Source organism: Bradyrhizobium sp. HKCCYLRH3073 (assembly GCF_051167995.1).
Lineage (GTDB): Bacteria > Pseudomonadota > Alphaproteobacteria > Rhizobiales > Xanthobacteraceae > Bradyrhizobium.
This window is the reverse complement of record NZ_JBNPUD010000007.1, coordinates 226,171-282,326: the sequence shown is the minus strand read 5'-3', so window position 1 is coordinate 282,326 and position 56,156 is coordinate 226,171. Positions and strand designations below refer to the sequence as shown.

The window sequence follows — 56,156 nt, the reverse complement described above, 5'->3', positions numbered from 1 at the left end:
TCTTGCCGCCATAGAAATGGAAGAAAGGCACGTCAGCGTCGTGGCGCAGCGGCCCGGTGGCGAGGCGGCGGTCGAGCTCGTGGAGCACGTTCTTGGTCATCGGATGCAGATCGGCGAGCGGTCTGGAGCCAAGCTCGACCCAGACCAGCTCGACCAGCTCGGCATCGGCATGGATCACGCCCTCGACACGGTGGGTGATGGCGGAGGCATCGGCGGTGAAGAAGCGGGTGTCGAAGCGCTTGATGCGGCCGGGCGGGGTGATGGCGCGGGCGATCAGGAACAGCCCCGACGGGTCGGGCAGCAGGCCGGCGTCGGCGAATGGCGCCCATGGCCCGTTTAGTTTCGGCGCGGGGCCGCCGACCTTGCGTCCGAGACAGAGACCGGTTTCCTCACAGGCCTCGCGGATCGCGGCGACGGCGAGCGACTTCGCGCGCGAGGCCGTCGTCTGCGGCTTGCCCTTGAACAGATTGGCTTCGAGCTCCGCCGGCATCGGCGCTGCCACGGGAATGCGATGATCGGTCTTGTCGACGCGGCCGCCGGGGAAGACGAACTTGCCCGGCATGAACACGACCTTGTCGTGGCGCTTGCCGACCAGCACCTTCGGCACCGCGCCGCTGCGGTCGACCAGGATCAGCGTCGCAGCATCGCGTGGCTTGGTGTAGGGATGATGGTCCGCTTCCTTCTCGGCGGGCTTGCCCTTCGGCGCGCTGGTCGCCTGTGCCGTATCGCTCATGTCCTCCCCGCTTTTTCTTCTTTGTTAATCGTTTGGTCGCTCACACCGGTGGAATGCCTTCCACGGGATTGTCGTCGAAGCCGTGCATGCGGAATGCCCATTGCAGCCCGACGACGGCGCCCTTGACCGGCTGAATCAAGGCGAGCGAGGCGACCAAGGTCACCGGCAGATAGATCGCGAGCTGCAGCGCCACCGGCGGCGCGTAGTTGGTCTCGATCGAGAGCACCAGCGGCACGATGATGTGGCCGACGATGACGATCACGAGATAGGCGGGAAGATCGTCGGCGCGATGCCCGGAGAAATCCTGGCCGCAGCGGTCGCAGTTGTCCGCGACCTTCAGGAAGGCGCGGAACAGCTTGCCCTCGCCGCAGCGCGGGCAGCGGCCGCGCAGGCCGCGCTTCATCGCGGTCCAGACGTCGCGCTTCTCGACGGCGCCGGCGTCACGCGTCCAGGTCTGCGGGGGCAATGTGCGGGGCGTTGAGGTCATGGCGTCCACGATCTGCCTTTCTTCGATGTGCCGGGCTTGCGTTTTGCCCCTGCCGCTGGGCTTTTCTTGCGGCTTTTTTCTTTGTGCTTCGGCCGAGCCTCGGATTTGGCCCGCTTGGTCGCCTTGGCGTTCTTCCCGACGTTATTCTTTCGCCGGGGTCCTGCGCCGCGCGGATGCCGCGACACCAGCACATCCGCCTGGGTCAGCAGCTCGAAGCGCAGCGCACCGGCCACCGGCTGAGCTTCTACCAGACGCACGTCGACGACGTCACCCAGCCGGTGCATGGCACCGCTGCGCTGGCCGATCAGCGCGTGGCGCGTCTCGTCATAGTCGAAATATTCCGTGCCGAGGGTGCGGATCGGAACCAGGCCGTCGGCGCCGGTATCATCGAGCTTGACGAACAGGCCGGCGCGGGTGACGCCGGAAATGCGGCCCTGGAAGGTGGCGCCGACGCGGTCCGCCAAATGATGCGCGATCAGGCGGTCGGCGGTCTCGCGCTCGGCCTTCATCGCGCGCCGCTCGGTCACCGAGATCTGCGCCGCGACCTCGGCGAGGTGATCCGGCGTCTCGCTGTCGGGCAGGGCGCCGTCGCCGAGGCCCAGCGCGCGCAGCAGGCCGCGGTGCACGACGAGGTCGGCGTAGCGGCGGATCGGCGAGGTGAAATGCGCGTAGCGGCGCAGGTTCAGGCCGAAATGCCCGTAATTGTCGGTCGAATATTCCGCCTGCGCCTGCGAGCGCAGCACGACCTCATTGACGAGATGCTCGTAGTCCTGGCCGGCGACCAGGGTCAGCACGCGGTTGAACAGCGACGGCCGGAGCGCGCCTGATTTGGCGAAGGGCACGTCGAGCGTCTTCAGGAACTCCTGCAGCGCATGGATCTTCTCGACCGTCGGCTCATCATGCACGCGGTAGATCAAAGGCAGCGCCTTCTTCTCCAAAAGCTCCGCCGCGGCGACGTTGGCCGAGATCATGAACTCCTCGATCAGCTTGTGAGCATCGAGGCGCTCCGGCACGACGACGCGGTCGACGGTGCCGTCGGTCTTCAGCAGGATCTTGCGCTCGGGAATGTCGAGGTCAAGCGGATCGCGCGCGTCGCGGCCGCGCTTGGCGACCTCATAGGCCGCGTAGAGCGGCTTGAGGATCGGCTCGAGCAGGGGGCTGGTGACGTCGTCGGGCTTGCCGTCGATGGCGGCCTGCGCCTGCGCGTAGGACAGTTTGGCGGCCGAGCGCATCAGCACGCGATGAAACGAGTGCGAGCGCTTGCGGCCGTCCGCGCCTAACACCATGCGCACCGCGAGCGCGCCGCGCGCCTCGCCCGGCACCAGCGAGCACAGATTGTTGGAGATGCGCTCGGGCAGCATCGGCACGACGCGGTCGGGGAAATACACCGAGTTGCCGCGGATCAGCGCGTCGCGGTCGAGCGCCGAGCCCGGCCGCACGTAGTAGGCGACGTCGGCAATCGCGACATGGAGAATGAAGCCGCCGGCATTGTTCGGATCGGGATCCGGCTCGGCATGAACGGCGTCGTCGTGATCCTTGGCATCGGGCGGATCGATCGTGACCAGCGGCAGCTCGCGCCAGTCCTCACGCCCCTTCAAGCTCGCGGGCTGCGCGGCTTCGGCCTCTGCCACGGCCGCCGCGGAGAAATCCATCGGGATCTCGTGGGCGTGGATCGCGATCAGGCTGATCGCCTTCTCGGTTGCGACCGAGCCGTAGCGCTCCTTCACCCGGCCCGAGGGCAGGCCGTAGCCGCGGCCGCGCAGCAGGTCGACGCTGATGAGATCGCCGTCCTTGGCGTCCTTGGTGTCGGCAGGGGCGATGGAGAGCTCGCGTCCCGCCTGCTTCTTGTCGACCGGAATCAGGCGGCCGCCGCCGCCGGGATTGCTGCGGAAGATGCCGAGCACGCGCGGCCGCGCCTGATCGAGCACCTTGAGGACGCGGCCGCGATAGGACACGCCCGCCTCATCCTGGATCGGCTCGACGCGGAGCAGCGCGCGGTCACCGACGCCGGCCGCCGAGCCGGGCCCGGCATGGCGCGGGGTGTGGATGCGGATGCGCGGCGGCTCGGATTGCTCGGCCTCGTCCCACTCGGCGGGCTTGGCGATCAGCTCGCCGTCGCTGTCGCGCCCGGTGATGTCGACAACCAGCGTGGCCGGCAAGGTGGCGGTCTCGACGACGGTCTTGCGGCCGCTCTTCTTCACGGTGCCGTCGGCGACGAGCTCGCGTAGCAACTGCTTGAGGGCCGCGCGATCAGCGTTCTTCAGGCCGAACTCGCGGGCGATATCCTTGGTGCCAACCTTGCCCGGATTGGCGCGGATGTAGGCGACGATGGCCTCCCGCGGAGGGAAGCCGATGTCGCGCTTCTTGCTCATTTTCTCATCCGCGGGCCTTGCCAGCGCTCTTCTTGGGCGTCGCCTTGGTCGCGGGCTTCGCCGAGGTCTTGGCGGCCTTGGCGACCGGCGCACGCGCCTTGCTGGTGGAGTCTGATTTCGGTTTGGCGGCCGCCTTCTTCGCCACGGCCTTCTTCGCCGGCTTCGGCGTGTCGTCGTCGCCGCCGGTCTTCGGCTTGGCCTTGCTGGCCGCCGCTTTGCTGGCAGACTTGGCCGGCTTCGCCGCCTTGCCCTTGGCCTTCGCCTTGCCGCCACCCTTGGCGGCGCGCTCGTCGAGCAGCGCGATCGCCTCGGCCAGGGTGATCGTGTCCTTCTCCTTGTCGCCGGGAATGGTGGCGTTGACGCCGCCGGCGGTGACATAGGCGCCGTAGCGGCCGGCCTTGACGGCGACGGCGCCGAGCGAGGGATGCTCGCCGAGCGCCTTGCCGGGATCGGCGCCGAAGCGCTTGCTCGGTCCCTTGGCGATCTTCTCCGCAATCAACGTGACCGCGCGGTTGAGGCCGATGTCGAACACCTCGTCGCCGGCCTCCAGGCTCGCATAGGTCTTGTCGTGCTTCACGAACGGCCCGAAGCGGCCGAGATTGGCGATGATCGGCAGACCCGTCTCCGGATGGATGCCGATCTCACGCGGCAGCGATAGCAGCCTCAGCGCGTGGTCGAGCTCGAGACTCGCAGGCGAGGTCCCCTTCGGGATGCCGGCGCGCTTCGGCTTCTCGCCCTCGGCGTAATCCTTCTGCTCGCCGAGCTGGATGTAGGGGCCGAAGCGGCCGGCCTTGACGACGACGTCGAGCCCGGTGTCCGGATCCTGGCCGAGCACGCGATCGGCGGTCGCCTCGCTGTCGGCGGCGAGCGGGCGGGTGTAGCGGCATTCCGGATAGTTCGAGCAGCCCACGAAGGCGCCGAACTTGCCGGCCTTGAGGTTGAGCCGTCCCGTGCCGCAGGTCGGGCACTGCCGGACATCGCCGCCATCGTCGCGCGGCGGATAGATGTGCGGCCCCAGCATTTCGTCGAGCGCGTCGAGCACCTGCGCGACGCGCAGGTCCTTGATGTCGTCGACGGCGCCGATGAAGCCGGTCCAGAAATCCTTCAGCACCTGCTGCCAGGCGATCTCGTTGTTGGAGATGCGGTCGAGCTGCTCCTCGAGATCCGCCGTGAAATCGTACTCGACGTAGCGGCGGAAGAAGTTCTCCAGGAACGCGATGACGACGCGGCCCTTGTCTTCGCCGTGCAGCCGCTTCTTCTCGAGCTTCACGTAGCCGCGGTCCTTCAGCACCTGCAGGATCGAGGCATAGGTCGAGGGACGGCCGATGCCGAGCTCCTCCATGCGCTTGACCAGCGAGGCCTCGGAGAAGCGCGGCGGCGGCTCGGTGAAATGCTGGGTGACCGCGAGATTCTGCCGCTTGAGCTGTTCGTTCGGGCTCATCTGCGGCAGGCGGCGGCTGTCCTCGTCCTCCTCGTCGTCGCGGCCCTCCTGATAGAGCGCGAGGAAGCCGTCGAACTTGATGACCTGGCCGGTGGCGCGCAGCTCCAGGGTGCGCGCGCCCGCCTTGGCGATGATGTCGACGGTGGTGCGCTCAAGCTCGGCCGATTCCATCTGGCTCGCGATGGTGCGGGTCCAGATCAGCTCATAGAGCTTGGCCTGATCGTCATCGAGCCGCTTGCGCAGCTCGGCCGGCTTGCGCGACAGGTCGGTCGGACGGATCGCTTCGTGCGCTTCCTGGGCGTTCTTGGCCTTGGCCTGGTACTGGCGCGGGCTATCCGGGACGTATTTGTTGCCGTAGATCTCGCCGATCACCTTGCGCACCTGGGTGATCGCCTCCGGCGCGATCTGCACGCCGTCGGTTCGCATATAGGTAATGAGGCCGGTGGTCTCGCCGCCGATGTCGATGCCTTCGTAAAGACGCTGCGCGATGCGCATCGTGTGCGCCGGCGCGAAGCCGAGCTTGCGGCTCGCCTCCTGCTGCAGCGTCGAGGTGGTGAAGGGCGCCTGCGGATTGCGCCGCGCCGGTTTGGCATCGACGGTCGCGACCGTGTAGCTCGCCGCGTTGAGCGCGTTCTTGAAATCCTCGGCCTCCGCGCCGGTGCCGATGTCGAGCCGCTGGATCTTCTTGCCGTCGGCGCCGACGAGGCGCGCCTCGAAGATGTCGCCGCGCGGCGTCGCCAAGGTTGCGATCAGCGACCAATATTCACGCGGGACGAACTTCTCGATCTCCAGCTCGCGATCGCAGACGAGACGCAGCGCGACCGACTGCACGCGTCCGGCCGAGCGGGCGCCCGGCAGCTTGCGCCACAGCACGGGAGAGAGAGTGAAGCCCACGAGGTAATCGAGTGCGCGGCGCGCCATGTAGGCGTCGACAAGCGCGCCGTCGATCTCGCGCGGATGCTTCATCGCCTCCGAGACGGCCTGCTTGGTGATGGCGTTGAAGACGACGCGTTCGATCTTCTGATCCTTGAGCGCCCGCTTCTCCTTCAACACCTCCAGCACATGCCAGGAAATCGCTTCGCCCTCGCGATCAGGGTCGGTGGCGAGAATCAGTCGGTCGGCACCCTTCAGCGATTTGGCGATGTCGTTGAGTCGGCCGGCCGCCTTGGGGTCGACCTCCCAGATCATGCGGAAATTCTCGTCCGGATCGACGGAGCCGTTCTTGGCCGGAAGGTCGCGGACATGACCGAAAGAGGCCAGAACCTCGTAGGAGGAGCCCAGATACTTATTGATCGTCTTGGCCTTGGCAGGCGACTCCACGATGACGATATTCATGTATTTCCAATGGCTTAGTGGAAGGATTGAAGCTGGCTTCGCGGGATTCGCGCCGGCTGCGTTGACCCGAACATGGGTGGTGAGGGGGTTCCTGTCAAATCGAGGGATGTTGAAAGGCGATTGCGTTGGGTCGGCGAAGTACCTATCAGGTTGTACGGAGCACGATGAGATCCGCGCTCTTTTGAGGTTGTTTTTCGTCAAATTCCTTATGCTGGGTGACAGTTGTTGGCCAAGGCAGCGGACAAAAGCGACCCGGACGTCGAGGCGATGGTGGAGGATCCCGACGCCGCGGCGGCGCTGATCGCCGAGGTGACGGCCAGCCTGTCGCATCTGGCGCAGCGCCATCGCCTCGACATGCTCGACTACCTCCTGCGCATGGCGAACCTGGAGGCCGAGGAGCATCTCAGGCTGCGCAGCCGCCGCAGGCTGTGCTGACGGCCAGTCGTGCTCACCGCGGGGCGAGAGCGGTTTCCTCCGGCGCCAGCGTCCGTCCGTCATCCGCAGTGAGCAGCAGCTTGCGAACCGGCCTGCGGTTCACCCGGTCGACGAGCGCGGTGGCGATCTGGTCGGGGTGCTCGTCGAATTCCTCGCTCCACTGCCGCAGTGCGACCAGGATCGGAAACAGGCCGCGGCCCTTCGGCGTCAGCACGTAGTCGCGATAGGAGCTGCCGTCCGAGGCCGGCTCGGTGGTCAGGATGCCGCGATCAACCAACGCCCGCAGTCGCGCCGCAAGGATGTTCTTGGCCATGCCGAGGCTGCGTTGAAACGCGCTGAAGCGGCGCACGCCGAGAAAGGCATCGCGGATGATCAGCAGCGACCACCAGTCGCCGATCGCATCCAGCGACCGTGCGATCGGGCAGGCGTCGCCTTCCAGGCTGGTGCGCTTGACCATCAAATCATCCTTGTCCTGTCACCCCGCGGGGGGCTGATCCCGGGGGCGCTCGCGTCCGCTCACGCACTTGCGTGGTTGCATTATAAAACCAGGCCGCCTATGTCGTCCATCGGTTTAATAATGCAACCAAATGGAGACGGACGTGAGGCTTGCGAACAAGACGGCATTGATTACCGGCGGCAGTAGCGGCATCGGGCTTGCGACCGCCCGTCGTTTCGTCGCCGAAGGCGCCAGGATCGCGATCACCGGACGCGACGCCGGGCGGCTGGAGGCTGCGGCGCGCGAGCTCGGGCCGAACGCGCTGGCGCTGGTGGCCGATGCCACGGACATCGCCGCGACCGAGGCCGCGGCTGCCCGCGCCGCAGAACGCTTCGGCAAGCTCGACATCCTGTTCGCCAATGCCGGCATCCCCGGCGCCACCCCTGCCGGGGCAACCAAGCTCGAGGTGTTCGAGCAGGTGATCCGCACCAATCTGACGGGCGTGTTCTTCACGGTGCAGGCGGCGCTGCCTCATCTCAAGGACGGCGCCTCGGTCATCCTCAATGGTTCGGTGATCTCCGTGCTCGGCAATCCCGGCTATTCGGCCTACGCCGCGAGCAAGGCCGGGGTGCGCGCGATGGCGCGGGTGCTGGCGTCGGAGCTGTCGCCGCGCGGCATCCGCGTCAACGTGGTCGCGCCGGGCGCGATCCGGACGCCGATCTGGGGCGCCGCGGTCGCGACGCCGGACGCCGAAAAGATGTTCGAGGCAAGGATCGCGGCGACCACCCCGCTCGGTCATATCGGCGAGCCTGACCATATCGCCGGCACCGTGCTGTTCCTGGCCTCGGACGACGCCGCGCATGTCCAAGGCCAGGAGCTGTTCGTCGATGGCGGCGCCACGAGCTCGCCGGCCGGTGCGCCGATCTATCGGGGTTGACCGGCCGGGTCGGTGGGCGGTTTGAGACCTGCCCCGGAGTTGAAAGCGGTGGCTGCCGGCGGCAGCCACCGAGGGACTCAAGCGGCGAGACCGCCGGCCGTTTGAATCGCCTTGGCCAGGGCTTGCTCGCGATGCTCCGGGCCGATCTGGACACCGTCGGCCGCAACGAATTCGAGATACGTGACGCCGATGAAGCTGAAGACACTGCGCAAATAGGTCTCCAGGTGTTCGAATGCCGCCATCGGCGTGTCCGCGCCGTAATGGCCGCCGCGCGAGAGCGCCACGATAATGCGCTTGCCACCGGCCAGACCCTGCGGGCCGTTTGGGCCATAGCTGAAGGTCTTACCCTTGACGGCGATGCGGTCGATCCAGGCCTTAAGCTGGCTCGGGATAGAGAAGTTGTACATCGGAGCGCCGATCACGACGATATCGGCAGCCAGGAACTCTTCTAGAACCGCCTGTCCGGCAGCGATATCAGCTTCCACCGCGGGATCCTCGACGGGCGCTCCGTAAGCGACGGCGACATGCGTTCCTGACAGATGCGACAGCGGCTCGGCTGCGACATCTCGGTAAATCACCTCCAGCCCCGGCATGATCTGGCGAAAACGGCCGACGATCGCGGCGGATACCTGACGGCTGACGGAGTTCGCGCCGAGCACGCTGGAGTCGATGTGGAGGAGTTGGGTCATAGGTCAGTCACCTCAGTATTGGTTTGTAACTGGCGCACTATGAGTGACTGTGCTGTAACCTCACAAGAACGCACATTCTTGAAACCCGAGCACAGCCGTGACACTTGCGAACAGCGATGATCCCGATCTCCCGACGCAGCCAAGTCATGATGATTGCCGGGGCGCGGCCTCGATCCTGGCGCGTGTCGGCGACAAATGGAGCGTGTTCGTCATCATGATGCTTCAGGACGGCCCGAAGCGCTTCAACGAGCTGAAGCGGCTCGTTGGCGGGATTTCCCAGCGGATGCTGACCTTGACCCTGCGCGGCCTCGAGCGCGACGGGCTGGTGACGCGGACGGTGTTTCCGACCATCCCGCCGCGGGTGGATTATGAGCTGACCGATCTCGGCCGCGGCCTGTCGCAGCCGGTGCAGGCGCTTGGGCAGTGGGCCATCCGGCACCAGGAGCAGATCGAGCAGGCGCGCACGCGGTTCGACGCGCGCAGGGATGCGGACTGAGAGTCAGATCAGCGACACCATCCCGCCGCCGTGGCGCTCCAGGCGGCCCGCCAGCTCGAGCTCAAGCAGCACCATGCGCAGCACGGCGGGTGACAGGCCGCTGATCCGGATCAGGTCGTCGATCGACACCGGGGTCGGGCCGAGCAGGGCTGTGATCTGCGCGCGATCGTGGCTCTCGGGATCGGGCGCGAACAACTCCTCGTCCGGCTCGCACAGCGACAAGGGCAGCGGCCGCTCCATGATCGGGCCGACGGCCTGGATGATGTCGGCGGCTTCGGTGACCAGCGTGGCGCCCTGCTTGATGAGATCGTTGGTGCCCGCGCAGCGCGGATCGAGTGGCGAGCCCGGGACGGCGAAGACCTCGCGGCCCTGTTCGCCGGCCATGCGCGCCGTGATCAGCGAGCCCGAGCGATGCGCGGCCTCGACGACGACGACGCCGAGCGAGGCACCTGAGATCAGCCGGTTGCGGCGGGGAAAGTCGCGGGCGCGCGGCTCGTGTCCGAGCGGCATCTCGGAGATCGCGGCGCCGCTGCCACTGATGATGGCGCCGAGCAGATCGACATGCTCCGGCGGATAGATCCGGTCGTGGCCGCCGGCGAGCACTGCGACCGTGCCGCTGCCGAGGCTCGCGCGATGGGCGGCCTGATCGATGCCGCGGGCGAGGCCCGAGATGATGACGAAGCCGGCCCGGCCGAGCTCATGGGCGATCTGGCCGGCGAATTTGAGCCCGGCGGCGGAGGCGTTGCGCGAGCCGACGATGGCGATCATCGGGCGCATCAGCGTCTCGCGGGCGCCGCGCACCGCGAGCAGCGGAGGCGCATCCTCGCAGGTGGCGAGGCGGGGCGGATAGCCGTCCTCGGCCGGTGCCCGCAGGTCGACGCCCTGCCGCTTGCAGGCATCGAGTTCGGCCTCGGCTTCGCCGACCGTACAGATCCGGGATGCTCCGGCCGCGCCGCCGCGGCGTGCCAGGTCGGGCAGCCGGTCGAGCGCGGCGCGCGCGGTGCCGAAATGGTCGAGCAATGAGCGGAAGGTGCGCGGGCCGACATTGTCGGAACGGATCAGCCGCAGCCGGTCGCGCCGCTCGGTGTCGCTCAGCTCGATCGTCGTGTTGATGGCGTCCACGCAAAGCCCCCCCAAACCCGGAGGCTAGAATGGAGCAACCCGAAGACGCAGGGAAGAGGGCGCGCTACGCCGGCGCGACGTCGCGCACATTCTCGGACGCGGACACCGGCGACGCCAGCGCGGGCTGCTCGTCGGGGATGGCCGGCGTGGTGCCGGCCGGGGCTTCGCGCAGCCAGCGTTCCGCGGCGTCGCGTCCGCGCTGGTAGAGCAGCTCGATGAAGCCGCTGCCGAGGTCGGTCGCATCGCGCTGAGCCAGGGCCTCGATCTCGTCCTCGGCGGCAAGCCGATGAACGCGCGGCGGATGCAGGCCGTCGCTGCGCGCCCATTCGAGTGCCGCGAGCTCGGCGTTCAGGACCGCATTGCCGGCGATCTGGTCGAGGCGGCGATCGATCGCGGCCGAGGTCATCGGCACATAGGCGTCGCGCGCGGGCGTGACCTGAACGACCAGCAGGTCGGCGGCGCTCGACTCATGCGCGATCTGGATCAGCGGCGGATTGGTGACGTAGCCGCCGTCCCAATACGCCTCGCCCTCGATGTCGACTGCGGCGTGTAGTTGCGCGGGACAGGTGGAGGCGAGCAGAGCATCCGGCGTGACGCCGGCATTGCGGAAGATCTGCGGCAGGCCGTCACGGGCCCGGGTCGCCGCAACCAGCAGGCGGGGCGCGGCCGGGCCCTGCACGGCGTCGAAATCGATCGTCTCGCGGAGGAGGTCGCGGAGCGGATCGAGATCGAGCGGGTCGGCGCGTCCGCCCCGCAGCCCCGCACCGAACGACACCGAGCTGCTCGCCGGCGAGTACGCGCCGATCATCAGCAGCGATCGGAACGACGCCTCCTCCATCAGCCGGGTCCAGAACAAAGCGAGCCGGTTGCGCGCTTCATCACGGCCGCCCTTGGCGAGCCCGCTCGCGAGTAGCGCGGCGTTGACCGCGCCGGCGCTGGCGCCGCTGATGGTGTCGAAATCGCAGCCGGGTTCCTCGAGCAGGCGATCCAGCACGCCCCAGGTGAAGGCCGAGAACGTTCCGCCGCCCTGCAGGGCCAGCGACAGCTTGCGCGGCGGCCACGTCCGGGGCGGTGGCGGCAGCGTGACCGTTGCGATCGTCTCCGCAAGCGTTCGCTCGGGCGTCTCCGCGGCTTTGGTCTCGCTGATTGCGGCCGCGCACGTGGTTGCCATGATCATCTCGGCAGCGGCCGGCGCGACATCGGCTCGTTCCGGCGCACGGCTGGGCTCGGATGTTTCGGCGGGGAGCGCGACATCCGACGTGACCGGAGCGACTGTCTCGGGCGTCTGCGCCGGTTCTGCAGCGGCCGTGATGCCGGTCGACCAGATCTCAGCGGCCGACAGCAGCAGGCTGGCGTTCGATCGGGCCGGGGCCGCCTTCTGCTGCGCCGGAACCTGATCAGTACGGTCATCGTGCGTGGCCGACGAACCGCTGGAATTGGTCTTGCGTAACCACATGCAGGAATCATGACAGGCAATCGTGATTCACGCCAGAGTCCCGCGTTGACTTGTTAGATGATGAATCGCCGGTGTTGCTGCGCAGCCGCTGTGAATACAGGCTAAAACACAGGTTTTCCGTATTTGCTCCGTATTTGCCCGGAGTGACTACTTCTTCGCCCCGATCTTGCTCTCGGTGCCCGACTGCAATCGCTTGATGTTTTCGCGATGCATGTAAATGAGCAACAGTGTGAGAAGGGCGAACAAGGCGGCCAGCGCGCTGTGGCCGAAAGCCCACAACACGATCGGCGTCAGCACGCTGGCGACGAGTGCCGCGAGCGATGAGTAGCGGAGCGCGAACGCGGTGACGAGCCAGACCAGGCAGAAGAAGATCGCGCCCGGCCAGAACAGACCGATCAAAATACCGATGTAAACGGCGACACCTTTGCCGCCGCGGAATTTCAGCCACACCGGGAACAGGTGGCCGAGGAAGGCGCCGAGGCCCGCGATCATCGCGGCATTCGGGCCGCCGAGATAGCCGGAGATGATGACCGCCGCGGTACCCTTCAGCGCGTCGCCGAGCAGGGTTGCTGCCGCGAGCCCCTTGCGTCCGGTGCGCAGCACGTTGGTGGCGCCGATATTGCCGGAGCCGATGCTGCGCAGATCCTGCGTGCCGGCCAGCTTGGTCAGGATCAGGCCGAACGGGATCGACCCCAGGAGATAGCCGATGATCAGAGCAACCGGCAGAAAGGCTTCGGAACCCATCACACCACTCCTTCGACGCTTCGCCTTGCGTCAGACATGTTCGAACACGGTGCGGCCGCCGACGATGGTGCGGACCACGCGGCCGGTGAAGCGGGCCTCGTCGAACGGTGTGTTCTTGCACAGCGACTTGAGGTCGGCCGGATCGAGGATCCAGGGCACGTCCGGATCGATCACGATGATGTCTGCCGGCGCGCCGGCCCGCAAGGTGCCGCCGGGCAGGCGGAGCAGCTCGGCGGGCCGGGTCGACATCGCGCGGATCAGGGTCGTCCAGCTCAGCTCGCCATTGTGCACGAGCCGCAGCGCCGCCGGCAGCATCGTCTCCAGGCCGACCGCACCGCTGGCGGCTTCCGCGAACGGCAGCCGCTTGACCTCGACGTCCTGCGGCGTGTGGTCCGACATGATGACGTCGATCAGGCCGGAAGCCAGCGCCTCGACCAGCGCGCGGCGATCGACTTCGGTGCGCAGCGGTGGCGTCAGCTTCAGGAAGGTGCGGTAGGGGCCGATGTCGTTCTCGTTCAGGGTGACATGGTTGATCGAGACCGACGCGCTCACCGTGAGCCCGGCCTCGCGGGCGCGCCCGAGGATGTCGAGCGAGTCGACCGAGCTGAGCGCGGCCGCGTGATAGCGGCCCTTGCTGAGTGCGACGAGGCGCATGTCGCGCTCGAGCACGACCGCTTCGGCTGCGGGCGGGATGCCATGGAGGCCGAGCCGCGAGGCGAACTCGCCTTCGTTCATGACGCCTTCGCCGACGAGGTTCGGATCCTCGGTGTGATGCACGATCAGGGCGTCGAAATCGCGCGCATAGGTCAGCGCGCGGCGCATCACCTGGGCGTTCATCACGCTGCTGTGGCCGTTGGAGAAGGCGACGGCGCCGGCGGCGCGCAACAGCCCGATTTCGGTCATCTCCTCGCCGCGCAGGCCCTTGGTCAGCGCCGCCATCGGCTGGATGTTGACGATCGCGGTGTCGCGGGCGCGGCGCAGCACGAAGTCGACGGTCGCCGAATTGTCGATCACAGGCTCAGTGCCGGGCTGGCAGATGATGGTGGTGATGCCGCCGGTCGCGGCGGCCTGGCTGGCGCTGGCGAATGTCTCGCGATGGCCCAGACCCGGCTCGCCGACGAAGGCGCACATGTCGATCAGGCCGGGGGCCACGATCTTGCCGGCGCAGTTGACGACATCGGTGCCCTCGGGCACGCCCGCGGCGCCGATGCCGCGCTTGAGGTCGCGGATGACGCCGTCGGCGATCAGCACGTCGCCGGGGCCGTCGAAGTCGCGGGAGGGGTCGATGACGCGCGCATTGGCGAGCAGGATCGGGCGGCGGTCGGTCAGCATGGCGTTTGGTCCCGACTTCTGTATCACGCGTTGGGCAGGTTGCGGGCCAGTGCTTCGAGCACGGCCATGCGCACGGCGACGCCCATTTCGACCTGCTCCCGGATCAGCGACTGCGCGCCATCGGCAACGATGGATTCGATCTCGACGCCGCGGTTCATCGGCCCCGGATGCATGACCAGCGCGTCGGACTTGGCGTAGGCGAGCTTCTTCTGGTCGAGCCCGAAATACTGGAAATATTCCGACGACGACGGCACGAACGAGCCGTTCATGCGCTCGCGCTGCAGCCGCAGCATCATCACGATGTCGGCGCCGTTGAGCCCCTCGCGCATGTCGCGCGCGACCTCGACGCCCATGCGCTCGATGCCGGGTGGCAGCAGCGTGGAGGGTGCGACCACGCGGACGCGCGCGCCCATCGTGTTCAGCAGCAGGATGTTGGATCGCGCCACGCGCGAATGCAGCACGTCGCCGCAGATCGCGATGACCAGCCCCTCGATGCGGCCCTTGTTGCGGCGGATCGTCAGCGCATCCAGCAGCGCCTGGGTCGGATGCTCATGCGCGCCGTCGCCGGCATTGATCACGGAGCCGTCGACCTTGCGCGCGAGCAGCTCGACCGCGCCGGAGGCGTGGTGGCGGACCACCAGAATGTCCGGATGCATCGCGTTGAGCGTGACCGCGGTGTCGATCAGGGTCTCGCCCTTCTTGATGGACGAGGACGACACCGACATGTTCATGACGTCGGCGCCGAGCCGCTTGCCCGCCAGCTCGAACGAGGATTGCGTGCGGGTCGAGGCCTCGAAGAACAGGTTGACCTGGGTGCGGCCGCGCAGCACGGTGCGCTTCTTGTCGACCTGACGATTCAGTTCGACATACTCCTCGGACAGGTCGAGGAGGCCGGTGATGTCGTGGGCGGAAAGGCCCTCGATTCCCAGCAAATGCCGGTGCCCGAGGACGAAAGTCGATTTCGGAGAGGTTGCCATTAAAGCCAGAGCTATAGGCGCGGTTTCCATGGGGGGCAAGGCCGAAAGCCGGGGTTCCGAGTTATCCCCCGTTCCGTCTTCCGAGCCTCTCAGGGGGCTCCAAACCGGGGGCTGGCGGGCCGTCGTCGGAGGAGGCCCGCTCCGATATGCGCTGATCCTGCTGGCGGCGATCGTGCCGGCCTGCGCGGCCGCGTTGCCGTTCGATTTCGTCTATCTCCGCGACATCGACCCGACGATCCTCCAGGACATCCGTTATGCCGGCAGCAACAATTTCGTCGGCCGACCCTTGCCGGGCTACGAGGCGGCCGAATGCATCGTGACGCGTGACGTGGCGCGGCGGCTGCAGGCGGCTCAGGCCGAGCTGCGGCAGCGCGGCCTGTCGCTGAAGATGCTCGACTGCTACCGGCCGGTGCGTGCGGTCGCAGAGATGCTGGCCTGGTCCCAGGACGGCGTCGAGACCACGGCCGGCCGCCGCTACACTCCGCGCGTTGCCAAGCAGGACCTGTTCCGTCTCGGCTATATCGCCCTGCGTTCGAGCCATTCGACGGGTGCGGCGCTCGATCTCACGCTGGTCGAGCTCGCGGCCGACAATTCCGCGGCGTTCGACCCGGCCAAGGACTACGCGGACTGCACCGCGCCCGCAGCGCTACGCGCGCCCGAGGGCAGCGTCGACATGGGAACCGGCTACGATTGTTCCGACGTGAAGGCCCATACCGCTGCGCAGAACCTGACACCGGAGCAGCGCCGCTGGCGCAACGAACTGGTTGCGGTGATGGCGCGGAAAGGTTTTGTGAACTATGCCAAGGAGTGGTGGCACTTTTCGCTGCCGGGCGCTGGCGCGACCACTTATGTTTTTCCCATTCGGCCGCGCCGATGATCGATCTCTGCAGGGCACGGCCATGACGCAATCTTCCTTCGCGACCCATGAGGTCTTCAACCAGTCGCCGCCGTTCGAGGACGTCGACCTGTTCACGGCCGACCGGCCGTTGGCCGACGCCGTCAAGGCCAATGGTGGTGCCGGGGCTGAGCAGGAGCTGACAGCTTTCGGCAAGCGATGGGGCTCGGCTGCGATGGCCGAGCAGGGCCGGCTCGCCAATGAGAACACGCCGAAGCTGCGCAGCTTCGACGCCAAGGGCTTTCGGCGGGACGTCGTCGAGTTTCATCCGGCCTATCATCAGATGATGACGCGCTCGGTCGAGGCCGGCCTGCACAATTCGACATGGACCGCCGGGGGCCATCCTGTTGGCGGCGCGTCGGAGGTGGTACGCGCGGCGAAGTTCTACATCGCCTCGCAGGTCGAGAGCGGACACCTCTGTCCGATCACGATGACGCGGGCCTCGGTGGCGGCGCTGGCCGCGCAGCCTGACCTGCTGGCGCGGACGATGCCCCTCATCGGCACGCGCGACTACGATGCGGCGTTTGCGCCGTGGTGGCAAAAGCGCGGCATGACGCTCGGCATGGGCATGACCGAGAAGCAGGGCGGGACCGACGTGCGCGCCAACATGACGCGCGCTGAGCGTACGACCGATGGCTATCGCATCACCGGGCACAAATGGTTCATGTCGGCGCCGATGTGCGACGCGTTCCTGGTGCTGGCGCAGGCCGATGCCGGCCTGACCTGCTTCTTCATGCCGCGCTTCACGCCGGATGGCGCGGTGAACGCGATCCAGTTTCAACGCTTGAAGGACAAGCTCGGCAATCGCTCCAATGCCTCGTCGGAGGTGGAGTTCGCAGGCAGCTATGCCGAGCGGGTCGGCGACGAGGGCAGGGGCATCAGCACCATCATCCAGATGGTGCAACTGACGCGGCAGGATTGCGCGATCTCGTCTGCCGGCCTGATGCGCTCGGGGCTCGCGCATGCGCTGCATCATGCGCGCCATCGCAGCGTGTTCCAGAAGCATCTCGCCGACCAGCCCTTGATGCAGGCGGTGCTCGCCGACATGGCTCTCCATGTCGAGGCGACGGTGGCGCTGGTGATGCGGCTGTGCCGCGCGTTCGACCGCACGCCGGCTGACGCGAGCGAAGCCGCCTACATGCGGCTGTTGACGCCCGCGATCAAATACTGGGTCTGCAAGAGCGCGCCGCCGTTCCTGTATGAGGCGATGGAGTGCCTGGGCGGCAATGGCTATGTCGAGGACGGCATTCTCGCGCGCCACTTCCGGGAGTCGCCGGTCAATGCGATCTGGGAAGGCTCGGGCAACGTGATGTGCCTCGACGTGCTGCGCGCGCTGTCGCGCGAGACGGAGGCTGCCGCGCATGTCCTGATGCATCTGAAAGCCGAGACCGGCGGACTCCCTGGCGCCGCGGAGGCGCTTGCCTTCATCGAGACCAGCTTCCGTCGATCGGATTCCGAGCGCGTCGCGCGCCTCGCGGTCGAGAGGCTGGCGCTGCTCGCAGCCGCCGCCGCGCTCAACCTCGTGATGCCCGGCCATGCCGAACTGTTCGCCGCGACGCGTCTTTCCGCTGTTCATCCGAGCATGTACGGCGCCATCGATCTCGATCCCTCGGACATCCGTACCTTGCTGGAGCGCACGCTGCCTTGACCGACACTCCCGAAGCCGCCGTGATGGATTCCCTCGATCCGGGCAACCCGCCGCAGCAGGTCGCCCCGGCGCAGCATCAGCCGCGCACGCTCGGCTTCTGGCGCACCTTGCTGTGGGGCCTCCTCATCATCGTCGTGTTCTTCATCGGCCAGCTGACTCCTATCGTCTATTTCCTGCTGCGCCATGAGGGGCCAATCGACAGCATGGCCGCGTTTCAGTTGGCCATGATCCAGATCGCGAGCCGGTCGCTCACGGTCTCGCTGTCGGCGATCATGGGCGTTCCGGCCATTTTGATCCCGATCTATTTTGCCGTCCGCCACACCCGCATGTCGTTCGCCGACTATCTGGGCCTGCGCTGGACCGGCTGGAAGAATTTCGGCTTTGGCTTTGTCGGCATGGTTGTGATCCTGGGATGCTGGGAGCTGGTTTCGCAACTGACCGGCCGCGGAGACACGTCGTCGAGCTTCATGGTGGACATCCTGAAGACCGCCAGAGGCGACGGCGTGGTCTGGCTGCTGGTCATCGCCTTCTGCGTCGCGGCGCCGGTTTCGGAAGAGCTCATGGCGCGCGGCTTTCTCTATCGCGGCTGGTCTGACACCTTCCTGCGGGTGCCCGGCGCCATCGTGCTGTCGTCCTTGCTGTGGACCGTGCTGCATCTCCAGTACGACTGGTTCGCGCTGCTCAACGTGTTTTCCCTCGGCGTGTGGTTCGGCTATCTGCGCTCTCGAACCCACTCGACCTATCTGACCATGGTGCTGCACGGGCTCAACAACCTCGCCGCCACGGTGCAAACCATGTGGCTCGCCAGCGGCCACTCCTGAGCGCGGTGTTCAGCTCGCCCAGGCGATCGCGAGCGGCATGGTCAGCGCGGCCAGCACGGTCTGCAGCGAGATGATCTGCGCCAGCAGCGGCGCATCGCCGCCCATCTGCTTCGCCAGCACATAGGCGCTCGGCGAGGTCGGCACCGCCGCGCAGATCGCGACCACCACGAGGCTCGGGCCGGTGACGCCGAACCATCCGGCAAGCCCGATAGCGAGGAGGGGCATCAGGACCAGCTTGAGCACGACGCCGAGCGCGGCGGCCGGGCCGGCGCGCCGCAAGCCCTCGAAGTGCAGACCGGCGCCGGTCACCAGCAGACCGATCGGCAGCGAGGCCTGGCCGAGCGCATCGGCGGCATCGTGCCAGAGCTTTGGCAGCGGCACATGCGCCACGTTGAGCGCGAGCCCGGCGATGCAGGCCCAGATCAGCGGATTGCGGACGATGGTGGCGAGGATCTCGCGCATCGAGCGGCGGGTCGGCGAGGCATAGTGGGCGAGCACGGCGACGCTGAATACGTTGACCATCGGGATGATCGCGATCATGCCGACCGAGGCCACCGCGAGCCCGGTCGGGCCGAACAGGCTGCCCGCCACGCTCAGCGCGACGTAGGTCTGCCAGCGGGTTGCCCCTTGGAAGATCGACGTGAAAGCCGGACCATCGATGCCGGAGCGGGTGAGCAGCGGCCGCAGCGCGAGGCACAGCGCCGACATCGCCAGCATCGCCAGGAACAGGGCGCCGCCGATGCCTGCGACCGGCACCTTGCCGAGATCGGCCTTCACCAGGCTCTGCAGCAGCAGCGCCGGAAACAGCACATAATAAGTCAGCCGCTCGAGCCCGTGCCATTGCGTATCCAGCCGGATCAGGCTGCGCCGCAGGCCGAAGCCCATCACGATCAGCAGGAACACCGGCGCGAGCGCCGCAGCGACGGGGCTCATGCGCTAGCGACCGGACTGGCGCAAGGTCGCAAGCCGATCGAGCGCGCCCTGCAGGATGAAGATCGCTGCATGCGTATCGATCACCTCGGCGCGTTTGGCGCGGCTGACATCCATGCCGATCAGCTCGCGCTCGACGGCGGCCGTCGACAGCCGCTCGTCCCAGAGGCCGATCGGCAGGTCGGTGATGCCCGCGAGGTTGCGCGCGAACGCCCGCGTCGATTGCGCCCGCGGCCCTTCGCTGCCATCCATGTTGATCGGCAGGCCCAGCACCAAGCCGACCACCTTGCGCTCGGCGCAAATCGCCAGCAGTCTGACAGCATCGGCCTTGAAGGCCTTGCGCTGGATGGTCTCGACGCCGGTGGCGAGCCTCCGGTCGGGATCCGACACGGCGACGCCGATGGTCTTGGTGCCGAGATCGAGGCCGACAAGCGCCCCGCGCTCGGGCCAGCGGCCGGCGGCGTCGATGAGGGGAAGGATGGGAGCGGGCATGGCGCGCCGCTTAGCATGGGTACATCCCCCGAGCCAGCACGGTAGGCGCATGGCTTGTCGCTCCGCTGCCATCGTTCTATATGGAGCATCGTACCGTGAACAGGAGTGGTGCCGTGGATCGCAGGACCAACATTGCCCGCCGCTTTGTGTCCTCTGCCATCACGGTCGCTCATGTCCTCCTGTCTGACGCTCGACGCGGTCGCCGCCGCGACACCTGACGGTCATCCTCTCTTCGACAATCTCACGCTCTCGATCGGCGCCGAGCGCGTCGGTCTGGTCGGCCGCAACGGCTCCGGCAAGTCGACCTTGCTCCGCATCGTCGCTGGCGTCTCGGAGCCGGCGGCCGGAGCGGTGACGCGCAGCGGGGCGCTCGGCCTTCTGGCGCAGCACTGGGATCCCGGTCTGCGTGTCGACGAGGCGCTCGGCGTCGCCGGTGATCTTGCGGTCATCGGCCGTATCGTCGCGGGAAAGAGCCAGGACGCCGATCTTGCCGATGATCTCGCGCGCGCGGATTGGAGCCTGCCGAGTCGTGTCGACGACGCGCTGACCGAGGCGGGCCTCGCCGGAATTGCGCTCGATCGCTCGATGGACTCGCTCAGCGGCGGCGAGCGGACGCGCATCGGCATCGCGCGGCTGCTGATCGAGGCGCCGGATCTGCTGCTGCTCGACGAGCCCACCAACAATCTCGATGCCGAGGGCCGCGACGCCGTCGGCCGGCTGATGCGGCGCTGGCGCGGCGGCGTGCTGGTCGCCAGTCATGACCGCGCGCTGCTGGAGATGATGGACCGGATCGTGGAGCTCACCCCGGTCGGGGTCCACATCGTCGGTGGCGGCTGGACGATTTTTACGCAGGCGCGGGAGGATGCGCGGGCGCGTGCAGCGATCGCGCTGGACCGCGCCGATGCGCATGTGCGGGATGTCAGCCGCGCCGTGCAGCGCCAGCGCGAAGCCAAGGCGCGCAAGGACAAGGCCGGCCGTGCTTTCGCCGCCGCCGGCTCGGCCCCGAGGATCATGCTGGGCGCCCGAGCCGAGCGGGCCGAGACGACCGGCGGGCGATCGCAGCGGCTCGCCGAGCGCATGATCACCGAAGCGGCCGAGCGAGCAGAACAGGCGCGACAACATGTGGAGGTGCTGACGCCGCTCTCGATGGTCCTGCCGCCGACCGGGCTCGGCGCCGGCACCGAGCTGCTTGCGATGGAGGACGCGGTCGTGAGCGCCGGCGACAGGAGGTTCGGTCCCTGGACGCTCGGTGTCAGGGGCCGGCAGCGGATCGCGATCACCGGACGCAATGGCGCAGGCAAGACCACGCTGCTCAGGGCCGCGATCGGCGCGATTCCGCTGACCGATGGAACGGTCCGGCGCGCCGACGGGCGTATCGCGATGCTGGATCAACACGTCGCGTTGCTGGATCGCAGCGACAGCATCATCGGCAATTTCCGCCGCCTCCATCCGGCGCTCGGCGCCGAAGCGGCGCATGCAGCCTGCGCGCGCTTCGCATTCCGCAACCGCGACGCCGAGCAGACGGTGGAGACGCTGTCCGGCGGCGAGCGCCTGCGCGCGGGCCTTGCCTGCACGTTCGGCGGCGAGCGTCCGCCATGGCTGTTGCTGCTCGATGAGCCGACCAACCATCTCGACATTTTCTCGATCGAGATCCTGGAGCGGGCGCTGCGCGACTTCGACGGCGCGCTGCTGGTCGTCAGCCACGACCCGTCATTTCTTGCGGCGATCGGCATTGCCGGGGAGTTCGTTGTGAATGGCTGAGCGGGCACGGCAGACCGTGCCCGCAAAGCAGATGCGATTCAATGAGCTACCGGATCGCGATCGGGTTGATCATGCCCTGGACGCCGCCGCGCCAGCGCGGCTGGCCCAGGACGAACAGGAACTCGTAGCCCTTGTCCTTGGCGAGCTCAGCGGTGTCCATGTTCTCCAGGATGTAGGTTCCGTTCATCGCGAGCAGGATCTGGTGCACCTCGAACAGGTTGTTGGACTCGAACGGGATCGCCTCCACCGCCCAATTGTCGGCGCCGACGGCGACCACGCCCTTCGAGGTCAGGTATTTCGCGCCTTCGACGCCGAGACCCGGCTCACCGGCGCCGTAGCGCTTGTCGTCCTTGCCGATCAGACCGAGCCAGCCGGTGTGGAAGATGACGATGTCGCCCTGGCGGATTTCGACACCCTGTTTCTTGGCGGCCTCCTCGATCTCCTTGACGTTGAACGCCGTGCCTTCCTTGACCACGTCGGTGTTATAATAGGCGGCCATGTCGAGCAGCACGCCGCGTGCGACCAGCGGCGGCACCTTCTCGATACCGAGCTTCTTCAGGCCGGTCGGATCGGCGAAATCGAGCAGCTTGTTGCCGTTGTAGTAGACGTGCTCGATACCGAGATGGCCGAGACCGTCAATCTGGCTTCCGACACCGACCCAGCCCTCGACGATGTCGTCATTGTAGGTCGCCTTGTTGGGCCCGAGTCCGGGAATGCCCGCCTGTCCCGGCTGCACCACCGTGATTTTGAACGAGCGCGGCGGGTAGGCGGGGGTCTTGGAGTCGATGATCATGCCGAGCGGATAGGTCTTGCCGGTCTTCACCAGCGAGGCGGCTTTGACCACGAGCTCCGGCGTGATGTAGTTGGCCGCGCCAATCTCGTCGTTCGGCCCCCATTTCGATTTCGTCCAGTCCTGGGCTTTGGCCGTCCCGATCGCACCCATCATGGCAATCGAGCAGCCCAACACGAACGCGTTGCGCATCGCATTTCCTCCGACATGTTGATGTTTGTTGTTTTCGCGCTGGCCAGCGCTGCATCCTAACGTAGTAAAGGATGACCAGACAAAGCTATTCTCGCGCGCGTGCGCTGCACAGCGCCCGAAAGTCGCATCGGTCGAAATGGCCGTTTTTCCTGCGCGGAAACGTCATTTCGCGCAATAGAATGCGCCGTTGGCCGGCGTTGCTCAGCACAATCTTTGAATGAATCGCGTCAGGCTGCGATGTCGTGGTCCCGGCCGGCGAGTCCGGCCATGAAGGCCGAGAGGCCGCTGCTGCGATGCGCCGCGCGGCGGTGGATGAACAGGGTTTCGACTCGTGCATGACCTGGATCGAGCGTGTGCAGGCTGACGCTGCCGATCATCTCGTTTCGCGTCACCACGGCGCGTGGCAGCAGCGCGACGCCCATGCCTGCGGCGACGCAGCCGATCATGCCGTCGAGCGTGCCGAGCTCGATGCGCGCGGCCGCAGGCCAGCCGAAGTCGTTGAAGACCTGCTCCAGCCGCTGCCGGTAGGTGCAGCCGGCCCTGAAGACCAGCGCCGTCGGGCCGGAGGCAGCCGTGGCCGCACGCATGGCCGACAGGCTTTCAAAGCGCCGGGCCGTCACCAGCACCAGCTCTTCCTCGAAGGCGATGATGCCCGAGAGCTCGGGATGTTCGATCGGGCCGGCCACGAAGGCGCCATCGAGCGTCCCGTCGAGCACGGCGGCCACGAGCTCGGCAGTTGGCGCCGTGCGCAGACCGAGGGCGACAGCCGGGAAGCGCCGATGAAAATCCGCGAGCAACGTCGGCAGGCGCACGGCGGCGGTCGTCTCCATCGAGCCGATCGTCAGCGGTCCCTTCGGCTCGCCGTCATCGCGCGCGGCCAGCAGCGCTTCGCGCGACAGCGCCGCCATCCGGTCGGCGTAAGGCAGGAGTCGCAGCCCGGCATTGGTCAGGGTCATGCCGCGGCTGTGCCGCTCGAACAGTGCGGTGCCGATCTCACCTTCCAGCGCCTTGATCCGCTGGGTCACGTTGGACTGCACCGTGTTAAGGGCCTCAGCAGCGCGGGTGATGCCGCCGCTGCGCGCGACGGCTGCAAAGGTTTGGAGGTCGCTCAGTTCCACGCCGATCTCCGTTTTGAATCTGCGATGGCAGAGTTCTCAAGTATTCATTTTGAGAGAATGCTAGCCGCGCCTAAAGTCGCCGTCCAGAGTTGAGGAGACTTTCATGCCACTGCGGACGGCGTTGACGGAGAAGCTCGGCATCAGCCGGCCGATCCTGCTGGCGCCGATGGATCTGATTGCCGATGCGCGCCTCGTGCGTGCGGTCAGCGACGCCGGGGGATTCGGTATTCTCGGTGGCGGCTACGGTAACCGAACCTGGCTCGCGCAAGAGGCCGCAAAGCTTGAAGGCCTGCCCGTGCCGTTCGGCATCGGCTTCATCACCTGGTCGCTGGCGAAGCAGCCTGATCTGCTCGACGTGGCGCTCGCCGCGAGGCCTGCGGCAATCATGCTGTCATTCGGCGATCCCGCGCGGTTTGCGCCGGCAATCAAGCAGGCCGGCAGTTTGCTGATCTGCCAGGTGCAGGACGAGGCGATGGCCGAGCAGGCGATTGCGGCGGGTGCCGACATCCTGGTTGCGCAAGGAACCGAGGCGGGCGGCCATGGCGCGTCGCGGACCACGCTTGATATCGTGCCGGCGATCGTCGACCTCGCCGCGGGCCGAGTGCCGGTAGCGGCGGCCGGCGGTCTTGCCGATGGCCGCGGCCTTGCTGCGATGTTGATGCTGGGCGCGGATGGCGTGCTGCTCGGCACGCGCTTCTATGCCAGCCGTGAGGCGAACGGCGCCGATGAAGCCAAGCGGCGCATCTGCGCGGCGAAAGCGGGCGAGACCGTGCGCGGCATCCTCTTCGACCTGTCGCGCAACAATGTCTGGCCGGCGCCGTTTACCGGACGCTGCCTGGTCAACGACCATGCGCGGCGCTGGATGGGGCGCGAGGTCGAGCTGCTGCAGCAGGTCGAGAACGTGTCGGCGGACTATGTGAAGGCTCGGACCGAGGGCAATTTCGACATCGCCGCTGTCATTGCCGGCGAGGCGGTCGGCCTGATCCATGATGTCGCGCCAGCCGCCGAGATCGTCGCGCGTATCGTCGATGAGGCCGAGCAGATTCTGCAAGGGCGGCGCAACTCGTCCGCCGTCTTCGCCAAGCAATAGGAGCAGACCATGTGGCCCGATCGCCGGTTTCTGGACCTCATCAAGACCGAGCACCCGATCGTGCTCGCGCCGATGGCCGGCGTGATGGATGCCGATCTCGTCATCGCGGTGGCGCAAGGCGGGGGGCTCGGCTCGCTGCCCTGTGCCATGCTCTCCGCGGACAAGGCGCGCGAGCAGGTCAACATCATCCGCCAGCGCGTGTCGGCGCCGATCAATGTGAACTTCTTCTGCCATACGCCGGTCGAGGCGGATGCGGCTCGTGAGGCCGGCTGGAAGCAGCGGCTCGGGGCCTATTACAGGGAATATGGCGTCGATCCGGCGGCTCCGGTGGCGGCTGCGAACCGTGCGCCGTTCGATGCCGCGATGTGCGCCGTCGTCGAGGAGTTGAAGCCGGAGATCATCAGCTTCCATTTTGGCCTGCCCGAGCCGTCGCTGCTGGCCCGCGTGAAGGCGACAGGCGCGGTCGTGATGGCGTCCGCGACCGTGGTGCGCGAGGCGGTGTGGCTGGAGCGGAACGGCGCCGACGTCATCATCGCGCAAGGTGCGGAAGCGGGCGGCCATCGCGGCATGTTCCTGACCGACAAACTCGCCGAGCAGGTCGGGACGTTTGCGCTGGTGCCGCAGATCGTCGATGCAGTTGATGTCCCGGTGATCGCGGCGGGCGGCATCGCCGATGCGCGCGGCATCGCCGCGGCGTTCGCGCTCGGCGCCTCCGGCGTGCAGATCGGCAGCGCCTATCTGCGCTGCCCCGAATCCAAGGTCAGCGTGCTGGCGCGTGCCGCGCTTGCCGCCGCCGATGACGAATCCACCGTTATTACCAACGTGATGACCGGCCGGCTCGCGCGCGGCGTCGCCAACCGGGTGATGCGCGAGGTCGGGCCGATCTCGTCGGACGCGCCGGCGTTTCCTCATGCCGCGACCGCGCTCGGCCCGCTCAAGGCGGCCGCGGAGAAGCAGGGCAAGGTCGATTTCACCAATCTCTGGGCCGGGCAGGCGCTGCCGCTCGGCCGCGAGCTGCCGGGGGCCGAGCTGACGCGGACGCTGGCCGAACAGGCGCTGGCGCGGCTTGCGAAGCTGGCGGGCTGACGCCAAAGGCGGCGTCACGGGCGGGGCGGTGCCCTGGGAAAGTCCGGAGGCTGCCGGTTGCGGCGCGAAAGCCGGCTCTGCTATAGGGCGGGTTCACTGTTTCCCGTGAGGCCCTATATAATGTCGGTCGATGCCGCCACCGTCCGCAAGATCGCGCAATTGGCGCGGATCGCTGTCACTGACGCCGAGGTCCCGCATCTGCAGGGCGAGCTCAATGCGATGCTGGCCTTCGTCGAGCAGCTCTCGGAGGTCAATGTCGAGGGCGTCGAGCCGATGACCTCGGTGACCCCGATGGCGATGAAGAAGCGCCAGGACGTCGTCACCGACGGCGACATCGCCGACGACATCGTCAAGAACGCGCCGATGACCGAGAACAACTTCTTTCTCGTGCCGAAGGTCGTGGAATAGCCAGGTGGAATAGCCGAGGCAGGTCCGCGCGCCCGTCGCGCGTGATCCGCTCCTTCAAACCGACAAGCGAGCCAACGCCGATGTGCCTGCTCTGCGACGATGAAGCGGCCTACAAGGCCTATATGGACTATCTCGACGCCATGGAGCGGCAGGGCAAGGCCGCCGACCCGGACAAGGCCGTCAACGAGATCCTCGACCAGCTCGAAGCGGCCGCCAATACCAAGAAAGCCTCCCCTGCGAAGAACAAGTTCTTCGCGGACGACGCCGACGACGACAAGACGCTCTCCCCGTTCTTCTGCAGCCCGATCAACAAATGACCGATTTGACTTCGCTGACGCTCGCCGAGGCCCGCAAGGGTCTCGCGAGCAAGACCTTCACGTCGCTCGAGCTGACCGACGCCCATCTCAAGGCGATCGAGGAGGCGCGGGCGCTCAATGCCTTCGTGATGGAGACGCCGGACCAGGCGCGCGCGATGGCGCGCGACGCCGACGCCAAGATCACCAGGGGTGAGGGCGGGCCGCTGGCCGGCATTCCGCTCGGGATCAAGGACCTGTTCGCCACCAAGGACGTCCGTACCACGGCGTGCTCGAAGATCCTCGGCAACTTCGTCCCGACCTACGAGTCGACCGTGACCTCGCAGCTGTGGCGCGACGGCGCCGTCATGCTCGGCAAGCTCAACAATGACGAGTTCGCGATGGGCTCGTCCAACGAGACCTCGTGCTTCGGCCCGGTCGGCAATCCCTGGCGCCGCGAGGGCTCCAACACCACGCTGGTGCCGGGCGGCTCGTCCGGCGGCTCGGCGTCGGCGGTGGCGGCGCTCTTGTGCATGGGCGCGACCGCGACCGACACCGGCGGCTCGATCCGCCAGCCCGCGGCGTTCACCGCCACCGTCGGCATCAAGCCGACCTATGGCCGCTGCTCGCGCTGGGGCATCGTCGCCTTCGCCTCCTCGCTCGACCAGGCCGGCCCGATCGCGCGTTCGACCCGCGATGCGGCGATCCTGTTGCGCTCGATGGCCGGCCACGACCCGAAGGACACCACCTCGGTCGACATCCCCGTGCCGGACTACGAGGCCGCGATCGGCAAGTCCGTGAAGGGCATGAAGATCGGCATCCCCAAGGAGTATCGGCTCGACGGCATGCCGGCCGAGATCGAAAAGCTCTGGAGCGAGGGTCGCAAGTGGCTGGAAGCCGCCGGCGCAGAAACCGTCGAGGTGTCGCTGCCGCACACCAAATATGCGCTGCCGGCGTATTACATCGTGGCACCGGCCGAGGCGTCCTCCAACCTCGCCCGCTACGACGGCGTCCGCTACGGTCTGCGCGTGCCCGGCAAGTCGATTGGCGAGCTGTACGAGAACACAAGGGCCGAGGGCTTCGGGCCCGAGGTGCGGCGACGCGTCATGATCGGCACCTATGTGCTGTCGGCCGGCTATTACGACGCCTATTACATCCGGGCGCAGAAGGTCCGGACCCTCATCAAGAAGGATTTCGAGGACTGCTTCGCCCAGGGCGTGAGCGCGATCCTGACGCCGGCGACGCCGTCGGCCGCCTTCGGCATCGGCGAGAAGGGCGGCGCCGATCCGGTCGAGATGTATCTCAACGACATCTTCACGGTGACCGTGAACATGGCCGGCCTGCCGGGCATCGCGGTGCCCGCCGGCAAGGACAGCCAGGGGCTGCCGCTGGGCTTGCAGCTGATCGGCCGGCCGTTCGACGAGGAGACGCTGTTCTCGCTCGGCGAGGTCATCGAGCAGGCGGCGGGACGCTTCACGCCGGTTCGGTGGTGGTAAGCGTCGCCGATTTCAAGACGAGCCTCGCGGGCGACGCGCCCGCGGCCGGCCTGACGCCGGTGCTCACCGGCCTGTGGTGGCTGGCGAAGGGCGACTGGGACCGGGCGCACAAGATCATTCAGGACGAGCCCGGCCGCGACGCGGCCTGGGCGCACGCACATCTGCATCGCGTCGAGGGCGACCTCGGCAATGCCGGCTACTGGTATCGCCAGGCCGGGCAGCCGGTCGCGAAAGATGCGTTGGTTATCGAATTCGAGCGGATCGTCTCCGCACTGCTTGGGAGTTAGAGCCATGACGGCAACCAGCGGCAAGCTGATGAAGGGCGCCACCGGCGACTGGGAGGTCGTGATCGGCATGGAGATCCATGCCCAGGTCACCTCGAAGTCGAAACTGTTCTCGGGCGCCTCCACCGCCTTCGGCGGCGATCCCAACAGCCACGTCTCGCTGGTCGACGTGGCGATGCCGGGCATGCTGCCGGTCATCAACGAGGAGTGCGTGCGGCAGGCCGTGCGCACCGGGCTCGGGCTCAATGCCAAGATCAACCTGCGCTCGGTGTTCGACCGCAAGAACTATTTCTACCCCGACCTGCCGCAGGGCTACCAGATCAGCCAGTACAAGGACCCGATCGTCGGCGAGGGCGAGGTCACGGTCGAGCTCGACGGCGGCAGGACCGCCACTGTTGGCATCGAGCGCCTGCACATCGAGCAGGATCCGGGCAAGATGCTGCACGACCAGTCGCCGTCGCTGTCCTATATCGACTTCAACCGCTGCGGCGTGGCGCTGATGGAGATCGTCTCCAAGCCTGACATCCGCGACGCCGAGCAGGCCAAGGCCTATGTGACCAAGCTGCGCTCGATCATGCGCTATCTCGGCACCTGCGACGGCGACATGGAGAAGGGCTCCCTGCGCGCCGACGTCAACGTCTCCGTGCGCAAGCCGGGGGCTCCGCTCGGCACCCGCTGCGAGATCAAGAACATCAACTCGATCAGCTTCATCGGCCAGGCGGTCGAGGCCGAGGCGCGGCGCCAGATCGAGATCATCGAGGACGGCGGCACGATCGAGCAGGAAACCCGCCGGTTCGATCCCGACAAGGGCGAGACGCGCTCGATGCGCTCCAAGGAGGAGGCGCATGATTACCGTTACTTCCCCGACCCGGACCTGCTGCCGCTGGAGTTCTCGCAGTCCTTCGTCGACGAGCTGAAGGCGGCGCTGCCGGAGCTGCCGGACCAGAAGAAGGCGCGCTTCATCGCGGATTTCGGCCTGTCGCCCTACGACGCCTCCGTGCTGGTCGCCGAGCGCGAGAGCGCCGCGTTCTACGAGGCCGTCCTGGAGGCGCTGTCCGACCGGGCGCGCGACGGCAAGCTCGCCGCCAACTGGGTGATCAACGAGCTGTTCGGCCGGCTGAACAAGGAAGGCCGCGACATCGCGTCGTCGCCCGTCTCGGCGTCTCAGCTTGCGGCGATCGTCGCGCTGATCGGCGAAGGCACGATCTCCGGCAAGATCGCCAAGGACCTGTTCGAGATCGTCTGGAGCGAAGGCGGCGACCCGCGCGAGCTGGTCGAGAGCCGCGGCATGAAGCAGGTGACCGATCTCGGCGCGATCGAGAAGGTCGTCGACGAGATCATCGCCGCCAATCCGGACAAGGTCGCGCAGGCGAAGGCCAAGCCTCAGCTCGCCGGCTGGTTCGTCGGTCAGGTGATGAAGTCGTCGGGCGGCAAGGCCAATCCGCAGGCGGTGAACGATCTCCTGAAGAGCAAGCTCGGCATCTGAAACGACGGTCGCTCGTCTTCGTTCCGGCGGCGCGCACGAGGGTGCGCGCCGTTTTGTTTTGGCGCCGCGGTCCGGCGAATCGCCGCGTGCGATTCGCAAAAAAGCCACCATTGCCGAGCGTTCGAACGCACACGAGGGCGTGTGCAATGAAAATTTTTTCGTTGCCAAAATTTACGACTCAGAGTCCGCGCGTTGCTCTCGCGGTGCGAGTCTGCACGCCGACACGCCGGCGTCGCCGCGTGCGACGTGCCGTTCAGTCGCTCAGAAAAATACTTGCAGCACAGGCTTTTTGCGCAATCGCGATTAGTTGCGATCGCGGCCTTGCGCAGAGAGACGTTTGGATTTTCGCGATCGATCGACGCGCTGCTTCGCGCGTTGCGCCAGCCGCGTGCGCGCGCGCCTGTCAACACTTCCTTAAGCCGGAAGCTGTTTTTTTTCACTCGTTGGTGTATCGATGAGGAGTGCAGCTCGATTCCCGAGTGCACGCATCGACTAAGCCATCTCACATCGGAGGGCAACATGGCCAAGAAAGCGAAGAAGGCGAAGAAGGCAGTGAAGAAGGTCGCGAAGACCGCGGCGAAGAAGACTGCCAAGAAGACCAAGAAGGTCGCCAAGAAGAAGTAACTCTCGCAGTCCTCTGCGAGATGAGTCCGGCAGCTGATGCCGGCACGTCGTTGGAACGTTAGGTCTGCATGGCTCCTCGAGAGCCGGGCAAATCTCCTGAAGCTCCAACAGACGATAGAGGGTGTCGGCGAGACATCAGGTCAACGGTCGGATCGAACTCGAGAGCGGCTTCGCTCGCGGTGCGGTCCGGCAGAAGAAACAGGATTTCTTCGTTCGGTGCAGATCGCGTTTCCGGTCTGCAATCTCACGAGCGGCTATCAGCCAGAGTGGGATCTGATCCTGACGTGTTCGCCGACGCCCTCGATCCCTGAGCACCGCGCCCTTGGCGACTGTGTGCCTCCAACCTCCCCATAGACGAACAGCATCATCAGCAGCTCGGCGCAGGCGTGCTCGCGCTGCGCAATCTCCTGCACGTGCTATCGGGACGTGTCCAGTCGCGGTGCGGCTGTTGACCAGCGGCGTGGTGCGCTCCGCGCCAGCGCGGCGAGGCGCTTTCGCGGATGGTTATGAGTTTGCCAAACAGAACGGTAAACCGCTCTTTGCCGAGTTGAAGAATCCATTTCGAATCAATGCATTGAACCCGGCCCCGGAAAATGCGGGGTTCCGCGTTCAGGGCTCGTTCAGCACGATGTTTAAACTGCCTTTCAAACTTGATCGGTCATCCTTCGCGCATAAGCCGCGAGACGGCATGGGGATAACCAGGCGTTGAACAGTTGGACGGGGGCGTGCTCGGGTGACCAGCCGCCTCCTCGAAGCGAAGGAGAGCGACGATGTTTCAGGGACAACTCAATTTCGATGACGTGACCACCGCGGAGCAGGGCGCCAGCGGCGATGTGCTGTTCGAGCTCGGCATGCTCTATGCGAGCGGTCGCGACGGTGCGGTCGATCTGATCGCCGCGCACAAATGGTTCAATCTCGCCGCCCTCAGGGGCCGCGTCGATGCCGTGGCTATGCGCCGCGAGGTCGCCGAGCAGATGTCGGACGCCGAGATCGCGACCGCGCAGCGCGAGGCGCGCGCCTGGATGACCGCGCACTGAGCGAGCCAAGCCGCGGCTTGGCGGATCTCGCCCGATCGCTCATTCTCGTCGGAAGCGGGCCTCGTCGCGCGCCCATAAATCTCCTATCTGTCGTTCGGTGTGACGCAGACAAGCGGGATTGACGGCATGGGCCAGGCACGGCGACAGGCGCGGCGGCAAGAGCTGATCGACTGCCATGACTGCGGCAGCGGCGTCTCCTTCAGCGCAGTGGCGTGCCCGCATTGTGGATCGACCGAGCCGGCCGGGCCTGCGGTGCAAAGCCGGCGCGAGTTGAAGCGTCTGCGGGTCGAGGCCCATAATGACCGCCGCCTCGTCGTGGTGACCGCCCTCTGTGCCGGTCTCGGCGCCATCTATGGTGCCGTGATGGGAGCCGGAGGCGCAGCGTCATGGTGGGCTGCGCTCGGCTATGGCTTCGTCGGCACCATCATCGGCGTGCCCGCCGCCTTCGTGATCAACATCAGCCGTGGCTTGTTCGATTGAGCCGCGCGGATTGAGCGGCAACCGTGATCACGGCGGCCAGGGTCCGTTGCGATCCGGCAGGTGCGTGAACGGCTCGGCTTTGATGCGGATGATCTGGGGGGAGGGGCCTGTTGGCCGCACCCAAGGGTGGCTGGCGGAGACGGAGGGATTCGAACCCTCGATAGGGCTTTACAACCCTATAACGGTTTAGCAAACCGCCGCCTTCAGCCACTCGGCCACGTCTCCGGCGACGGTCGGTATGCCCGACGCCGCGCTGAGCCGCAAGCGGCAGATTGCATGCGGTTTCGAAATCCTCACAGGGCCGCGGCTTCGCCGGACCGGTGCGGGCGGTGGTCTTCACCTTCGGCCCATCGATCCGGGCTGGACCTGCCGTTTGATCGGCCGCGGTACGCGTCGAAGTCGACGGGCGGTGCGAGCCCTCTCGATGATCCCTGACGCGGAGGACCCCTAATATAGAGGGTCGTCTGCAGCAAAGGCGGCCGGCGGGAGGGGACGCAGACGGCAGCGTCCTCCAGCCCGATTCTCGTTCAGCGCGTGGCTGGATTCACGGCCCCGGCGCCTGACTTGGGGCGGGTTCCGGGCGGGCGAGTGCTCGCGGCCTTAAGCACCTCAAATTGCGTTGTGACAAAACGACAACATAAACAGCGACTTAGGTGTTCCCGCAGAACCACGGTTCCGTGCCTTTTGTGCAACACCGGTCCGAAAAGGCGCCGCTTGGGCGCCGCAATGATGGTTCCTTTGTTGCGTGTGCAAAGGCCTTCGGTAATTCTGCTCGCACGACGAAGGGGGGCATCCCGACGTCGTCCCGTTTAGGTCGTTCGCTCAAGTCCCTCGCGTTCATGCGGGTGTGTCCGATAGCGCGAAGCGGCTGAGCGACGGGTCGAAGAGGGATAACGGGTCCAACCCCAAGGGTGTCTCTCACCCAGCGGAGGCGGAACCTTCCCTGACTGAGCAACTTGGAGGTTTAACATTATGAACACGATCAAGAGCCTTGTCCTGGGCTCGGCGGCCGCTCTCGTCGCCATGTCCGGGGCTCAGGCAGCTGACCTTCCGATCAAGGCCAAGGCGGTCGAATATGTGAAGGTCTGCTCGCTTTACGGCGCTGGCTTCTACTACATCCCCGGCACCGACACCTGCATCAAGCTGGGCGGTTACCTGCGTGCTGAAACGTCGTTCGCCAGCAACGGCCAGTACAACAACGCGGTCAACGGCGTTGCCGGCGGCATGAACCGCCAGAGCAACTACTACTACAGCCGCGCTCGTCAGGACCTCAACATCGACACGCGCACCGCGACCGAGTACGGCGTGGTCCGCACCTTTGCTGACCTGACGTTCACCTGGACCAGCGGCACCTACGCTGGCTCGGGCTCGGCGACCGGCGCGACTGCCTATTCGACGGCTGGCGCTCCTGGCGCTCAGGCCGACGGCAACATCGCTCAGGGCGGCATTGGCGTGTACTACGCCTTCATCCAGTTCGCCGGCTTCACGATGGGTAAGGCCGTGTCGCAGTTCGACGCGCCCTGGACCAACTACCCGGGCAACAACTTCGACGGCCTGTGGGGCGGCGGCGGCACCGTGACCGGTGTCAACCAGTTCACCTACACCGCCGACTTCGGCTCGGGCATCACTGCGGCGATCTCGGCGCAGGACGCGAGCCAGTACTACACCACCAACATGTGGAACGTGTCGGGCATCACCGCGGCCAGCATCATCGGCGGTTCGTACGGCACCAACACCTTCGGTGGCAACGTGTCCCCGGACATCGTCGGCATGGTTCGTGTCGACCAGGCTTGGGGTCTGTTCCAGGCGTCGTTCGCGGCGCATGACAACCACACCGGCTACTACGGCGCCACCGAGCTCACCGGTCACCCGGCTGACAAGTGGGGCTGGGCTGCTCAGCTGGCCCTGTCGATCAAGAACATCCCGACCGGCCCCGGCGACACCATCAACATCCAGGGCGTCTACACCAACGGTGCGAGCCGCTACAACGCTCAGAGCCTGGTGCCGACCACCTACGCGATGTACGGCGGCAGCAGCACGGCTGGTGTCTACGGCACGCTCGGCTTCGCTGGCGTCAGCGACTCGGTCTTCGTGACCGGCGGTGAGCAGCAGCTGACCACGACCTACGGTATGCGCGGTGCGTACACCCACAACTGGAACCCGGCCTGGAACACCGCGATCTACGGTTCGTGGGCTGCCGTGTCCTACAACAGCACTGCCAAGGGCCTGATCTGCGGCAGCGCGGCGATGGGTGCGATCGCGGGCGCAGGCTTCACCTGCAACCCCGACTTCAACATCTCCTCGCTGGGCTTGATCACCCGCTGGACCCCGGTCAAGAACCTGACCTTCTCGGCCGACGTGGCCTGGACCAACCTCGACCAGAAGTACTCGGGCAACATTGTTTCCCCGGCTACGACCACGACCTCCAAGCCGGCTGCGGTCTATCAGCTCAAGGACCAGAACTCGGTGTCCTTGCTGCTCCGCGCTCAGCGCAACTTCTGATCCTGATCGTCTGATCGGGTTCAAGAGCCCCCGGCAGGAAACTGCCGGGGGTTTTTGCTTGTGTGCGGGCGCTCATTCCGGAGTGACTCCGGGTCCGGTGCGCTCGAGAAGCGATCGATGCCAGATCGATGGATCGAGCCAATTGAGCAGAGCTTCGATTGCCTGTAGCTCGAAAGTCGCATTCGTTTCAGTAGGTTGGCTGCATGCTGGTATTTTTTGAAAAATGGTGTTGAAAACAGATGAGTTGATAAGCTAATTTTCTCATGCCTGAGTAATCATTCGTCCTTGTGAGGACGACACCGCAGACGCAAGACGACGATCATACGATGTTAGACTCCAGGAAGCCTCTGGCGATGCCCCGCCGGAGGCTTCTTCATATCGGGATCTCCTCGGCATCCAATATCTGACATTGCCTCTCGATTGCAGAGCATCGGCGTGATCTCCGCAGGCGCGTACGTCAGCGCAAACATCCATCGTCTCACCAAAAATCGTTGCGCATCCGCTTGACCGGGAAATGCCGGATGGTCACCATGACCGTCAGATGACGGGGCCACACCGTCACGCCAGTGAGGAATGTGTCCAAAGATGAGTTCGGAAGGCTCTGTGGGAGTGCTGCGTCCGTGGTCCGAGCAAGACGATCTGGCGGGCGCCATCACGCGGCTGCTGGAAGCGCGGCCCGAGGGCCGGGCCGAGCTTGCGGAATGTCTGGCGGTTGCGCAGCGGATCGACGCCAGCGACGACGAGTCCTGGTATCGTGAGTGGATGCAATGCGCGGACGCCATGAAGGCTGCCGCCGCCGACGCCGTGAGCAGCGGTCGTCCCGAGCTGGCGTTTCGCAAATGGTCGCGCGCAGTGGATTGTTATGAGGCTGCGGCCTGTCCGTTCAGCAGCTCGCGTTCCCGCCAGGACGTCGTGCTGTCCCGCATGCGCGAATGTGCGCGCGAATTCCTGCGCTGTGCCGATCCGCAAGGAGAGGTCGTCACAATCCACTGGCGCGCCGACTATCCGCTCGAAGCCTATTTCCTGCCGGCGCGTGGCGAGGCGGGCAGGGCGCCCACCGTCATCTGCATCGGTGAGCCCGGCCGTCGCAAGGAAACGTCGCTGTTCAAGCTTGCAGCCCATGCGGAGCAGCGTGGCTTGGCGCTGCTGGTGGTCGATCTGCTGGGCAGCGGACCGGACTGCCGCTTCGAGGAGATCGTCGGCCGTAGCGATCTCGAATCGGCCATCGCGAGCGTGACGGACTACGTGACGTCCCGCGATGACGTGGACGAAGGCCGGATCGCGATTCTGGCCGACGACTGGAGTTCGTCCTTTGTCGCGCGCGGCATCGCACTCGATCCGCGTTATGCTGCGGCGGTCTGCGACGCCGGCTTGTGGGATATTCACGAGCGTGTCTTCCTGTCGCGCCGACCCGGTGCGGGTGAGCGGGGCAGGCCGCCGATCGCGACGGAAGGGCTGGCGGCGCGGCAGATCATGTGTCCGCTGCTGGTGACGGTGCCGGAGCGTGGCTGGCTTCGAGCCGACATCGCAACCCGGCTGATCGCGCAGATCAAGCGCGAGCACCCGGATATCACTCTGAAGATCGTCTCCAGCGCGGGCGCCGATTGGCTCGAAGCCGATGCCTTCGTCTTTGACTGGATCGCCAGGCGCCTGGCGGGGTCTCAGCGGCCTCCTGGCTGATGCGACCGCATATCTGGGCCCGCTGCCTGTAAGAGGCGATTGGGCCGTGGTCGCCTCGGGGGCCTCAGAGCCCCATCGTGAGTCGCGCGCTGGCCTTCTCGAAACGGTCCTTGAGGCCAGCCAGCTTGTCCGTGAACGTCGCCAGCTCGCGAGCGTCGAATTCCTCGAAGATGAAGCTGAAGATCTGCGCCTGCTGGGCTTCCAGCTCGGCGAACTGCTCCGATGTCTTGGTGGTGAGCGACATCCGGACCACGCGCGCATCGTTGGGCGCGGGCTTGCGTTCCATGAAGCCCTTCTTCTCCAGCAGCTTCGACTGCGTCGTGACGAACGAAGGGTCGACGTGCAGCCGCTTGGCCGCCGCATTCACGGCGACTCCCTCGCCTTGATCCAGCTCGGAGATCGCCATCAGGATCATCCATTGCGGGCCACTGATGCCGATTCGCTTGGCCCAGAAGTACCTCAGCTCCTCCAGATGGACGTTGATCGTGGAGATCTCCCTGGCGAAGCGAAGAATGGCGTCGCGATTCTTCGGCAGATGTTCGGCAGTCTGCGGTTGCGCGTCCGCTTCCACAGGTGCGGCAGACATGTTCTTCAAGGGCGCCATTGCTCAGGAGTTCCAGTACGAAGCTCGACCCTAAAGAAAAAAAATCCGCAACAAAATCACTTATCTAGGAGGACATGCGCCGTCCCCCGTGCGCTGCACAACAAGCTGCCATTGTGTTGCCCTCAAGACACATTTCGGCTTCATTCAATTACCTGACTGCATAAACTATTTTGCTTACCGAATGAGCGAAGGCATAGTTCCTGACGACGGTGGGGGGTTACTCGATCGTCCCGTGACAGGTGGTTCGCTTAAGTCCCTCGCGTGATGCGGGTGTGTCCGATGGCGCGAAGCGGCTGAAGCGGTTTTTCGGGAGCAGAGGAAGCGGATCGTCCTGGGGGATCTTGGTCCGGTTCTTTCTCAAAAGAGCAACTTGGAGGTTTAAATGAAGACGGTTAAGAGCCTTGTCCTCGGCTCGGCGGCAGTTCTGCTCGCCATGTCCGCGGCTCAGGCGGCCGACCTTCCGATCAAGGCCAAAGCGGTCGAGTATGTGAAGGTTTGCTCCCTGTATGGTGCGGGCTTCTACTACATCCCCGGCACCGACACCTGCATCAAGCTCGGTGGCTATCTCCGTGCTGAAACGGCGATCGGCACGAACAGCGATTTCAACGGCACGTACAGCGGCCAGGGTGGTGCGCATAACCGCCTGAGCAACTACTACACGGCCCGCGCTCGTCAGGACATCAACATCGACACGCGCACGGCGACCGAGTACGGCGTGGTCCGTACCTTCGCTGACCTGACCTTCAGCTGGACCTCCGGCGGCTATGCCGGCACGGGTTCGGCCACCGGTGCGACCGCTTACTCGACCGCTGGTGCGCCGGGCGCACAGGCCGACGGCAATATCGCGCAGGGCTCGGTCGGCGTGTACTATGCCTTCATCCAGTTCGCCGGCTTCACCATGGGTAAGGCCGTGTCGCAGTTCGACACGCCCTGGGTCAACTATCCGGGCAACAACTTCGACGGTCTCGCCGGCGGCGGCGGCACGGTCACCGGCGTCAATCAGTTCAGCTACACTGCTGACTTCGGCTCCGGCATCACGGCCTCGGTCTCGGCTCAGGATGCGAGCGCCTACTACCAGAACAACCTCTGGAACGTGGCGGGTTCGACGGCGGCTGGCGTGATCGGTGGTGCTTACGGCACCAGCAACTACGGTGGCAACGTCTCTCCGGACTTCGTCGGCATGGTCCGTGTCGACCAGGCCTGGGGTCTGTTCCAGGCGTCGTTCGCGGCGCATGACAACCACGTCGCTTACTACGGCGCGTCCGAGACCTCCGGCCACCCGGCCGACAAGTGGGGCTGGGCGGCTCAGCTGGCCCTGTCGATCAAGAACATCCCGACCGGACCTGGCGACACGATCAACGTGCAGGGCGTCTACACCAACGGTGCGAGCCGCTACAACATCCAGAGCCTGATGCCGAACAACTACGCGATGTACGGCAGCACGGGTCTGGCTGGCGCCTACCAGAGCATCGGCTTTGCCGGTGTGGGCGACTCGGTCTTCACGACCGGTGGTGAGCAGCAGCTGACCACGACCTACGGTATGCGCGGTGCGTACACCCACAACTGGAATCCGGCCTGGAACACTGCGATCTACGGGTCGTGGGCTGCCGTCCGCTACAATGGCACGGCCAAGGGCCTGATCTGCACCAGCCCGGGCGTTGTCGCGGCCTTCAACGCGGGTTCGACCTGTAATCCGGACTTCGATCTGGCCACCCTCGGCTTGATCACGCGCTGGACCCCGGTCAAGAATCTGACCTTCTCGGCTGACTTCGCCTACTCCTGGCTCGACCAGAAGCACTCCGGTTCGGTCACCGCTCCGGCTGCTGCTGCTGTCGCGAAGCCGGCCGCGGTGTACGAGCTGAAGGATCAGCAGTCGGCTGTGCTGCTGCTCCGCGCTCAGCGCAACTTCTGATCCAGATCGTCTGACGACGGTTTGACGAACCCCCGGCAGGCAACTGCCGGGGGTTTTTCTTTGCCTCGCCAGCGCGTGCTCCAGCGCCGAGATCCGCATTCCTCGCCGCTCCGCTCTGTCGCTGACAAACATGCTGCAGACCCGCCCGAGAACCACACCGCGCGGCCACGCGACGGAGTGCGATCTGGATGGAATTTCGCGACCGCCTCGTGGCCATCCGGCTCAAACATGCGTGAGAGGCGGTCGGCGGGCGCTCGGTTCGACCGCACGTTTGAGCCAAGCTTGGCCTGCGTGATCCCGGGCAGGCAAGGGCCCGTGTCACGATCGCCGGGATGACAGAGCCAGAAAATTGGAGCCTCGCGCTCGCCGCGCTTCTCGACGCGCGTCCTGCTGCATTCCCGCCACGAGCGCGACACGCATTCGGCGGCGAAAGTCTTCCCTGACACATTACTCTTGGGGATCTGGCGACCGTGTGCCGCGCCGCGGCCGCGCCACATGCGTGATCCGGCCGGTCACGAGAATGGTCCGATAAAGCACCAACTCTGCCTCGCGATCGTTCCCACTGCAACGCTATGCGCGAGCACTGTGGTGCAGCTGGAGACGGGCTGACCGTTGGGGCGGTCGTTCGATGTCGAGCCGGGCCGGTCTGAACTGAGCAATTTGGAGGTTAGTATGAAGACTGTGAGGAGCCTTGTTCTGGGCTCAGGGGCGGCGTTGCTCGCCATGGGTGGGGCTCAGGCCGCCGACCTTCCGATCAAGGCCAAAGCGGTCGAGTATGTCAGGGTCTGCTCGATGTACGGCGCCGGATTTTTCTACATTCCGGGTACCGACACCTGCATCAAGCTCGGCGGCTACCTGCGTGCCGAGGCCGGCTTCGGTACGAATACGATCTTCCAGAATGCCGTGAACGGCGTCGCCGGCGGGCGAAATCGTCTCAGCAACTACTACACGACGCGTTCGCGTGCCGACCTCAACATCGACACCCGCACCGCGACCGAATATGGCGTCGTGCGCACCTTCTTCGACGGTGTCTTCCAGTGGACCGGGGGCAGCTATGCCGGGACCGGCTCCCCCACGGGCGCAACCGCCTATTCGACGGCGGGCGCGCCTGGAGCGCAGGCTGACGGCAACATCGCGCAAGGCGGGATCGGCGTCTTCTATGCCTTCATCCAGTTCGCCGGCTTCACCATGGGTAAGGCCGTGTCGCAGTTCGACGCACCCTGGGCCAACTACCCCGGCAACAATTTCGACGGTCTGACCGGCGGCGGCGGCACCATCACCGGCGTCAACCAGTTCACCTATACCGCGGACTTCGGCTCGGGCATCACGGCCGCGATCTCGGCCCAGGATGCGACGCAGTATTCGCAGTCGCAGATCTGGAATACGGCGGGACAGACGGCCGCTGGCGTGCTCACCGGCAGCTATGGTACGTCGAATTTCGGCGGCAACGTCGCGCCCGACATCGTCGGCATGGTGCGCGTCGATCAGGCCTGGGGCCTGTTCCAGGCGTCCTTCGCGGCGCACGACAACCACGCCGCCTTCTTCGGTGCCAACGAGACGACCGGGCATCCCGCCGACAAATGGGGCTACGCCGGTCAGCTCGCCCTGTCGATCAAGAATATCCCGACCGGCGCCGGCGACACCATCAATCTGCAGGGCGTCTACACCAACGGTGCCAGCCGCTACAACTTCCAGAGCCTCGCGCCGATCAACTACGCGATGTACGGCGGCAGCAACATGGCCGGCGCTTTCCAGAGCCTGGGCTTCGCGGGCGTGTCGGATTCGGTGTTCGGGGCGAATACCCAGCAGCAGCTGACGACGACCTACGGCGTCCGCGGCGCCTTCACCCACAACTGGGATCCGGCTTGGAACACCGCGGTGTACGGCTCATGGAGCGCCGTGCGCTATAATGCGACAGCGAAGGGCCTGATCTGCAACGGTGCGGGTATGGTCGCTCTCGGCATCGTCGGTGCGAACTGCAACCCGGACTTCAACATCTCGACTCTGGGTGTGATCACGCGCTGGACGCCGGTCAAGAATCTGACCTTCTCGGCTGACGTCGCCTGGACCCGGCTGGATCAGAAGTTCGCGGGCGTCGCCAATGCGCCGGCGGTTGCGGCGGTTGCCAAACCGGCCACGACCTATCAGCTGAAGGACCAGGATTCGGTCTCGCTGCTGCTGCGCGCTCAGCGCAACTGGTAATGAGAGGCGAATAGGGAGCAGGGAGTAGCGAATAGCGATTGACGACGATCCGATGTCGGTTTCGCTACTCCACCACAGCGCCGCGGCGCAGATCGGCCTCGATCTGTAGCCGCGAGCCGCCGCCGAAGCGGGCGCGATAGACCTGCAGGTTCTCCATCACCCGCTGCACGTAGTTGCGGGTCTCCGCGAAGGGGATCAGCTCGACCCAATCCACCGCGTCCACCTTCGGATCGCGCGGGTCGCCATAGCGTTCGACCCACTTCCTCACGCTGCCGCGGCCGGCATTGTAGGCCGCGAACGTCATGATGTACGAGCCGCGATAGTCCTCGAGCAGGCCGCCGAGCTCGGCCGCGCCGAGCTGCGCGTTGTAGACCGGGTCGGTCTTCATCCGGTTCAGATCGAAGCTGACGCCCGCGCGCTTGCAGACGTAGCGGCCGGCATCCGGCGTGACCTGCATCAGCCCATAGGCCTGGGCCGGCGAGACCACCGCCTGGTTGAAGGCACTCTCCTGACGCGCGATCGAGAAGACCACGCTCGGCTCGACCTCCGGTCCGAGCGAGCGGAACGCAGGAATGCCGGTGACCGGATAGGCGTAGTGGTCGAACGGCAGCCCGCGATTGAGCGCGGCCTTGCCGACCAGCAGCATCGCCCGCGCATCGCTGTTTCGCGCGGCGGCTTCCGCGATTCCGACCAGGACGTCGGGGTCGCCGTTGTCGCCCATATCGGCGAAGATCGGGATCGCGACCTCGCCCTCGTCGAGCTCGTACAGCAGTTGCACCGCGCGCACCACCTCGAGCCGCTCGACACCGCGCCCGCGGCCGCTCGGCGCAGCATTGAGGCCGAGCTGCGGCAGGCCGAGCTTCGCCCGCGCCAACTGGCCGTAATAGCTCGTGGACTGCTCGGCCGCCGACATATAGGCCGCGCGCGCCTCCTGCATGCGCCCCATCGCTTCTGCCGCGCGGCCCTGCCAATAACCGGCCCGCGCCAGGGTGGTCGGATTGACGCTGCCGACGCCGATGCGCGCAAAGTGCTGGGCCGCCGTGGCGGGATCGTTGAGGAAGCGCAACGCGATCCAGCCGGCGGTGAATTCCTGCTCGGTCTTGTAGATGTCGCGGTTCGGCAGCGCCGCGTCGCGCGCGATCAGGTAGGCGCTGCGATAATCGCCGGTGTCGATCATCTTGCGCGCCAGCAGGCGGCGCTCGATCCACCATTCGTCCAGATTGTGCAGGCGGCCGGGATCCCTGGGCGCGCTGAGCATCAACTGCGCCGCCTCGGCGAACTTCTCGTCGCGCCGCAGCACTTGGATGCGGCTGAAGATGTAGCCGGCATCGCCGTGCAGCTCGCGCGGCACGGCATCGAGCAGGCTCTGGCTGTTGGAGGCTTTGCGGTAGGTCGCGATTCGCGCCTTTGCGAGCGCTACGTGGCCCGAGCCGAGCCGCCGTGCAGCGCGCATCGCCGCCTCGTGCTCGCTGCCATACAGCAGCGTGTCCATCCGCGCCTTGTGATCGCCGCCGGACAGCAGGGCGCCGTACTGGTCCAGGATGTTGTTCTCGGTCTCCTCGGACATCGCGTCGTTGCGCCAGGCATCGCGCACCAGGCGCTCGGCGTTGGCGCGGTCGCCGCGATTGAGCATCACCCGGGCCAGCGCGAACTTGCCCTTCGCCGACAGCGGCGATTCGTTCTCGAACCACGACCAGACGACGGAATCGTCGCGCTTGTCGTCCCACAACGCGGCCTCGAGCCGGCGGCGCAGGAAGGTCTGCGACGGCCAGGACGGATTGGCGGTGATGAATGCGCGATAGCGCTCGACGCTGGCATTGTTGTTGTCGCTACGCAGGATCACCCACTCCGCGAGCTTGCGCGCCACCGGATCCGAGATCGCCTGCACGACCTCGGTGGCATCGCCGGGCTTGCGCTTGCGGACGAGCTCGATCACGTTTTCGAGCGCCTCCTTGTCGGACTGCGAGGTCGAGGACGTCGCGGCGATCGCAGCCGGCACCAGGGGCTTGCGGGAGGCGGGCAGGGCGGCATGCTGGCGGACCGGCAGGGCCGCAGCCGCGGCACCGGGCGTGATGTCCCTTGGCGCCGCGCCGGCGCCTTTGGGAGTGTTCTTGATCTCGGCCTTCGCCTCGGCGTGCGCGTCGACCTTGCTCTTTGTCCCGGCCGCCTCGTTGGTGTTCGTCTTGGGGACCGCGCCGCGCGCGATCGGACGCGCCTTCGGCACGGGAACCTTGGCCGTATGAGCCTTGGATGCCGAAACCTTGGACTCTGAAACCTTGGACTTGGCAGCCTGGTCCTTGGCGAGGGCGCCATGTCCGGCGAGAGCCCATCCGAGTGTCAGGCCGGCGGCCAAGGACACCGAGAGTGACACCGACAGGGCGGTCGATCGCAATGCAGTGGCGCGGGCAGAAAAGGGCACGGCGTTCCTTTTGCGGCGGATGACTTCGATCCCCTGACCAACATGGGTCTATCGAAAAGGTGAACAAATCCTAAATATACAGGGAAGGATTGCAACCTGCGCCAACACCGCGGCGAAATCACGACCGAAGGGCGGCGTGCGGCCGCGCGGGGGTTCCGAGAAGGGTGGTTGCCCGGTGCGAAGTGTGCGGGCCGGGCTGTCGCGGGCGCGGCAGAGCGATTCGGGTGCCTGTTGAGAAGGCAGCCCAACCGCGGGCGGGCCTTCCGCCCCGTCGGTAGACCCGGTATGAAGTGGCTCGCACAGGGGCCAAACGGCGTTTGGGAGGGAGTTTCATGGCAGCCAAGACGAATTTCCGGGGTTCTTTCACCGCCTTGGTCACTCCTTTCAAGAACGGGTCCGTGGACGAGGCCGCTTTTCGCAGCCTCGTGAACTGGCAGATCGACGAGGGCACCAACGGCCTCGTGCCGGTCGGCACGACGGGCGAGAGCCCGACGCTCAGTCATGACGAGCACAAGCGGGTGGTCGAGTGGTGCATTGCCGAGGCCAAGGGGCGGGTTCCCGTGGTGGCCGGCGCCGGCTCCAATTCGACCAAAGAGGCGGTCGAGCTCGCCCAGCACGCCGAGAAGGCGGGGGCGGACGCGGTGCTGGTGGTGACGCCCTATTACAACAAGCCGACGCAGGAAGGCCTGTATCAGCACTTCAAGGCGATCAACGACGCGATCGGCATTCCGATCATCATCTACAACATTCCGCCGCGCTCGGTGATCGACATGTCCGTCGACACCATGAAGCGCTTGTTCGAGCTGAAGAACATCGCCGGCGTGAAGGACGCCACCGCCAGCATGGTGCGGGTGTCGCAGCAGCGCGCCGCGATGGGCGAGGAGTTCAACCAGCTCTCGGGCGAGGATGCGACGATCATCGGCTACATGGCGCATGGCGGCCATGGCTGCATCTCCGTCACGTCGAACGTCGCGCCGCGGCTGTGCTCGGAATTCCACCAGGCCTGGCAGAAGGGCGATGTCGCCACCGCGCTGAAGATCCACGACAAGCTGATGCCGCTGCACACCAACCTGTTCATCGAGTCCAACCCGGCGCCGGTGAAATACGCGTTGTCGCTGCTCGGCAAGATCGAGGAGAAGCTGCGGCTGCCGATGGTGCCGGTGTCGGAGCCGACCCGGGTCGCGGTGCGCGAGGCGATGGTTCATGCCGGACTGATCAACTGAGCCGACGTATCTTGAGGGGGATGCGAGCATGTTGAAGGAATTCCGTGAATTCGCGATGAAGGGCAACGTCGTCGACCTCGCGGTCGGCGTCATCATCGGCGCGGCGTTCGGCGCCATCGTCAACTCGCTGGTCGGCGACGTCATCATGCCGATCATCGGCGCGGTCACCGGCGGCCTTGATTTCTCCAACTACTTTATCCCGCTGTCCAAAGCGGTAAATGCCGGCAACCTTGCCGATGCGAAGAAGCAGGGTGCGGTGCTGGCCTATGGCAGCTTCCTGACGATCACGCTGAACTTCGTGATCGTTGCCTTCGTTCTTTTCATCGTCATCCGGCTGATGAACACGTTGAAGCGGAAGCAGGAGGCTGCGCCGGCCGCTCCGCCGAAGCCCACACCCGAGGTCGAGCTTCTGACCGAAATCAGGGATCTCCTGAAGAAGGCCTGACGTGGCAGACAAGAACGAGCCCAAGATCACCGTCGCCGCAGAGAACCGCAAGGCGCGGTTCAACTATGCGATCGAGGACACCATCGAGGCCGGCATCGCGCTGACCGGCACCGAGGTGAAGTCGGTCCGCAGCGGCAAGTCGACGATCGCGGAATCCTATGCGGATTCGCGCGACGGCGAGATCTGGCTGATCAACGCCAACATTCCCGAATATCTGCAGGCCAACCGCTTCAATCACGAGCCGAAGCGGCCGCGCAAGCTGCTGCTGCATCGCAAGCAGATCAACAAGCTGATGGGCGCGGTCGAGCGCGAAGGCATGACGCTGATCCCGCTCAAGCTCTATTTCAACGAGCGTGGCCGCGCCAAGCTGCTGCTCGCCGTCGCCAAGGGCAAGAAGCTGCACGACAAGCGCGAGAGCGAAAAGAAGCGCGATTGGGGCCGCGAGAAGGGCCGGCTGCTGCGGGCGCGCGGCTAACGAGACCTTTGCCGCGCGCTCCTCGGCGGCACGCCTGAGCCTTGGGACAGCATCCGATGAATCAGAAGAACCTCTTGGATGTCGACTGGAGCCGGATTCCGGCTCCGACCGACGACGGCGCAGCAGATCATCTGGTCGGGACGATCATTCCCGCGATCGGACTGCGTGCCACCGACGACACGCTGGTCACGTTGTCCGATCTGCCGGGACGGACCGTCGTGTTCGCGTATCCGCGGACCGGCGAACCCGGCAAGGTGTCGCTGGTCGAGGACTGGGACATGATCCCGGGTGCGCGCGGCTGCACGCCGCAGACCTGCAGCTTCCGCGACCTGTTCGGCGAGTTGAAATCGGCAGGCGCCGCGCATGTGTTCGGCCTGTCGACGCAGAGCAATGCCTATCAGACCGAGATGGCCTCGCGCCTGCATCTGCCGTTTCCGGTGCTGTCGGACGAAAAGCTCGAGCTGACCAATGCCCTGCGGTTGCCGACCATGGAGATCGCCGGGCTGACCATGATCAAGCGGCTTGCCATGATCGTGGACGACGCCTGCATCACCCACGTGTTCTATCCGGTGTTTCCTCCGGACAGGAACGCGGGCGACGTGCTGGCGTGGCTGAAGGACAACCGCGTCGCCGCGTGAGGATGGGGCGGACCGACCTAATCCAGATCCGCCTTCACACGCGCGAACACGGCGTGGAACATCTCGGTCGTGAGCACGCCGGTGTTCGTATTGTAGCGTGAGCAGTGATAGCTGTCGTACAGCCTGATCCCGCCGGCCTGGTGCACGGCGCCGTGGGCGAAGGGCGCCGCGACCGCGCGCAGGCCCAGCAGCTTCAGCAGCGTGTCGTGGGAGATGCGGCCGAGCGCGACGATGCTGCGCAGCCGCGGCATCGCGGCGATGGTGGCGCCGAGGAAGCTCCGGCACTGGTTGATCTCGGCGGGCAGCGGCTTGTTCTGCGGCGGCACGCAGCGCACCGCGTTGCTGATTCGGCAATCCACCAGCGTCAGCCCGTCGTCGGGACGTGCCTCGAATCGGCCCTTCGCAAATCCGTAGTGCAGCAGCGTCCCGTAGAGCAGCTCGCCGGCATAGTCGCCGGTGAAGGGACGCCCGGTCCGATTGGCGCCCTGCAGCCCCGGCGCGAGCCCGACGATCAACAGCCGCGCATCGGGATCACCGAACGACGGCACAGGCGCGTTGAACCATGACGGCTCGCGCGCGCGCTGCGCCTCGCGGAATTCCACGAGGCGAGGGCACAGCGGACAGTCTCGATCGGGATTGGTCGAAGACAGGGCAGGCGGCGCAGGCTGAGTGCCCGTCCGCCTAGTCCTCGAAATCGTCATCGTTGGGCGTGGTGGTGGCGGTGGTCGTGGCGCGGGCGGCCGGCGTGGTGGAGCGCTGCAGGAATTGCGGGGAATGGTGGCGCGGCTCGCGCGGGGCGGGGCGCTCCGACGGGTCGCGGCCGAGCTTGGACTGCAACTCCATGAGGTCGGTGAAGACGTCGGCCTGACGGCGCAGCTCGTCGGCGATCATCGGCGGCTGGCTGGAGATGGTCGAGATCACGGTGACGCGAACGCCGCGGCGCTGCATCGCTTCGACCAGCGAGCGGAAGTCGCCGTCGCCCGAGAACAGCACCATCTGGTCGATATGCTCGGCGAGCTCCATGGCATCGACGGCGAGCTCGATGTCCATGTTGCCCTTGACCTTGCGTCGGCCGCTGGCGTCGATGAACTCCTTCGTCGCCTTGGTGACGACGGTATAGCCGTTGTAGTCGAGCCAGTCGATCAAGGGCCGAATCGACGAGTACTCCTGATCCTCGATGATCGCGGTGTAATAGAATGCGCGGAGCAGCGTGCCGCGGCTCTGAAATTCCTTGAGCAGGCGCTTGTAGTCGATGTCGAAGCCGAGCGTCTTGGCCGTGGCGTATAGGTTGGCGCCGTCAATGAAGAGCGCAATCTTGTTGGTCGAAGATGACATTCAGTGTCTCGCGTTCAGTTAGATTCTATTTTGGGCGCGACTCCAGTCGGTCGCGCACTCCATTTCAAGATACTGCCAAGGCGTCGGCGGTCCATCTGGTGTGAGGTTACCGCAAACCGGAGTGATCGGGGCAACAAAGGCGTACTTGTGACGACGTAATGAAGCGTTTTCTTGTCCAAGGCCCGAATTCCGCGGGTCTGGACGGAGCGCCAGTCAAGGTTGCCGAATTCGGTACTCCTTGCCCCTTACCGAACCCTGACGCCAGTTTTGCCTTGCGAAAGCCAGCCAGCCTCTATAACTAGCCCAGCATAATCAGCATATTAAGCACACAAAGGACCGGAGCGACAATGGCGCGCGTCACTGTGGAAGATTGTATCGATAAAGTCGACAACCGGTTCGACCTGGTTCTCCTGGCCGCGCATCGCGCGCGCATGATCTCGTCGGGATCACAACTTACAATTGATAGAGATAATGACAAGAATCCCGTCGTCGCACTCCGGGAAATTGCGGATTCGACCATTTCTCCCGAGGATCTGAAGGAAGAACTGGTGCATTCGCTGCAGAAGTTCGTCGAGGTCGACGAGCCGGAGCCGGACACGGTGCCGCTGATCGGCTCGGCCGGTGCCAGCGTCGATGCCGACGACACCGAGGTCGCCGTCGAGCGCATGACCGAGGAAGAATTGCTGAAGGGCCTCGAGGGCCTCGCTCCGCCGGAAGAGCAGCCGGAAGAGGACGAGTGACGGTCTCGTCACCGTCAGCGCGAGCTCCAGCCAACTTGTGAGAATGTGAAGGCCCGGACCACGTCCGGGCCTTTGCATTTGAACGTGATTCCGTGATTACCATAGGGCTGCGACAAACGCCTGCCATCCGGCAGATTTGGTCACGAAGATAAAGGTTTAGTCATTTTCCATGGTGGTTTCGGGCCACACTCCTCAGCAGATGCAGGCGGCGGCCGAATCGGCCGCGTTGGCGCCTTCGCCGCCGGCTGAGCGGCCGCGGCCGCCGAAGCCGCGCTCCCGCATGATGCGACAGTACGATCTCGTGGAACGGGTCCGCTCCTACAATCCGGATACGAACGAGGATCTGCTCAACCGCGCGTATGTGTACGCCATGAAGGCGCATGGGTCGCAGACCCGCGCGTCCGGCGACCCGTATTTCACGCATCCGCTCGAGGTCGCGGCCATTTTGACCGACCTGAAGCTGGACGACGCCACCATCGTCGCGGCGCTGCTGCACGACACGATCGAGGACACCGAGGCGACCCGCGCCGAGATCGACCGCTTCTTCGGCCCCGAGATCGGTGCGCTCGTCGAGGGATTGACCAAGCTGAAACGGCTCGAGCTGGTTTCGCGCGAGGCCAAGCAGGCCGAGAATCTGCGCAAGCTCCTGCTGGCGATCGCCGATGACGTGCGTGTGCTCTTGGTCAAGCTCGCCGATCGCTTGCACAACATGCGCACGCTGGAGTTCGTGCCGGAGGCATCCCGGCGGCGGATCGCTGAGGAGACGCTCGACATCTACGCGCCGCTCGCGGGCCGCATGGGCATGCAGGAGATGCGCGAGGAGCTCGAGGATCTCTCGTTCCGGACGCTCGACCCGCAGGCGTACAGCGTGGTGATGCAGCGGCTCGATGCGCTGGCGGAGCGCAATCGCAACCTGATCGGCGAGATCGAGAGCCAGCTGGCCCGCAAGTTTCGCGAGCATGGCCTGACGGCGCGGGTGTTCGGTCGCCGCAAGCGGCCATTCTCGATCTGGACCAAGATGGAACGCAAATCCATCGGGTTCGAGCAGCTGTCCGACATCTTCGGCTTTCGCGTCATCATGCCGGATCTCGAATCCTGCTATCGTGCGCTCGGTATCGTGCATACGACGTGGCCTGTCGTGCCCGGCCGGTTCAAGGACTACATCTCGACGCCGAAGCAGAACGACTATCGCTCGATCCACACGACCGTGATTGGCCCGGGCAAGCAGCGCGTCGAGCTGCAGATCCGCACCGAGGACATGGATCAGATCGCCGAGCTCGGCATCGCGGCCCATGCCTTCTACAAGGACGACATCGCCTCGCCGACGGAGCGGCTGAAGCGCGAATCGAATGCCTTCGCCTGGCTGCGCCACACTATCGGCATCCTGTCGGAGAGCGCGAATCCGGAGGAGTTCCTCGAGCACACCAAGCTCGAGCTGTTTCACGATCAGGTGTTCTGCTTCACGCCGAAGGGCAAGCTCATCGCGCTGCCACGCCACGCAAACGTGATCGACTTCGCCTATGCCGTGCATACCGACGTCGGCAACAGCGCCGTCGGCTGCAAGATCAACGGCAAGTTCGCCGCGCTGTCGTCGGAGCTGCAGAACGGCGACGAGGTCGAGGTGCTGACCTCGGACGCGCAGTCGGCGCCGCCCTCGGCCTGGGAGACGCTCGCCATCACCGGCAAGGCACGCGCCGCCATCCGGCGCGCCACCCGAACCGCCGTGCGCGATCAATATGCCGGGCTGGGCCGGCGCATCGTCGAACGTCTGTTCGAGCGGACCAAGCTCGAATATGCCGACGACAAGCTCAAGGGCGCGCTGCCGCGTCTGGCGCGCGCCTCGATCGAGGACGTGATGGCGGCGGTCGGTCGCGGCGAGATCAAGGCCTCCGACGTCGCGCGCGCAATGTATCCGGACTACAAGGAAGAGCGCGTCGTGCGCTACGGCGCCAAGAAGATGGCCGCCGCGCCGGCAGCCAAGGCTGCCGCGCCTGCGACCGAGCCCCACCGCGGCCCGTTTGCCATCCCGATCAGCGGGCTCAATTCCGGCCTGCCGGTGAAGTTCGCGCCCAACGGCGGTGCCGTGCCGGGCGACCGCATCGTCGGCATCGTGACGCCGGGCGAGGGGATCACGATCTATCCGATCCAGTCGCCGGCGCTGAAGGATTTCGAGGAGGAGCCAGAGCGCTGGCTCGACGTGCGCTGGGACGTCGACGAGACCTCGCCGCAGCGCTTTCCGGCGCGCATTCGCGTCGAGAACGTCAACGAGCCGGGCAGCCTCGCCCAGGTCGCCACCGTGATCGCCGAGCATGACGGCAACATCGACAACATCAGCATGAGCCGCCGCTCGCCTGACTTCACCGAGCTCACGATCGATCTCGAGGTCTATGACCTCAAGCATCTCTCGGCGATCATCAACCAGTTGCGCGCCAAGACCATCGTGGCGCGGGTCGACCGGGTGAATGGCTAATCTGCGGGGATGGCTGCGGCGTTCTGCTTCGGGATGAGCTAAACAAGCTGTAGTCTACTCGAAAGTCCTGCGAGCCGGCCCATGTCCGATCCGTCGAAGTCACATCCTCCGAAGCTGCGCCTTGGCGTCAACGTCGACCACATCGCCACCTTGCGAAATGCCCGCGGCGGCCGCAGCCCCGATCCGGTGCGTGCCGCGCTGCTTGCGATCGAGGCCGGGGCCGACGGCATCACGGCGCATCTGCGCGAGGACCGCCGGCACATCCGCGACGACGACATGGCGCGGCTGAAGGCCGAGATCTCCAAGCCGCTGAACTTCGAGATGGCGGCCACCGAGGAGATGGTGCGGATCGCGCTTGCGACGCGCCCGCATGCCTGCTGCCTGGTGCCGGAGCGGCGCGAGGAGCTGACCACCGAGGGCGGCCTCGACGTGGTCGGCCAGCACAACGCGCTGGCGCCGGCGATCGCCCGGCTCGGCGATGCCGGCATCCGGGTGTCGCTGTTCATCGCCGCCGATCCGGCGCAGATCGAGATGGCGGCGCGGCTGCGCGCGCCCGTGATCGAGATCCACACCGGCGGCTGGTGCGACGCCGTCACCGACGGCCACCACGACAAGGCGGACGCGGAGTGGGAGCGGATCGTCACCGGCGCCCGGCAGGCCTATGCAGCCGGGCTCGAGGTCCATGCCGGCCACGGGCTCGACTATGCCACCGCCGAGCGGATCGCGACGCTGCCGGAGATCGTCGAGCTCAACATCGGCTACTTCATGATGGGGGAGGCGCTGTTCGTGGGCCTCGCCGAGACCGTCCGCACCATGCGCGCGGCGATGGATCGCGGCCGTGCGCGGCTGGGGACGGCGGCATGATCATCGGCATCGGCTCCGACCTGATCGACATCCGCCGCGTGGCCGAGGTGATGGACCGGCACGGCGAGCGCTTCCTGAACCGGATATTCACCGCGGCCGAGCGCGCCAAGGCGGAGCGGCGGGCCAAGAACGAGAAGATGGTGGTCGCCACCTACGCCAAGCGGTTCGCTGCCAAGGAGGCCTGCGCCAAGGCGCTCGGCACCGGGATCCGTCAGGGCGTGTGGTGGCGCGACATGGGCGTCGTCAATCTGCCCGGCGGCCGGCCGACCATGCAGCTCACGGGGGGCGCGGCCGAACGGCTGAAGGCGCTGACCCCCGAGGGCCACGAGCCGCGCATCGACCTGTCGATCACCGACGACTGGCCGCTGGCGCAAGCCTTCGTCATAATTTCGGCGGTGCGCCGCGAGACATCCTGACGGGCGGCCGCGCCAGCAGGAAAAACAAAAATGCGATCGATTTCAGCGAGTTATGTAGTTTTGATGCGGCGATTGATTGCGCGGCCCCGCGCAGTCGTCTAAAACCCGCCGGGATCGAACCGGCTGCATCACGGGCGGATTCTGGGTCAAACCGGAGTTGGCCTTAACCACCAGAATCAGGACAGACTCCCTTAAGCCGCGGAACGGTATGGTGTTCGCGGACGGAGGGGTGTTCGGCAACGGCTGGCGAATCGTCGGACCATTCGCCAAGGGACATTGAAAGAGCGATGAGCGTGACCTCCGGAACCAAGACTGAGAGCGGCCTCGGTGAAACCGTTCGTGTCGTCGTTCATGCGCTACTGATCGCGCTGGTGATCCGTACGTTCCTGTTCCAGCCGTTCAACATCCCGTCGGGATCGATGAAGGCGACCCTGCTGGTCGGCGACTATCTGTTCGTATCGAAATATTCGTACGGCTATAGCCACTACTCGATCCCGCTGTCGCCGCCGCTGTTCTCGGGCCGCATCTTCGGCTCGGAGCCGAACCGCGGCGACATCGTCGTGTTTCGTCTCCCGAAGGACGATACCACCGACTACATCAAGCGCGTGATCGGCCTGCCTGGCGACCGCATCCAGGTGCGCGAAGGGCTGCTCTACATCAACGACAAGCCGGTGCAGCGCGAGCGGCTGTCCGACTTCATCGGCGAGGATCCCTGCGGGCAGCCGGACTCGACCGCGCGCGTCAAGCGCTGGAAGGAGACGCTGCCGAACGGCGTCAGCTATGAGACGCTGGACTGCGTCGACAACGGCTATGTCGACAACACCGCGGTGTATACCGTGCCGGCCGGCAACTTCTTCATGATGGGCGACAACCGCGACAACTCGACCGACAGCCGCTTCCTCAGCCAGGTCGGCTACGTGCCGTTCGAGAACATCGTCGGCCGTGCGCAGCTGATCTTCTTTTCCATTGCCGAAGGCGAGCATGCCTGGGCGTTCTGGCGCTGGCCGGTATCGGTGCGCTGGAATCGAATCTTTAAATTCGTGCGATGATCGACGACTCACCCGATATCCAGACCACGCAGGCTGCCGCATCGAGCCCGCAACCCGGCACGGGTGCGCTGGAGGCGTCGCCCAAGGCTGTGTCGCGGCCGAAGTCTGAGATCAAGCCCGAGCAGAAGAGCGAGCCCAAGACCGAGCCCAAGACCGAGCCAAAGGCCGATTCCAGGACCGAGGCGAAGCCGGTCTCCAAGCCGGACATGAAGACCGTCGAGTCCGAATCGGGGCCCGCTGGCCCGACCGACGATGGGGCCGACCCGACCGCGCTCGTTGCCGAGGCCGAATCCGATGGCAAGCCGCGCAGCAAGGCGAAGGGCAGTCGCCGTGCCAAGAGCGCGGGGACCGGCGCCGCCAAGGGCGCCAAGGCCGCGGACAAGGCCGCCAATGCGGCGATCGAGGCGCGCATCGGCCATCACTTTGCCGATCCGTCGCTGCTCAGCACCGCCTTCACCCACGTCTCGGCGCTGAAATCGTCCAAGAAGCGCGGCGACAGCTATCAGCGGCTCGAATTTCTCGGCGACCACGTGCTCGGCCTGATCGTGTCCGACATGCTGTACCGCTCGTTTCCGAGCGCGGACGAGGGGGAGTTGTCGAAGCGGCTCGCCGATCTCGTGCGCAAGGAGAGCTGCGCCGACGTCGCCAAGTCGCTCGGCCTGCTCGACGACATCAAGCTCGGCGCGGTCGGCGCCGGCGCCGGGGCGCGGTTGCGCAAGTCGGTGCTGGGTGACGTCTGCGAGGCGGTGATCGGCGCGATCTTCCTCGACGGCGGCTACACCGCCGCGGCGGGCTTCGTCGAGCGCAACTGGACCGAGCGCATGCACAAGCCGCGGCGCCCGCTGCGCGATCCGAAGACGGTGCTGCAGGAATGGGCGCAGGGCAAGGGCCTGCCGACCCCGGTTTACCGGGAGGTGGAGCGCACCGGCCCGCATCACGATCCGCAGTTCCGTGTCGCCGTCGACCTGCCGGGGCTGGAGCCGGCCGAAGGCATCGGCGGCTCGAAGCGCGCGGCAGAAAAGGTGGCGGCATCTGTCATGATCGAGCGCGAAGGCGTCAGCGGCGGCAGCAATGACGGCTGAACAACAATCGGTGCCGGCTGCCGGGACCCGCTGCGGTTTCGTCGCGCTGATCGGCGCGCCCAATGTCGGCAAGTCGACGCTCGTCAACGCGCTGGTCGGCTCCAAGGTCACGATCGTCTCGCGCAAGGTGCAGACGACGCGGGCGCTGATCCGCGGCATCGTCATCGAGGGGGCGTCTCAGATCATCCTGGTCGATACCCCCGGCATCTTCGCGCCGAAGCGCAGGCTGGACCGCGCCATGGTCACGACGGCCTGGAGCGGGGCGCATGACGCCGATGTCGTCTGCGTGCTGCTCGATGCCAAGAAGGGCATCGACGACGAGGCGCAGTCCATCATCGACAAGGCGGCTGCGGTCGCGCACGAAAAGATCCTGGTGGTCAACAAGGTCGACCTGGTGCCGCGCGAGAAGCTGCTGGCGCTGGTCGCGGCTGCCAACGAGAAGCTGTCGTTCGCGCGCACCTTCATGATCTCGGCGATCTCCGGCGACGGCGTGGACGATCTCAGGCGGGCGTTGGCGGAGATGGTGCCGCCCGGTCCGTTCCACTATCCCGAGGACCAGATGTCGGACGCGCCGATGCGGCACCTCGCGGCCGAGATCACCCGCGAGAAGATCTATTCGCATCTGCATCAGGAGCTGCCCTACCAGTCCACGGTCGAGACCGACAGCTGGACCGAGCGCAAGGACGGCTCGATCCGCATCGAGCAGACGATCTTCGTGGAGCGCGACAGCCAGCGCAAGATCGTGCTCGGCAAGGGCGGCGCGACGATCAAGTCGATCGGCGCGCAGGCGCGCAAGGAAATCGCAGAGATCACCGGCGTGCCGGTGCACCTGTTTCTGTTCGTGAAGGTGCGTGAGAACTGGGGCGACGATCCCGACCGCTACCGGGAGATGGGGCTCGAGTTCCCCAGGGAATGACAATGAGCGTGCCGCGCAACGTGCTGTGGTTCGAAGTGCTGCTCTACATCTCGCTGATGCTGGACGCGCTGTCCGTTGCGGTGTCGGACCGGACGCCGACCTTCGACATGACCGAGGACATGATCACCGCGCAGACCGTGCTCAACGGGGTGGTCATCCTGCTGCTGTTCTATTTCGTCTATCTGGCGGCGCAGCGCCGCAGGAACTGGCCGCGCTGGGTGCTGCTGGGGGCGCTGGTGCTGTCCGACATCTCCCTGGTGCAGGTGATCGGCCAGAAGGGCATGACGCTCGATGCCGGCATCGAGGTCATCTCCTGCGCGCTGACGACGATGGGTCTGTACTACTCGTTCACGGGCGATGCGCGCGGCTGGTTCAACGCGTGACGCTTTGACCGTAAGGGCCGTAGAGCGCGGCGCGCCCACCAAGGTTGGGGGCTAGCGCAGAAGGCCACCAAGACGTCATTGCGAGCGCAGCGAAGCAATCCAGGGCTGCGATCCGACTCTGGATTGCTTCGCTGCGCTCGCAATGACGAGTTTTGTGGCGGCAGCGCGCACAAGCTACGTTGATTGTCCACCCGCGGCCGGCACTAGGAGGCAAGCGCGTGTGGAATCATTTGGGCGGCTCGTGAGATGGAATGGACCGACGATGGCATCGTGCTGGGCGTGCGGCGGCACGGCGAATCCTCCGCTGTCGTCGAGCTGCTGACCCGCGAGCATGGCCGGCATCTCGGTCTCGTGCGCGGGGCCAGCGGCAAGCGCATGCGGCCGGTGCTGCAGCCGGGCAACACGGTGCGCGCGACCTGGCGCGCGCGGCTCGACGAGCACCTCGGCATGTACGCCATCGACGCGCTGACCTTGCGGGCGGCGGGGCTGATCTCCGCGCAACACGGCGCCTACGGCGTGACGCATCTTGCCTCGCTGGCCCGGCTGTTGCCGGAGCGCGATCCGCACGAAGACGTGTATCTGCGGCTCGAACATGCGCTCGATGATTTCGAGGATGTGGGCTGCGCCGCTGTCCACATCGTGCGCTTCGAGCTGGCGATCCTCGCCGAACTCGGCTTCGGGCTCGATCTCGACTCCTGCGCTGCGACCGGCGAGACCTCGGACCTGATCTACGTATCGCCGAAGTCGGGCGGCGCGGTGTCGCGCACGGCCGGCGCGCCATGGGCCGACCGCCTGCTGCCGTTGCCGCCCTTCCTGCGCGAGGGCGAGCAGGGCGATGGCTGGTCGCAGCAGGATCTGCTCGACGGTTTCCGGCTGAC

General features: G+C 66.0%; 53 protein-coding genes and 1 tRNA gene (2 of these 54 only partly in view). 34 read left to right on the top strand and 20 right to left on the bottom strand.

Annotated features, from left to right (window positions below; genetic code table 11):
* The 4 genes in view from ACQR1X_RS18810 to topA are tightly spaced (at most 40 nt apart) and all read right to left on the bottom strand, a layout consistent with a single transcriptional unit that may run on beyond the window.
* Window positions 1–733, bottom strand: partial view of an NUDIX hydrolase gene (locus tag ACQR1X_RS18810; RefSeq protein ID WP_434899355.1) — the 5' portion only. It extends 26 nt beyond the left edge of the window; 733 of the gene's 759 nt are visible here — the first part of the coding sequence; the start codon lies at window positions 731–733; its stop codon lies beyond the left edge, outside the window.
* Window positions 734–773: 40 nt separating this feature from the next.
* Entirely contained in the window at window positions 774–1,220 is a 447-nt protein-coding gene (locus ACQR1X_RS18805; RefSeq protein ID WP_316181857.1) for a DUF983 domain-containing protein, read from the bottom strand.
* Window positions 1,217–3,592 carry a ribonuclease R gene (gene rnr, locus ACQR1X_RS18800; protein ID WP_434899354.1) on the bottom strand — a complete coding sequence of 792 codons (2,376 nt, stop codon included), beginning with the start codon at window positions 3,590–3,592 and terminating at the stop codon, window positions 1,217–1,219. The genes ACQR1X_RS18805 and rnr overlap by 4 nt, the downstream gene beginning before the upstream one ends.
* 4 nt (window positions 3,593–3,596) lie before the next feature.
* Complete coding sequence (topA, locus tag ACQR1X_RS18795) at window positions 3,597–6,368, bottom strand: type I DNA topoisomerase (protein WP_434899353.1); 2,772 nt, start codon at window positions 6,366–6,368, stop codon at window positions 3,597–3,599.
* A 225-nt stretch (window positions 6,369–6,593) separates the two neighbouring features.
* Between topA and ACQR1X_RS18790 the strand changes: the two genes are divergently transcribed.
* Window positions 6,594–6,803, top strand: a complete 210-nt coding sequence (locus ACQR1X_RS18790) for a hypothetical protein (protein ID WP_315712655.1) — start codon at window positions 6,594–6,596, stop codon at window positions 6,801–6,803.
* A 13-nt stretch (window positions 6,804–6,816) separates the two neighbouring features.
* On the opposite strand, the gene ACQR1X_RS18785 is transcribed toward ACQR1X_RS18790, so the two are convergent.
* Window positions 6,817–7,260 (bottom strand): winged helix-turn-helix transcriptional regulator, encoded by a 444-nt coding sequence (locus ACQR1X_RS18785; RefSeq protein WP_434890190.1) that lies wholly within the window; start codon window positions 7,258–7,260, stop codon window positions 6,817–6,819.
* 142 nt (window positions 7,261–7,402) lie between these two features.
* Here ACQR1X_RS18785 and ACQR1X_RS18780 point away from each other — a divergent pair, with 142 nt between their 5' ends.
* Window positions 7,403–8,176 carry an SDR family NAD(P)-dependent oxidoreductase gene (locus ACQR1X_RS18780; protein WP_434899352.1) on the top strand — a complete coding sequence of 258 codons (774 nt, stop codon included), beginning with the start codon at window positions 7,403–7,405 and terminating at the stop codon, window positions 8,174–8,176.
* Between the two features lie 77 nt (window positions 8,177–8,253).
* Here ACQR1X_RS18780 and ACQR1X_RS18775 read toward each other — a convergent pair whose 3' ends face one another.
* The gene (locus ACQR1X_RS18775; protein ID WP_315804097.1) at window positions 8,254–8,865 is read right to left on the bottom strand and encodes an FMN-dependent NADH-azoreductase; all 612 of its coding nucleotides are present in this window, start codon (window positions 8,863–8,865) and stop codon (window positions 8,254–8,256) included.
* Between the two features lie 97 nt (window positions 8,866–8,962).
* On the opposite strand from ACQR1X_RS18775, the gene ACQR1X_RS18770 reads away from it, so the two are divergent.
* Window positions 8,963–9,361: a winged helix-turn-helix transcriptional regulator gene (locus ACQR1X_RS18770; protein WP_315804096.1), complete on the top strand. Its 399-nt coding sequence runs from the start codon at window positions 8,963–8,965 to the stop codon at window positions 9,359–9,361.
* Between the two features lie 3 nt (window positions 9,362–9,364).
* On the opposite strand, the gene dprA is transcribed toward ACQR1X_RS18770, so the two are convergent.
* The 5 genes from dprA to ACQR1X_RS18745 form a co-directional block, all read right to left on the bottom strand.
* Entirely contained in the window at window positions 9,365–10,483 is a 1,119-nt protein-coding gene (gene dprA, locus ACQR1X_RS18765) for a DNA-processing protein DprA (RefSeq protein ID WP_316181868.1), read from the bottom strand.
* A 64-nt stretch (window positions 10,484–10,547) separates the two neighbouring features.
* Window positions 10,548–11,939 (bottom strand): patatin-like phospholipase family protein, encoded by a 1,392-nt coding sequence (locus tag ACQR1X_RS18760; protein ID WP_434899351.1) that lies wholly within the window; start codon window positions 11,937–11,939, stop codon window positions 10,548–10,550.
* 147 nt (window positions 11,940–12,086) lie between these two features.
* Entirely contained in the window at window positions 12,087–12,683 is a 597-nt protein-coding gene (plsY, locus tag ACQR1X_RS18755) for a glycerol-3-phosphate 1-O-acyltransferase PlsY (RefSeq protein ID WP_434899350.1), read from the bottom strand.
* Between the two features lie 30 nt (window positions 12,684–12,713).
* The gene (locus ACQR1X_RS18750; RefSeq protein WP_434899349.1) at window positions 12,714–14,015 is read right to left on the bottom strand and encodes a dihydroorotase; all 1,302 of its coding nucleotides are present in this window, start codon (window positions 14,013–14,015) and stop codon (window positions 12,714–12,716) included.
* A 23-nt stretch (window positions 14,016–14,038) separates the two neighbouring features.
* Window positions 14,039–14,992, bottom strand: a complete 954-nt coding sequence (locus ACQR1X_RS18745) for an aspartate carbamoyltransferase catalytic subunit (protein WP_434884870.1) — start codon at window positions 14,990–14,992, stop codon at window positions 14,039–14,041.
* A gap of 151 nt (window positions 14,993–15,143) precedes the next feature.
* On the opposite strand from ACQR1X_RS18745, the gene ACQR1X_RS18740 reads away from it, so the two are divergent.
* Genes ACQR1X_RS18740 through ACQR1X_RS18730 form a run of 3 tightly spaced genes read left to right on the top strand, consistent with a single transcriptional unit; the run spans window position 15,144 to window position 18,356 of the window.
* The gene (locus tag ACQR1X_RS18740; RefSeq protein ID WP_434899389.1) at window positions 15,144–15,869 is read left to right on the top strand and encodes a M15 family metallopeptidase; all 726 of its coding nucleotides are present in this window, start codon (window positions 15,144–15,146) and stop codon (window positions 15,867–15,869) included.
* Window positions 15,870–15,891: 22 nt separating this feature from the next.
* Window positions 15,892–17,535 (top strand): acyl-CoA dehydrogenase family protein, encoded by a 1,644-nt coding sequence (locus ACQR1X_RS18735; protein WP_434899348.1) that lies wholly within the window; start codon window positions 15,892–15,894, stop codon window positions 17,533–17,535.
* Entirely contained in the window at window positions 17,532–18,356 is an 825-nt protein-coding gene (locus ACQR1X_RS18730; RefSeq protein WP_434899347.1) for a CPBP family intramembrane glutamic endopeptidase, read from the top strand. Before ACQR1X_RS18735 ends, ACQR1X_RS18730 begins: the two co-directional genes overlap by 4 nt.
* Window positions 18,357–18,365: 9 nt before the next feature.
* Here ACQR1X_RS18730 and ACQR1X_RS18725 read toward each other — a convergent pair whose 3' ends face one another.
* Together ACQR1X_RS18725 and ruvX are read right to left on the bottom strand one after the other, a co-directional pair.
* The gene (locus ACQR1X_RS18725) at window positions 18,366–19,289 is read right to left on the bottom strand and encodes an AEC family transporter (RefSeq protein WP_434899346.1); all 924 of its coding nucleotides are present in this window, start codon (window positions 19,287–19,289) and stop codon (window positions 18,366–18,368) included.
* Between the two features lie 3 nt (window positions 19,290–19,292).
* Window positions 19,293–19,778 (bottom strand): Holliday junction resolvase RuvX, encoded by a 486-nt coding sequence (gene ruvX / locus ACQR1X_RS18720; RefSeq protein ID WP_434899345.1) that lies wholly within the window; start codon window positions 19,776–19,778, stop codon window positions 19,293–19,295.
* Window positions 19,779–19,949: 171 nt separating this feature from the next.
* On the opposite strand from ruvX, the gene ACQR1X_RS18715 reads away from it, so the two are divergent.
* Window positions 19,950–21,539: an ABC-F family ATP-binding cassette domain-containing protein gene (locus ACQR1X_RS18715; protein ID WP_434899344.1), complete on the top strand. Its 1,590-nt coding sequence runs from the start codon at window positions 19,950–19,952 to the stop codon at window positions 21,537–21,539.
* Window positions 21,540–21,585: 46 nt separating this feature from the next.
* On the opposite strand, the gene ACQR1X_RS18710 is transcribed toward ACQR1X_RS18715, so the two are convergent.
* Both ACQR1X_RS18710 and ACQR1X_RS18705 read right to left on the bottom strand, forming a co-directional pair.
* On the bottom strand, window positions 21,586–22,521 hold the full coding sequence (locus tag ACQR1X_RS18710; RefSeq protein WP_434899343.1) for a cyclase family protein: 936 nt from the start codon (window positions 22,519–22,521) through the stop codon (window positions 21,586–21,588).
* A 227-nt stretch (window positions 22,522–22,748) separates the two neighbouring features.
* Entirely contained in the window at window positions 22,749–23,639 is an 891-nt protein-coding gene (locus ACQR1X_RS18705) for a LysR substrate-binding domain-containing protein (protein WP_434899342.1), read from the bottom strand.
* Between the two features lie 103 nt (window positions 23,640–23,742).
* On the opposite strand from ACQR1X_RS18705, the gene ACQR1X_RS18700 reads away from it, so the two are divergent.
* The 10 genes from ACQR1X_RS18700 to ACQR1X_RS18655 all read left to right on the top strand — a co-directional run bounded on the left by ACQR1X_RS18700 (window position 23,743) and on the right by ACQR1X_RS18655 (window position 31,923).
* Complete coding sequence (locus ACQR1X_RS18700; protein ID WP_434899341.1) at window positions 23,743–24,729, top strand: NAD(P)H-dependent flavin oxidoreductase; 987 nt, start codon at window positions 23,743–23,745, stop codon at window positions 24,727–24,729.
* Between the two features lie 9 nt (window positions 24,730–24,738).
* Complete coding sequence (locus ACQR1X_RS18695) at window positions 24,739–25,815, top strand: NAD(P)H-dependent flavin oxidoreductase (protein ID WP_434899340.1); 1,077 nt, start codon at window positions 24,739–24,741, stop codon at window positions 25,813–25,815.
* 120 nt (window positions 25,816–25,935) lie between these two features.
* A complete protein-coding gene (gene gatC, locus ACQR1X_RS18690; RefSeq protein ID WP_315804081.1) occupies window positions 25,936–26,223 on the top strand; it encodes an Asp-tRNA(Asn)/Glu-tRNA(Gln) amidotransferase subunit GatC in 288 nt (95 codons plus the stop codon).
* A gap of 80 nt (window positions 26,224–26,303) precedes the next feature.
* On the top strand, window positions 26,304–26,540 hold the full coding sequence (locus ACQR1X_RS18685; protein ID WP_316237458.1) for a hypothetical protein: 237 nt from the start codon (window positions 26,304–26,306) through the stop codon (window positions 26,538–26,540).
* Window positions 26,537–28,012: an Asp-tRNA(Asn)/Glu-tRNA(Gln) amidotransferase subunit GatA gene (gatA, locus tag ACQR1X_RS18680; protein WP_316237457.1), complete on the top strand. Its 1,476-nt coding sequence runs from the start codon at window positions 26,537–26,539 to the stop codon at window positions 28,010–28,012. Before ACQR1X_RS18685 ends, gatA begins: the two co-directional genes overlap by 4 nt.
* Window positions 28,003–28,299, top strand: a complete 297-nt coding sequence (locus ACQR1X_RS18675; protein ID WP_316237456.1) for a hypothetical protein — start codon at window positions 28,003–28,005, stop codon at window positions 28,297–28,299. Before gatA ends, ACQR1X_RS18675 begins: the two co-directional genes overlap by 10 nt.
* Window positions 28,300–28,303: 4 nt before the next feature.
* Entirely contained in the window at window positions 28,304–29,782 is a 1,479-nt protein-coding gene (gatB, locus tag ACQR1X_RS18670) for an Asp-tRNA(Asn)/Glu-tRNA(Gln) amidotransferase subunit GatB (protein WP_434838245.1), read from the top strand.
* A 1,072-nt stretch (window positions 29,783–30,854) separates the two neighbouring features.
* A complete protein-coding gene (locus tag ACQR1X_RS18665) occupies window positions 30,855–31,115 on the top strand; it encodes a hypothetical protein (protein ID WP_434874495.1) in 261 nt (86 codons plus the stop codon).
* 61 nt (window positions 31,116–31,176) lie between these two features.
* Window positions 31,177–31,443, top strand: a complete 267-nt coding sequence (locus ACQR1X_RS18660; RefSeq protein ID WP_315740271.1) for a hypothetical protein — start codon at window positions 31,177–31,179, stop codon at window positions 31,441–31,443.
* Between the two features lie 126 nt (window positions 31,444–31,569).
* On the top strand, window positions 31,570–31,923 hold the full coding sequence (locus tag ACQR1X_RS18655; protein ID WP_315752952.1) for a hypothetical protein: 354 nt from the start codon (window positions 31,570–31,572) through the stop codon (window positions 31,921–31,923).
* A gap of 131 nt (window positions 31,924–32,054) precedes the next feature.
* Here the strand turns inward: ACQR1X_RS18655 and ACQR1X_RS18650 are convergent.
* Window positions 32,055–32,148 (bottom strand) — tRNA-Ser (locus ACQR1X_RS18650).
* Between the two features lie 747 nt (window positions 32,149–32,895).
* Between ACQR1X_RS18650 and ACQR1X_RS18645 the strand changes: the two genes are divergently transcribed.
* Together ACQR1X_RS18645 and ACQR1X_RS18640 are read left to right on the top strand one after the other, a co-directional pair.
* Window positions 32,896–34,425 carry a porin gene (locus ACQR1X_RS18645; RefSeq protein ID WP_315804013.1) on the top strand — a complete coding sequence of 510 codons (1,530 nt, stop codon included), beginning with the start codon at window positions 32,896–32,898 and terminating at the stop codon, window positions 34,423–34,425.
* A 912-nt stretch (window positions 34,426–35,337) separates the two neighbouring features.
* Window positions 35,338–36,105, top strand: coding sequence for an alpha/beta hydrolase family protein (locus tag ACQR1X_RS18640; RefSeq protein ID WP_434899339.1), 768 nt, complete (start codon window positions 35,338–35,340; stop codon window positions 36,103–36,105).
* Between the two features lie 64 nt (window positions 36,106–36,169).
* On the opposite strand, the gene ACQR1X_RS18635 is transcribed toward ACQR1X_RS18640, so the two are convergent.
* Window positions 36,170–36,691: a MarR family winged helix-turn-helix transcriptional regulator gene (locus tag ACQR1X_RS18635; RefSeq protein WP_315804011.1), complete on the bottom strand. Its 522-nt coding sequence runs from the start codon at window positions 36,689–36,691 to the stop codon at window positions 36,170–36,172.
* A gap of 400 nt (window positions 36,692–37,091) precedes the next feature.
* On the opposite strand from ACQR1X_RS18635, the gene ACQR1X_RS18630 reads away from it, so the two are divergent.
* Together ACQR1X_RS18630 and ACQR1X_RS18625 are read left to right on the top strand one after the other, a co-directional pair.
* Entirely contained in the window at window positions 37,092–38,621 is a 1,530-nt protein-coding gene (locus ACQR1X_RS18630) for a porin (RefSeq protein ID WP_315804010.1), read from the top strand.
* 672 nt (window positions 38,622–39,293) lie between these two features.
* Window positions 39,294–40,823 carry a porin gene (locus tag ACQR1X_RS18625; RefSeq protein ID WP_316218310.1) on the top strand — a complete coding sequence of 510 codons (1,530 nt, stop codon included), beginning with the start codon at window positions 39,294–39,296 and terminating at the stop codon, window positions 40,821–40,823.
* A 64-nt stretch (window positions 40,824–40,887) separates the two neighbouring features.
* On the opposite strand, the gene ACQR1X_RS18620 is transcribed toward ACQR1X_RS18625, so the two are convergent.
* Complete coding sequence (locus tag ACQR1X_RS18620) at window positions 40,888–43,242, bottom strand: transglycosylase SLT domain-containing protein (protein WP_434899338.1); 2,355 nt, start codon at window positions 43,240–43,242, stop codon at window positions 40,888–40,890.
* A gap of 332 nt (window positions 43,243–43,574) precedes the next feature.
* On the opposite strand from ACQR1X_RS18620, the gene dapA reads away from it, so the two are divergent.
* From dapA to ACQR1X_RS18600, 4 genes are read left to right on the top strand one after another with little or no spacing between them, the layout of a single operon-like run.
* Window positions 43,575–44,465, top strand: coding sequence for a 4-hydroxy-tetrahydrodipicolinate synthase (dapA, locus tag ACQR1X_RS18615; protein ID WP_316181901.1), 891 nt, complete (start codon window positions 43,575–43,577; stop codon window positions 44,463–44,465).
* A gap of 28 nt (window positions 44,466–44,493) precedes the next feature.
* Window positions 44,494–44,910 carry a large conductance mechanosensitive channel protein MscL gene (gene mscL / locus ACQR1X_RS18610; RefSeq protein ID WP_316181903.1) on the top strand — a complete coding sequence of 139 codons (417 nt, stop codon included), beginning with the start codon at window positions 44,494–44,496 and terminating at the stop codon, window positions 44,908–44,910.
* Between the two features lies 1 nt (window position 44,911).
* On the top strand, window positions 44,912–45,385 hold the full coding sequence (smpB, locus tag ACQR1X_RS18605) for an SsrA-binding protein SmpB (protein ID WP_315804006.1): 474 nt from the start codon (window positions 44,912–44,914) through the stop codon (window positions 45,383–45,385).
* Window positions 45,386–45,441: 56 nt separating this feature from the next.
* Window positions 45,442–46,023, top strand: coding sequence for a peroxiredoxin (locus tag ACQR1X_RS18600; RefSeq protein WP_315804005.1), 582 nt, complete (start codon window positions 45,442–45,444; stop codon window positions 46,021–46,023).
* A gap of 17 nt (window positions 46,024–46,040) precedes the next feature.
* On the opposite strand, the gene ACQR1X_RS18595 is transcribed toward ACQR1X_RS18600, so the two are convergent.
* Together ACQR1X_RS18595 and ACQR1X_RS18590 are read right to left on the bottom strand one after the other, a co-directional pair.
* Window positions 46,041–46,724: a uracil-DNA glycosylase gene (locus tag ACQR1X_RS18595; protein WP_315804004.1), complete on the bottom strand. Its 684-nt coding sequence runs from the start codon at window positions 46,722–46,724 to the stop codon at window positions 46,041–46,043.
* Complete coding sequence (locus ACQR1X_RS18590; RefSeq protein WP_315804003.1) at window positions 46,705–47,358, bottom strand: NYN domain-containing protein; 654 nt, start codon at window positions 47,356–47,358, stop codon at window positions 46,705–46,707. Before ACQR1X_RS18590 ends, ACQR1X_RS18595 begins: the two co-directional genes overlap by 20 nt.
* A gap of 347 nt (window positions 47,359–47,705) precedes the next feature.
* Here ACQR1X_RS18590 and rpoZ point away from each other — a divergent pair, with 347 nt between their 5' ends.
* The 9 genes from rpoZ to recO all read left to right on the top strand — a co-directional run.
* Window positions 47,706–48,098: a DNA-directed RNA polymerase subunit omega gene (gene rpoZ, locus ACQR1X_RS18585; RefSeq protein ID WP_006612728.1), complete on the top strand. Its 393-nt coding sequence runs from the start codon at window positions 47,706–47,708 to the stop codon at window positions 48,096–48,098.
* 169 nt (window positions 48,099–48,267) lie between these two features.
* Window positions 48,268–50,568, top strand: coding sequence for a RelA/SpoT family protein (locus ACQR1X_RS18580; protein ID WP_434899337.1), 2,301 nt, complete (start codon window positions 48,268–48,270; stop codon window positions 50,566–50,568).
* Window positions 50,569–50,649: 81 nt separating this feature from the next.
* Window positions 50,650–51,432, top strand: coding sequence for a pyridoxine 5'-phosphate synthase (locus tag ACQR1X_RS18575; RefSeq protein WP_316218313.1), 783 nt, complete (start codon window positions 50,650–50,652; stop codon window positions 51,430–51,432).
* A complete protein-coding gene (gene acpS / locus ACQR1X_RS18570; protein WP_315804001.1) occupies window positions 51,429–51,848 on the top strand; it encodes a holo-ACP synthase in 420 nt (139 codons plus the stop codon). Before ACQR1X_RS18575 ends, acpS begins: the two co-directional genes overlap by 4 nt.
* Before the next feature lie 287 nt (window positions 51,849–52,135).
* Window positions 52,136–52,897 (top strand): signal peptidase I, encoded by a 762-nt coding sequence (lepB, locus tag ACQR1X_RS18565; RefSeq protein ID WP_315804000.1) that lies wholly within the window; start codon window positions 52,136–52,138, stop codon window positions 52,895–52,897.
* Window positions 52,894–53,979, top strand: coding sequence for a ribonuclease III (gene rnc, locus ACQR1X_RS18560; protein ID WP_434899336.1), 1,086 nt, complete (start codon window positions 52,894–52,896; stop codon window positions 53,977–53,979). The genes lepB and rnc overlap by 4 nt, the downstream gene beginning before the upstream one ends.
* Window positions 53,969–54,895, top strand: coding sequence for a GTPase Era (gene era / locus ACQR1X_RS18555; RefSeq protein WP_315803998.1), 927 nt, complete (start codon window positions 53,969–53,971; stop codon window positions 54,893–54,895). Before rnc ends, era begins: the two co-directional genes overlap by 11 nt.
* Window positions 54,896–54,897: 2 nt before the next feature.
* Window positions 54,898–55,278, top strand: a complete 381-nt coding sequence (locus ACQR1X_RS18550) for a hypothetical protein (protein WP_315803997.1) — start codon at window positions 54,898–54,900, stop codon at window positions 55,276–55,278.
* A 246-nt stretch (window positions 55,279–55,524) separates the two neighbouring features.
* Window positions 55,525–56,156, top strand: partial view of a DNA repair protein RecO gene (gene recO / locus ACQR1X_RS18545; RefSeq protein ID WP_434899335.1) — the 5' portion only. It continues 109 nt past the right edge of the window; the window shows 632 of its 741 coding nt (coding positions 1–632); it begins with the start codon at window positions 55,525–55,527; the stop codon falls past the right edge of the window.

Excerpts from the sequence above, each read along its gene's own strand:
- ACQR1X_RS18805 (WP_316181857.1), bottom strand. The coding sequence starts at position 1,220 with ATGACCTCAACGCCCCGCACATTGCCCCCGCAGACCTGGACGCGTGAC.
- rnr (WP_434899354.1), bottom strand. The coding sequence starts at position 3,592 with ATGAGCAAGAAGCGCGACATCGGCTTCCCTCCGCGGGAGGCCATCGTC.
- topA (WP_434899353.1), bottom strand. The coding sequence starts at position 6,368 with ATGAATATCGTCATCGTGGAGTCGCCTGCCAAGGCCAAGACGATCAAT.
- ACQR1X_RS18785 (WP_434890190.1), bottom strand. The coding sequence starts at position 7,260 with ATGGTCAAGCGCACCAGCCTGGAAGGCGACGCCTGCCCGATCGCACGG.
- ACQR1X_RS18775 (WP_315804097.1), bottom strand. The coding sequence starts at position 8,865 with ATGACCCAACTCCTCCACATCGACTCCAGCGTGCTCGGCGCGAACTCC.
- ACQR1X_RS18760 (WP_434899351.1), bottom strand. The coding sequence starts at position 11,939 with ATGTGGTTACGCAAGACCAATTCCAGCGGTTCGTCGGCCACGCACGAT.
- plsY (WP_434899350.1), bottom strand. The coding sequence starts at position 12,683 with ATGGGTTCCGAAGCCTTTCTGCCGGTTGCTCTGATCATCGGCTATCTC.
- ACQR1X_RS18750 (WP_434899349.1), bottom strand. The coding sequence starts at position 14,015 with ATGCTGACCGACCGCCGCCCGATCCTGCTCGCCAATGCGCGCGTCATC.
- ACQR1X_RS18745 (WP_434884870.1), bottom strand. The coding sequence starts at position 14,992 with ATGGCAACCTCTCCGAAATCGACTTTCGTCCTCGGGCACCGGCATTTG.
- ACQR1X_RS18735 (WP_434899348.1), top strand. The coding sequence starts at position 15,892 with ATGACGCAATCTTCCTTCGCGACCCATGAGGTCTTCAACCAGTCGCCG.
- ACQR1X_RS18725 (WP_434899346.1), bottom strand. The coding sequence starts at position 19,289 with ATGAGCCCCGTCGCTGCGGCGCTCGCGCCGGTGTTCCTGCTGATCGTG.
- ruvX (WP_434899345.1), bottom strand. The coding sequence starts at position 19,778 with ATGCCCGCTCCCATCCTTCCCCTCATCGACGCCGCCGGCCGCTGGCCC.
- ACQR1X_RS18715 (WP_434899344.1), top strand. The coding sequence starts at position 19,950 with ATGTCCTCCTGTCTGACGCTCGACGCGGTCGCCGCCGCGACACCTGAC.
- ACQR1X_RS18710 (WP_434899343.1), bottom strand. The coding sequence starts at position 22,521 with ATGCGCAACGCGTTCGTGTTGGGCTGCTCGATTGCCATGATGGGTGCG.
- ACQR1X_RS18700 (WP_434899341.1), top strand. The coding sequence starts at position 23,743 with ATGCCACTGCGGACGGCGTTGACGGAGAAGCTCGGCATCAGCCGGCCG.
- ACQR1X_RS18695 (WP_434899340.1), top strand. The coding sequence starts at position 24,739 with ATGTGGCCCGATCGCCGGTTTCTGGACCTCATCAAGACCGAGCACCCG.
- gatC (WP_315804081.1), top strand. The coding sequence starts at position 25,936 with ATGTCGGTCGATGCCGCCACCGTCCGCAAGATCGCGCAATTGGCGCGG.
- ACQR1X_RS18685 (WP_316237458.1), top strand. The coding sequence starts at position 26,304 with ATGTGCCTGCTCTGCGACGATGAAGCGGCCTACAAGGCCTATATGGAC.
- gatA (WP_316237457.1), top strand. The coding sequence starts at position 26,537 with ATGACCGATTTGACTTCGCTGACGCTCGCCGAGGCCCGCAAGGGTCTC.
- gatB (WP_434838245.1), top strand. The coding sequence starts at position 28,304 with ATGACGGCAACCAGCGGCAAGCTGATGAAGGGCGCCACCGGCGACTGG.
- ACQR1X_RS18660 (WP_315740271.1), top strand. The coding sequence starts at position 31,177 with ATGTTTCAGGGACAACTCAATTTCGATGACGTGACCACCGCGGAGCAG.
- ACQR1X_RS18655 (WP_315752952.1), top strand. The coding sequence starts at position 31,570 with ATGGGCCAGGCACGGCGACAGGCGCGGCGGCAAGAGCTGATCGACTGC.
- ACQR1X_RS18645 (WP_315804013.1), top strand. The coding sequence starts at position 32,896 with ATGAACACGATCAAGAGCCTTGTCCTGGGCTCGGCGGCCGCTCTCGTC.
- ACQR1X_RS18635 (WP_315804011.1), bottom strand. The coding sequence starts at position 36,691 with ATGTCTGCCGCACCTGTGGAAGCGGACGCGCAACCGCAGACTGCCGAA.
- ACQR1X_RS18630 (WP_315804010.1), top strand. The coding sequence starts at position 37,092 with ATGAAGACGGTTAAGAGCCTTGTCCTCGGCTCGGCGGCAGTTCTGCTC.
- ACQR1X_RS18625 (WP_316218310.1), top strand. The coding sequence starts at position 39,294 with ATGAAGACTGTGAGGAGCCTTGTTCTGGGCTCAGGGGCGGCGTTGCTC.
- dapA (WP_316181901.1), top strand. The coding sequence starts at position 43,575 with ATGGCAGCCAAGACGAATTTCCGGGGTTCTTTCACCGCCTTGGTCACT.
- mscL (WP_316181903.1), top strand. The coding sequence starts at position 44,494 with ATGTTGAAGGAATTCCGTGAATTCGCGATGAAGGGCAACGTCGTCGAC.
- ACQR1X_RS18600 (WP_315804005.1), top strand. The coding sequence starts at position 45,442 with ATGAATCAGAAGAACCTCTTGGATGTCGACTGGAGCCGGATTCCGGCT.
- ACQR1X_RS18595 (WP_315804004.1), bottom strand. The coding sequence starts at position 46,724 with ATGACGATTTCGAGGACTAGGCGGACGGGCACTCAGCCTGCGCCGCCT.
- ACQR1X_RS18590 (WP_315804003.1), bottom strand. The coding sequence starts at position 47,358 with ATGTCATCTTCGACCAACAAGATTGCGCTCTTCATTGACGGCGCCAAC.
- rpoZ (WP_006612728.1), top strand. The coding sequence starts at position 47,706 with ATGGCGCGCGTCACTGTGGAAGATTGTATCGATAAAGTCGACAACCGG.
- ACQR1X_RS18580 (WP_434899337.1), top strand. The coding sequence starts at position 48,268 with ATGGTGGTTTCGGGCCACACTCCTCAGCAGATGCAGGCGGCGGCCGAA.
- ACQR1X_RS18575 (WP_316218313.1), top strand. The coding sequence starts at position 50,650 with ATGTCCGATCCGTCGAAGTCACATCCTCCGAAGCTGCGCCTTGGCGTC.
- acpS (WP_315804001.1), top strand. The coding sequence starts at position 51,429 with ATGATCATCGGCATCGGCTCCGACCTGATCGACATCCGCCGCGTGGCC.
- lepB (WP_315804000.1), top strand. The coding sequence starts at position 52,136 with ATGAGCGTGACCTCCGGAACCAAGACTGAGAGCGGCCTCGGTGAAACC.
- rnc (WP_434899336.1), top strand. The coding sequence starts at position 52,894 with ATGATCGACGACTCACCCGATATCCAGACCACGCAGGCTGCCGCATCG.
- era (WP_315803998.1), top strand. The coding sequence starts at position 53,969 with ATGACGGCTGAACAACAATCGGTGCCGGCTGCCGGGACCCGCTGCGGT.
- ACQR1X_RS18550 (WP_315803997.1), top strand. The coding sequence starts at position 54,898 with ATGAGCGTGCCGCGCAACGTGCTGTGGTTCGAAGTGCTGCTCTACATC.